Origin of the sequence: Paenibacillus sp. FSL H7-0716 (genome assembly GCF_038002705.1) — a bacterium.
Classification (GTDB): Bacteria; Bacillota; Bacilli; order Paenibacillales; family Paenibacillaceae; genus Paenibacillus_AQ; species Paenibacillus_AQ odorifer.
Genome location: NZ_JBBODA010000012.1, coordinates 57672 through 115342, shown reverse-complemented (window position 1 = coordinate 115342; position 57671 = coordinate 57672). Strand labels below are relative to the sequence as shown.

Annotated in this window: 42 protein-coding genes, 1 pseudogene and 1 riboswitch (2 of these 44 cut by a window edge); of the genes and pseudogenes, 33 read left to right on the top strand and 10 right to left on the bottom strand. The window is 43.4% G+C overall.

Features of this window, described 5'->3' with window-relative positions; all coding sequences use genetic code 11:
- On the bottom strand, positions 1 to 1092 hold the 5' portion of the coding sequence (locus tag MHH60_RS16940) for a flavocytochrome c (RefSeq protein ID WP_036684833.1). Its footprint begins 432 nt before the window's first position; the window shows 1092 of its 1524 coding nt (coding positions 1-1092); its start codon is at positions 1090 to 1092; its stop codon lies beyond the left edge, outside the window.
- A 483-nt stretch (positions 1093 to 1575) separates the two neighbouring features.
- On the opposite strand from MHH60_RS16940, the gene MHH60_RS16935 reads away from it, so the two are divergent.
- The 6 genes from MHH60_RS16935 to MHH60_RS16910 all read left to right on the top strand — a co-directional run bounded on the left by MHH60_RS16935 (position 1576) and on the right by MHH60_RS16910 (position 9855).
- A complete protein-coding gene (locus MHH60_RS16935; protein ID WP_256715177.1) occupies positions 1576 to 2463 on the top strand; it encodes a spermine/spermidine synthase domain-containing protein in 888 nt (295 codons plus the stop codon).
- 52 nt (positions 2464 to 2515) lie between these two features.
- Positions 2516 to 3385, top strand: a complete 870-nt coding sequence (locus tag MHH60_RS16930; protein WP_076136845.1) for an aminoglycoside phosphotransferase family protein — start codon at positions 2516 to 2518, stop codon at positions 3383 to 3385.
- Between the two features lie 236 nt (positions 3386 to 3621).
- Complete coding sequence (locus MHH60_RS16925) at positions 3622 to 5178, top strand: glycosyltransferase family 39 protein (protein WP_076136843.1); 1557 nt, start codon at positions 3622 to 3624, stop codon at positions 5176 to 5178.
- Between the two features lie 31 nt (positions 5179 to 5209).
- A complete protein-coding gene (locus MHH60_RS16920; protein WP_076136841.1) occupies positions 5210 to 5458 on the top strand; it encodes a hypothetical protein in 249 nt (82 codons plus the stop codon).
- Between the two features lie 96 nt (positions 5459 to 5554).
- On the top strand, positions 5555 to 6307 hold the full coding sequence (gene yaaA, locus MHH60_RS16915; RefSeq protein ID WP_076136839.1) for a peroxide stress protein YaaA: 753 nt from the start codon (positions 5555 to 5557) through the stop codon (positions 6305 to 6307).
- Positions 6308 to 6489: 182 nt separating this feature from the next.
- Positions 6490 to 9855, top strand: a complete 3366-nt coding sequence (locus tag MHH60_RS16910) for a hypothetical protein (protein WP_076136837.1) — start codon at positions 6490 to 6492, stop codon at positions 9853 to 9855.
- 81 nt (positions 9856 to 9936) lie between these two features.
- On the opposite strand, the gene MHH60_RS16905 is transcribed toward MHH60_RS16910, so the two are convergent.
- Together MHH60_RS16905 and MHH60_RS16900 are read right to left on the bottom strand one after the other, a co-directional pair.
- Positions 9937 to 11712 (bottom strand): ABC transporter ATP-binding protein, encoded by a 1776-nt coding sequence (locus tag MHH60_RS16905; protein ID WP_076136835.1) that lies wholly within the window; start codon positions 11710 to 11712, stop codon positions 9937 to 9939.
- Positions 11699 to 13474: an ABC transporter ATP-binding protein gene (locus tag MHH60_RS16900; protein WP_076098706.1), complete on the bottom strand. Its 1776-nt coding sequence runs from the start codon at positions 13472 to 13474 to the stop codon at positions 11699 to 11701. The genes MHH60_RS16905 and MHH60_RS16900 overlap by 14 nt, the downstream gene beginning before the upstream one ends.
- 274 nt (positions 13475 to 13748) lie before the next feature.
- On the opposite strand from MHH60_RS16900, the gene MHH60_RS16895 reads away from it, so the two are divergent.
- The 3 genes from MHH60_RS16895 (at position 13749) to MHH60_RS16885 (ending at position 18194) form a co-directional block, all read left to right on the top strand.
- Positions 13749 to 14450 carry an ABC transporter ATP-binding protein gene (locus MHH60_RS16895; protein ID WP_036684849.1) on the top strand — a complete coding sequence of 234 codons (702 nt, stop codon included), beginning with the start codon at positions 13749 to 13751 and terminating at the stop codon, positions 14448 to 14450.
- Between the two features lie 13 nt (positions 14451 to 14463).
- On the top strand, positions 14464 to 17109 hold the full coding sequence (locus MHH60_RS16890) for an FtsX-like permease family protein (RefSeq protein ID WP_076136834.1): 2646 nt from the start codon (positions 14464 to 14466) through the stop codon (positions 17107 to 17109).
- 737 nt (positions 17110 to 17846) lie between these two features.
- Positions 17847 to 18194, top strand: a complete 348-nt coding sequence (locus MHH60_RS16885; protein WP_341161149.1) for a hypothetical protein — start codon at positions 17847 to 17849, stop codon at positions 18192 to 18194.
- A gap of 108 nt (positions 18195 to 18302) precedes the next feature.
- Here the strand turns inward: MHH60_RS16885 and MHH60_RS16880 are convergent, their stop codons facing one another.
- Together MHH60_RS16880 and MHH60_RS16875 are read right to left on the bottom strand one after the other, a co-directional pair.
- Positions 18303 to 18749, bottom strand: coding sequence for a GNAT family N-acetyltransferase (locus MHH60_RS16880; protein ID WP_076136832.1), 447 nt, complete (start codon positions 18747 to 18749; stop codon positions 18303 to 18305).
- A gap of 21 nt (positions 18750 to 18770) precedes the next feature.
- A complete protein-coding gene (locus MHH60_RS16875) occupies positions 18771 to 19760 on the bottom strand; it encodes a DUF4003 family protein (protein WP_076136830.1) in 990 nt (329 codons plus the stop codon).
- Between the two features lie 222 nt (positions 19761 to 19982).
- Between MHH60_RS16875 and MHH60_RS16870 the strand changes: the two are divergent.
- Positions 19983 to 20833, top strand: a pseudogene (locus tag MHH60_RS16870) (aldo/keto reductase).
- A 45-nt stretch (positions 20834 to 20878) separates the two neighbouring features.
- Here MHH60_RS16870 and MHH60_RS16865 read toward each other — a convergent pair.
- Positions 20879 to 21445, bottom strand: coding sequence for a TetR/AcrR family transcriptional regulator (locus MHH60_RS16865; RefSeq protein ID WP_076136828.1), 567 nt, complete (start codon positions 21443 to 21445; stop codon positions 20879 to 20881).
- Positions 21446 to 21638: 193 nt separating this feature from the next.
- Here MHH60_RS16865 and lpdA point away from each other — a divergent pair, with 193 nt between their 5' ends.
- Genes lpdA through MHH60_RS16850 form a run of 3 tightly spaced genes read left to right on the top strand, consistent with a single transcriptional unit; the run spans position 21639 to position 24794 of the window.
- Positions 21639 to 23033, top strand: coding sequence for a dihydrolipoyl dehydrogenase (gene lpdA, locus MHH60_RS16860; RefSeq protein WP_076136827.1), 1395 nt, complete (start codon positions 21639 to 21641; stop codon positions 23031 to 23033).
- Entirely contained in the window at positions 23030 to 23659 is a 630-nt protein-coding gene (locus MHH60_RS16855; RefSeq protein WP_076136825.1) for an HlyD family efflux transporter periplasmic adaptor subunit, read from the top strand. The genes lpdA and MHH60_RS16855 overlap by 4 nt, the downstream gene beginning before the upstream one ends.
- Entirely contained in the window at positions 23643 to 24794 is a 1152-nt protein-coding gene (locus tag MHH60_RS16850; RefSeq protein ID WP_076136823.1) for an ABC transporter permease, read from the top strand. Before MHH60_RS16855 ends, MHH60_RS16850 begins: the two co-directional genes overlap by 17 nt.
- 20 nt (positions 24795 to 24814) lie before the next feature.
- Here the strand turns inward: MHH60_RS16850 and MHH60_RS16845 are convergent, their stop codons facing one another.
- Entirely contained in the window at positions 24815 to 25438 is a 624-nt protein-coding gene (locus MHH60_RS16845; RefSeq protein ID WP_076136821.1) for an NAD(P)H-dependent oxidoreductase, read from the bottom strand.
- Between the two features lie 168 nt (positions 25439 to 25606).
- Between MHH60_RS16845 and MHH60_RS16840 the strand changes: the two genes are divergently transcribed.
- Positions 25607 to 26281 (top strand): winged helix DNA-binding protein, encoded by a 675-nt coding sequence (locus tag MHH60_RS16840; protein WP_256715176.1) that lies wholly within the window; start codon positions 25607 to 25609, stop codon positions 26279 to 26281.
- Positions 26282 to 26283: 2 nt separating this feature from the next.
- Here the strand turns inward: MHH60_RS16840 and MHH60_RS16835 are convergent, their stop codons facing one another.
- Entirely contained in the window at positions 26284 to 27222 is a 939-nt protein-coding gene (locus MHH60_RS16835) for a helix-turn-helix transcriptional regulator (RefSeq protein ID WP_076136818.1), read from the bottom strand.
- A gap of 100 nt (positions 27223 to 27322) precedes the next feature.
- Between MHH60_RS16835 and MHH60_RS16830 the strand changes: the two genes are divergently transcribed.
- The 8 genes from MHH60_RS16830 to MHH60_RS16795 all read left to right on the top strand — a co-directional run bounded on the left by MHH60_RS16830 (position 27323) and on the right by MHH60_RS16795 (position 37347).
- On the top strand, positions 27323 to 27772 hold the full coding sequence (locus MHH60_RS16830) for a VOC family protein (RefSeq protein ID WP_076136816.1): 450 nt from the start codon (positions 27323 to 27325) through the stop codon (positions 27770 to 27772).
- 242 nt (positions 27773 to 28014) lie between these two features.
- Entirely contained in the window at positions 28015 to 29712 is a 1698-nt protein-coding gene (locus MHH60_RS16825) for a hypothetical protein (RefSeq protein WP_076136815.1), read from the top strand.
- 112 nt (positions 29713 to 29824) lie between these two features.
- Positions 29825 to 31705 (top strand): PAS domain S-box protein, encoded by a 1881-nt coding sequence (locus MHH60_RS16820; protein ID WP_076136813.1) that lies wholly within the window; start codon positions 29825 to 29827, stop codon positions 31703 to 31705.
- A gap of 233 nt (positions 31706 to 31938) precedes the next feature.
- Positions 31939 to 32283 carry a YojF family protein gene (locus MHH60_RS16815; protein ID WP_076136812.1) on the top strand — a complete coding sequence of 115 codons (345 nt, stop codon included), beginning with the start codon at positions 31939 to 31941 and terminating at the stop codon, positions 32281 to 32283.
- 23 nt (positions 32284 to 32306) lie between these two features.
- A complete protein-coding gene (bshB2, locus tag MHH60_RS16810; RefSeq protein WP_038574105.1) occupies positions 32307 to 32960 on the top strand; it encodes a bacillithiol biosynthesis deacetylase BshB2 in 654 nt (217 codons plus the stop codon).
- A gap of 239 nt (positions 32961 to 33199) precedes the next feature.
- Positions 33200 to 35071 carry a flagellin N-terminal helical domain-containing protein gene (locus tag MHH60_RS16805; protein WP_179088924.1) on the top strand — a complete coding sequence of 624 codons (1872 nt, stop codon included), beginning with the start codon at positions 33200 to 33202 and terminating at the stop codon, positions 35069 to 35071.
- A 165-nt stretch (positions 35072 to 35236) separates the two neighbouring features.
- The gene (locus MHH60_RS16800; protein ID WP_076136809.1) at positions 35237 to 36610 is read left to right on the top strand and encodes a hypothetical protein; all 1374 of its coding nucleotides are present in this window, start codon (positions 35237 to 35239) and stop codon (positions 36608 to 36610) included.
- An 80-nt stretch (positions 36611 to 36690) separates the two neighbouring features.
- Positions 36691 to 37347: a M48 family metallopeptidase gene (locus MHH60_RS16795; RefSeq protein ID WP_076136931.1), complete on the top strand. Its 657-nt coding sequence runs from the start codon at positions 36691 to 36693 to the stop codon at positions 37345 to 37347.
- A gap of 58 nt (positions 37348 to 37405) precedes the next feature.
- Here MHH60_RS16795 and MHH60_RS16790 read toward each other — a convergent pair whose 3' ends face one another.
- Positions 37406 to 39103 carry a PucR family transcriptional regulator gene (locus tag MHH60_RS16790; protein WP_076136807.1) on the bottom strand — a complete coding sequence of 566 codons (1698 nt, stop codon included), beginning with the start codon at positions 39101 to 39103 and terminating at the stop codon, positions 37406 to 37408.
- A 541-nt stretch (positions 39104 to 39644) separates the two neighbouring features.
- Between MHH60_RS16790 and MHH60_RS16785 the strand changes: the two genes are divergently transcribed.
- The 8 genes from MHH60_RS16785 (at position 39645) to MHH60_RS16750 (ending at position 48342) form a co-directional block, all read left to right on the top strand.
- Positions 39645 to 40355, top strand: a complete 711-nt coding sequence (locus MHH60_RS16785) for a DUF2877 domain-containing protein (RefSeq protein ID WP_143766744.1) — start codon at positions 39645 to 39647, stop codon at positions 40353 to 40355.
- 3 nt (positions 40356 to 40358) lie between these two features.
- Positions 40359 to 41903: an acyl-CoA synthetase FdrA gene (fdrA, locus tag MHH60_RS16780; RefSeq protein WP_076136805.1), complete on the top strand. Its 1545-nt coding sequence runs from the start codon at positions 40359 to 40361 to the stop codon at positions 41901 to 41903.
- A gap of 1 nt (position 41904) precedes the next feature.
- The gene (locus tag MHH60_RS16775; protein WP_076136803.1) at positions 41905 to 43335 is read left to right on the top strand and encodes a YlbE family protein; all 1431 of its coding nucleotides are present in this window, start codon (positions 41905 to 41907) and stop codon (positions 43333 to 43335) included.
- An 89-nt stretch (positions 43336 to 43424) separates the two neighbouring features.
- Complete coding sequence (locus MHH60_RS16770) at positions 43425 to 44966, top strand: xanthine permease (protein WP_076136801.1); 1542 nt, start codon at positions 43425 to 43427, stop codon at positions 44964 to 44966.
- 34 nt (positions 44967 to 45000) lie between these two features.
- A complete protein-coding gene (locus tag MHH60_RS16765; protein ID WP_076136799.1) occupies positions 45001 to 46266 on the top strand; it encodes a tetratricopeptide repeat protein in 1266 nt (421 codons plus the stop codon).
- A 36-nt stretch (positions 46267 to 46302) separates the two neighbouring features.
- Complete coding sequence (locus tag MHH60_RS16760; RefSeq protein ID WP_076136797.1) at positions 46303 to 47253, top strand: carbamate kinase family protein; 951 nt, start codon at positions 46303 to 46305, stop codon at positions 47251 to 47253.
- 192 nt (positions 47254 to 47445) lie between these two features.
- Positions 47446 to 48027, top strand: a complete 582-nt coding sequence (locus MHH60_RS16755; protein WP_076136795.1) for a hypothetical protein — start codon at positions 47446 to 47448, stop codon at positions 48025 to 48027.
- Positions 48028 to 48093: 66 nt separating this feature from the next.
- Complete coding sequence (locus tag MHH60_RS16750) at positions 48094 to 48342, top strand: transposase (RefSeq protein WP_306082217.1); 249 nt, start codon at positions 48094 to 48096, stop codon at positions 48340 to 48342.
- Positions 48343 to 48411: 69 nt separating this feature from the next.
- Here the strand turns inward: MHH60_RS16750 and MHH60_RS16745 are convergent, their stop codons facing one another.
- A complete protein-coding gene (locus tag MHH60_RS16745; RefSeq protein WP_076136791.1) occupies positions 48412 to 50133 on the bottom strand; it encodes a cellulase family glycosylhydrolase in 1722 nt (573 codons plus the stop codon).
- A 341-nt stretch (positions 50134 to 50474) separates the two neighbouring features.
- Positions 50475 to 50675, top strand: a riboswitch (cobalamin riboswitch).
- 164 nt (positions 50676 to 50839) lie between these two features.
- Here MHH60_RS16745 and MHH60_RS16740 point away from each other — a divergent pair.
- From MHH60_RS16740 to MHH60_RS16730, 3 genes are all read left to right on the top strand, one after another.
- On the top strand, positions 50840 to 56431 hold the full coding sequence (locus MHH60_RS16740; RefSeq protein ID WP_341161148.1) for an S-layer homology domain-containing protein: 5592 nt from the start codon (positions 50840 to 50842) through the stop codon (positions 56429 to 56431).
- Between the two features lie 71 nt (positions 56432 to 56502).
- Positions 56503 to 57492 (top strand): DUF4430 domain-containing protein, encoded by a 990-nt coding sequence (locus MHH60_RS16735; RefSeq protein WP_076138475.1) that lies wholly within the window; start codon positions 56503 to 56505, stop codon positions 57490 to 57492.
- A protein-coding gene (locus MHH60_RS16730; protein ID WP_081389176.1) for an energy-coupling factor transporter transmembrane component T crosses the window boundary here: on the top strand, positions 57492 to 57671 show its start. It continues 711 nt past the right edge of the window; only the first 180 of its 891 coding nucleotides appear in the window; it begins with the start codon at positions 57492 to 57494; its stop codon lies off the right edge, out of view. The genes MHH60_RS16735 and MHH60_RS16730 overlap by 1 nt, the downstream gene beginning before the upstream one ends.

The window sequence follows — 57671 nt, the reverse complement described above, 5'->3', positions numbered from 1 at the left end:
CACACGGGATTTAACACCGGAATCAAAGACCAGCGTAGCTGCTTTTTCAGGCAGTGTATTGATGGAAGCCGTTACTTTATCACGGGTATCCAATTCGTTGGTGAAGCGTGTGCCTTCACTGGAAACAAGGATAGCGCCTTCCCCACGAACAGCTTCGCCGATGAGGTAGGATTTTTCTTGCTGCACAGTCGGGTGAACTTGGATTTGATCCATATCGACGGTTGTGCCGCCGAGTTTCTCAATCATCTTGATGCCGTCTCCGGTACTGCCGATTTGGTTAGTAGTAACGTAGCCTTCCAAGTCAGGTCTTACCTCGGAGATCAAATCCATATTGGCACCGAACCCGCCAGTGGTTACAACGACAGCATCTGCCGTAATTGTTTTTTCCTCTGTTTGGTTAAAGAGGACTTTGACGCCATTTACTTTGCCGTCTTTTTCAGTGATTTCTTTGACATCAGCATTCACAAAAAGTGGGATTTCTTTCTCTTGTACGTTTTTCACTAAACCTTTGACAAGGTATTGACCCACAGCAGAGCCATCTTCAGGACGGTGTGTACGTTTTTCGTTCATGCCGCCTGTAATGGTGATATTGTTCAAGCGGATTCCGATGGAATCCAGCCAATCGATCGCACTCGCGGAATTATCAACGAAGAAACGAAGCATTTCTTTGTCGTTAGTGTCATGGCCACCTTTTAATGACTCTTCATAAAATAAATCATTGCTGTCTTCAATGTTTTGTTCTTTTTGGAATTTCGTTTCAGAAGCATTCATTCCCGAAGAGGATTTGGTTGTGTTCCCGCCGGCAACCGGCATTTTTTCCAAAATAACAGGGTTCATGCCTTTCTCTTTGGCCTCAAGCGCTGCGGACATTCCCGCACCACCCGCACCGACAATGATGATATCATATTTATCTTTTAATTGATCGAATGGTGTGTAGCTTGCTTCAGATGCCCCGGAGACGGCTTCAACTTCTTTTTTCTCGTTGTTATTACTCTTGCTCTCGTTCACCTTGTCGTTTCCATTACCGCAACCTGCGGTAACGAGCATGACAGAGAGGACGAGACTCAGAGCACCAGCTGCTTTCTTTTTCATTGTTAACCCTCCACTTTTATATTTCTCTATTAAGATGTACCAAAAGAACCCGACAAAAAAGAAAGGAAGTATCAGAGGGAGTTGGAAGTGGAGAAGCGCGCGCGTCGCTGTTATTCTCCTAACTTCAAATCTTCTACGGTTACGTCCACAGTTTCCATCGTTATTCTCTTTAGTTCATCTTCTTATTAAGTATACCATCAATCATGACTATTAGTGAAAGTTTTCACAAATTATACAAGTCGTCTATTCTAACATAGGGTAACGAAATATTGAGCGGATTAGGCGGAAAATGGACCATAAACCATATAACTAGAAGATTTGGCGTGAGATTTTCTCACTGTAGAAGTGGTAACTGTCACGGATTAGTAAAGCGGTTTTTGTTCTTCTGGATTTTTAAATGGTAAAATGAGAGTATTGCCTACTAGTCAATCTGGAAAGACTAACATGAGACATAGAAACAAATTCTAATTAATAGGTGAGAATATGGAATTTAATAATGTAATAAAAGAAAAAGTAAAAGAGGATAACTATAAAGTGTTTGCTTTACTAAGCCGCTATTTGAATAATACCCCCGACTTTATTAACAAAGAAGAAATTGAAGAAATCGTAAACTGTGGTGTATCTTATGAATACGCTTTTGGTTTAATGCTGGCTGCTGCTTTTGGGATGGATACGGTTGATAATGTTGATGATAAGGAATTGTTCAACCAATATTTTAGCAATATGCTTCATAAGCTTGATGCAAATGAATATTATGACAATCCATATTATAAAAATATCAAGATACCCACTATAAAGATTAATAATAGTGAATTAAAATATGAAAAATATAAACCTTTTGAAGGTTTTGTTTGCAATGATATCATCCGGACAGAAGAGGGAAGACAAATTCCTCAGGTTGGTTTTTTTCAAACTGAATTCATGTTCCCGGCTGTCTTGGAGAATGACAGAATCTGGATGACGATCACGCCAAATGAAATAGAAACAATGAAAGAAGCTGTTGATAAAGCGTGTGGGAATGTTCTTACGTTTGGGCTTGGACTTGGCTATTATGCTTATATGGTTTCTGAAAAAGTTAATGTTGAAAGCATAACGGTTGTTGAAAAAAATCAAGATGTCATTGATCTATTTAATAAATATGTACTGCCACAATTCAGTAATGCTCATAAGATCAGGCTTATCCAAGCAGATGCTTTCGAATATGCAGAACAACATATGTCTAAGGAAAAATATGATTTTGTATTTACGGATTTATGGCATGATGTTTCTGATGGAATGGATATGTATTTAAAAATGAAAAAGTTTGAAAAGGAAAGCCCGGATACTGTATTTATGTACTGGATAGAACAATCTATTTTATGTTATTTGTAATTTTGAGTTGCGTAAATCTGTTGTAGCTGACTCTGAAAGGAAGAACCCATTTTTGAAAACTCCTATATCTATCATAAATTGGCTAGAGCACAACGAAATCATAAACGACTTATTAAATCAGGAAGACAGCTTAATTGCGCATACAATGGATCAAGGATTTGAAGCTGAGGTCATAAGGATTAATTCTGATCAAGAGAGCTATGTACTTAAAACATGGAATAAGGAATCCAGACCGGATGTCCAGTTTCAATATCGTTTATTGGATGTTCTATCCGAACGAGGAGTAGCCGTCTCTAAACCAGTGGGCTGGGGAATCAATCCGGAGGGATATAAGGTGTTGTTAACAGGTTTTGACGGAACCCCTATTCATAAAATGAATACTCGGAAAATGAAGGAACTCGCAAACCTATTAGCAAAAATACATAAAATTCGCGTTGAAGAGATTGGAAATATACAACTGCCAAAATACGATTTCATCGGCTACTTTTTCCCTGAAGCCAAAGAACAATCTGATATTTATAATGTGTTGACTATTCTTGTTGAGCAAACTCCAATGAAGCAAGACTGTATCATTCATGGGGATTTTCATATCGGAAATATAGTGGAGGATAAAGAGCGATATACCATAATTGATTGGACGAACGGCCAGTTGGGAGACTCTAGATATGATTTTGCCTGGTCACTTATTCTGCTGAAAATATATATCTCCGAGCGTTATGCTGATGTGTTCCGATCTGCTTATCTATTGGAAAATGATATAGATCAGGAAGAACTTGAAATCTTTGAAGCCTGGGCATGTCTACGGTGGATTTTGCTGAATAGAAGAGGTAGCACACCGAAAGGGCCTAATACAACGAAGAGAGTGAAAAGTTTAATCGCTGATAATCGGTTTTTAAAAAAGATGGATAGTAAATTCTTCTGATGTACGCAATATCCGCTTTTAAAAGCGGTAGGCTTCAGCAAATAGGACACGACAGATAGACCGCATGCCTTTGTGAGTGGGCGGTCTATTTGCGTACCCCTCTTTCTAAATCTCTTCTTTGCGAATTCCCACATATCCGATTTTCATTGGATTTTCAGTTTGGGTGTTTATAATGCTTTTTATGAATCGGGACAGTGGATTGTAAAGGGCTTTCGATTGCGCAAAGGAGGTTTTCCATGATAAGAGGAATTCAAAAAACATTGTATCTCATACTTGCATTCTTTATCGGTCTTTTTATCGCATCCTCCTTTTTTATTAGGGCGAAATATAATTATTTCGTATATGGGGACACGCCAATTTTGGAGAGACAACAGCTGGGTCTTTTTATTCTAGTGATCGCAGTGGTGCTGGCATTAAGCGTTATTTTGTATAAAATGTGCCTGAAGCTTAATAAGTACAGTTGGAAAATAGTCATTCCAGCCACACTGCTATTTTCTTTTGCAATCCAGATGGTGATTATCTTTCTGTTTCCACGCTTGCCGACGGATGATTCGCAGACAGTGCTTTCATTGGCACTCGACATGCTGTACAGGAATGATTATTCGTCGTTTGACACGAACGGCTATCTGCATATGTTTCCGTTTAATTTTTCGATCGTTTTATATTTAAAGACGTTGTTGTTGATCTTTCCGGATAATTATCTGGTAATCAAAATATTCAATATTCTGTTTTCACTCTTAACCTCATTAATGATTTACATGCTGTATAAAGAGCTCAATTATAAGTCCAAGGATAAGGATTATGGCATCCTCGTGTTTGCCGCAACCTATATCCCTTCATTGTTTATGAGTAATTTTATCTATAACGATGTGACCGCTACCGCTTTCCTGACAAGTGCTTTATATTTTGCCATAAGATTTATCAAAAGAAGGTCCATTAAGGATATTCTCTTCGCAGCTCTCTTACTGGCAATAGGCAACTATTTCCGCAGTATCGGTGTTATTTTTCTGATTACCGTGGTGGCGGGTCTTTTATTTAACATACGTTCTATCGGGGTGAAAAAGGTTTTTAGCGCTTTGTTTATCACGGCCATATTGTTTAATGTTCCCGGCTGGACGCAAAATGCTGTGCTGCAGGCGACGAATGTTGTAGATGAACCGATGAACGAAAATTCTGCACCTGTCTACATGTGGCTGAATATGGGGATCAATCTGGAGACGTTTGGGTTCTGGGACAACCGGGAGAGCTACGCTATCTATCAGCAGGATGCAAATTATAATAAGGCAGAAAGTACGGAGTTATTTAAAGAAGAAATCCGTAATAAACTCTCCGAGGCGGGCCTAAGTGACTTAGTGAAGATGTATTATAAAAAAATCGTTTGGACCTGGACGGAAGGAACCTACCAGATGGAACGATATGGGCTCGGAAACGACGGATCATCCAGTAACGGGGGAAGAATGGGCTTTGTCATGGACCGTTATAGCTACACTAATGCTGCTACGGATTTGTTTAAGGCAGACTCCAATTATAGAAGCGGAATGTTGTGGCTGCTGTATGTCCTGAATTTTCTGATGTATGTATTTATACTCGTTCGCTTAATTGGTGGAATAAGAGCCAAAAGATTTGAAGAGACCTCTTTGATTCTTGTGGTGCTGGGCTTTATCGGATTCTATCTTTTATGGGAGATCAAGTCCCGGTATATTTACCCGGTGTATCCGCTGCTGATCGTATTATCCTACATGGGTTTTAAGGACGTATACGATTATATGTTAAAAAGATATTTTCCACGTTAACTATGTTCGCTCGGAAAGAGGGGATTCAAAGATGCGGATCAAGCGATATTTCGCTTTGCTCATAGCAGTGCTAAGTTGTTCCATGGTGCTCGTCTCCTGCGATGCTATTACCGCACAGAAGATAGCGAGTACTGACTCCGGGTCAAGAGCGAACGGGGGACAGGGCTTCACCGGCGGGCGGGGTAAAGATGGGGGCGGATCTCCCGGCATGAATGGTGGGACAAGGAGAAACGGCAACCCAGGTACAGATGGCGGTGGCGCACAAAGTGGGCGGCAGTGAACAAATTTCATGAACTTGCCCCAAGCCTACGAAGATTAAGTGTGATAGGATAAGGTTACATTTAAATTCCCCGCGGGGGTAAGAAAAGGGAGCACCATGAGAATCATTATATCGCCTGCCAAGAAGATGAAGATGGATACGGATTTCTTGGATTGCCGCCAGATGCCGCAATTCATAAGCGAGTCGCAGACTCTTCTGGCCTTATTACAAAAGTTGAATTATGAAGAAGCCAAATCGTTATGGAAATGCAATGATGCCATCGCCACGCTGAATGTGGAACGGATTCGGGATATGGATGTAACACGGAATCTTACACCGGCTATTTTTTCTTATGAGGGTATCCAGTACCAGTACATGGCACCCGGGGTACTTCAAATGGAGGAGCTGGAATATCTTCAGCAGCATTTACGGATATTGTCCGGATTCTATGGAATCGTCCGGCCATTTGACGGCGTTGTTCCGTACAGGCTGGAGATGCAGGCTAAGCTTAGCGGACCTGGTTTCAAGTCTATCTACGAGTTCTGGAACAGGAAGCTGGCAGATCAGCTATTGTCGGAGACTGATATCATTCTGAATCTGGCCTCTAAGGAATACAGCAAGTGCATCTCCCCTTATATTGGCGGGAACGTTCGAATGGTTAGTTGTATATTCGGGCAGGAGATCGGCGGTAAGGTAGTAGAGAGAGCGACCCTGGTCAAGATGGCCAGAGGTGAAATGGTACGCTACATGGCTGAGCGGCAAATCAGCTGTGTGGAGGATATCAAAGGCTTCGACGGATTTGATTTCAGCTTTGCTGATGAGCTGTCGGATGAGAGTACGTATGTGTTTATTCAGAAAAAGAATGACTAGAGCAAGCAGTACATGAAGGTAATTCTGAAGGAGGTTGAATAACCGGCTTCAGGGTTACCTTTATTTTTTGGTCAACGAAACAACGAAACCAGATGCTGATTTCTAGTTTTTTTAAAGGGGATAGATTAGGGTATAGAGAATAAAGTTCGGGTGGAATAAGAACAGGTTAACGAGGAGGACTTATGATTTTCAAAAGAGATCCATTGGATAAACAGAGCTTACTTAAAGAATTGGATTCGCTAGGCTATTCTGACAGAATCAAAAAAGTAGCAATCTTAGGCCGTGATCATCTCGGATCTGTCCAGTACTCCCAATTACTAGCCTCTTTGCTGGAGGATGGCGTTTATGAAGCACGACTTGCCTTAATCGGCGCCATTGCAACACAAGATGCTGTTATTATTCTATCAGCACTGCGGCATCCCAAGGCAAGTATCAGAAATACGGCTGCGGGTCTTTTGGCAAAGGTGGCTTCGGATGCTGATATTGAACGTGAGCTCCCCCATTTATCCCATGATTGCCGTCGCAAGCTGCTGCACAGTATTTCACAGATTAACCGTCAGGAATTAGCGGAACGCTTATTGCCTATAGTGTATGCCCGGTGGGGAGCGGAGGAAGCCGCAATTATATTGCAGGCCTGTTATTCGGCAACGGTAAGTAAATGGCTTGCTGATATCGGGTATGCCATAAAAGACTGGAAGAAATTATCCAGCCGGCATCTTGACGTAGTAGCGGAATACTTTGCAACAACACTGGAAAGCACACCACTCAGGGAAAAAGGCTATGTCTGGTGGAGATTCTCATCAGCTCTGGAGATCCTATGCAATCTGAAGGCAGATTTGGTGCTGGAGTGTGCGCTGAATCATGGACCCATGGGCATCATACATCCTGCTTTAAAAGAACAGCTTGGCACGCTTGTACGCCAAAATCCTAATAAGGTGTATCAGCTGTTAACACGAACGGAGTCGCGGAGCGATCTGATTTCTTATGGCGTTCCTGAAGCTGTTCTTAAAAGGAAAAAATATTTATCCATTGATCAATGGATTGAGATAGCGAAACTACTCGCAGATCACCCTATGCACATAGCAAAGCTGCTTCATAATATTGCACCTTCTAACCGCAAGGTCATTTTTGATGCTGTGTATGAAGAAGATCAACGCAATGAACGTATTTTTCCGGAAAGATTACTGTATGTATTACCGCATGCCTTGCGTGACAAGGAAGCCACCCGGATGCTTGCCCTTCGTGAAATCAATGATGACCGGGAGAGAACAGTCAGATTTACAGCTTGCCGTTCTATTCTTCATTCAAGAGCGGGACTTGAACAAGCAGCAAAGGTATCCAGTGCAGACGAACGTGCCACGGCGCTTATGCAGCTGATCAGAAGTACCGTTCTGTCGAGACAGGGCATGAATGAAACTTTGGTGTACCTGGGCCGGATTAAAAATGATCAGGATCCTGTCCGGGGCGCTGTGTTTAAAGAGCTATCGGAAAGTCCTGCGTCTGTGTTCACGGATACCCATGTACAAGAGCTTACTTTGCTTGTTGATAGTGTTATAGAGGCCCGAGATACTTCATATGGTACAAAATTTTCCGTTCAACAACTGGCATTTGCTATTCTCCGGCATAACGCATTACTTCCTCAAGGTGAGCTGTTTAAGTTTTCTTTAAAGACGATTCAGAAATTGGCCAAGCAGAATGGGCAGCTTTCCCTTCCATCATTGGAGAAGAATTTACCCCGGGGAGTAGAAGAGATTATCTTCGACGAAATTTATACATTAGCTGTACAGGCCAACAAAAGAGAAGACTACAATCTGGTGTTAAGCCTAGCTAGCTCATTCGGTAAAAGAGGGTACGGCATCATAAAACTTCAGAATCTGTTAAAGGAAGCAACGAGGGCAAAGGCAGATTCTACAGCCATACAAGCGGCCAGATACTGGCTTGCGCCTCGTACAACGAGTGATGCCAGAGTTAAGGAATTATTAGCTTTAGATAAATCGTATATTACGATCCATGAAGTGTTCCAGCATCTGCATCTGAAGCGTCAGGAATGGCTCGATCCTTTTATTTCAGGGGCTGTCATTAAGGGCAAGTTCCTATCAGGCAAAACTATCTATCTTGTGCCGGCCGCGGATGGATTCCACAGATGGCTGCCACGTCAGCAACAAGCTTTAAGTGCCTTATTAGAAAAAATTGCATATGATGCCAAACGTAATCTTTGGGAGCGTGCAAGCGTTATTAAGATCATGGCAAGCATGCCTGATCTCGGTTCGGATAGGTTACTTGGGCTTATGCAGGATAAGGAAGTAACTGTAGTAGAAGCTGCACTTCATGCCTTTTCACTTACGGAAGAACCGGAGAAGGCACTTCCCGTTCTGCTGGAGAATCTGGATGGGGACCGGGCCCGTGTAGCCATGTACTCGATACCCAGATGCATCCGCAGGGTGAATCCGGTGTTACTGGTTACCATGCTGAAAGAGCTGCTGAATCGGGATAAGCTGAAGATCACTGTCAGAAAAGAAGCCATCCGCTTACTGGGCGCTTATAGAAGCGATGACAGTCTTCCGCTATTGATGAACGAGTTCGAGAAACCCAATGCACACAAGGATGTAATCATAGCCATAGGGCATGCTGCGAAACAGCTTTTAGATGATGAACGCGCTTGGGATATGTTAAGTACAATGGCTTCTTCCTCAGAAAGTGACATCGCAGGAAGTTTATTATCTCAACAGCCTAATGCTCTTCCGCTAGACTATAGACCACGTTATCTAGGATTAATCCTTGAAATTGCAAGGCACCAGGATGCGTATATTTGCAGATATGCTTTCATTTCTATGATGCGGTGGACAAATGGAAATGAAGGGATTGTTGCAGCTGCCACCGCTCAGTCTATTACGGATTTGGAAGACAGCACTAGATGGGAAACTGCTATGAACACGCTGGTAGAAACCTGTCGCGATGGTAAGATCAATGAGGTAGTAGTTGGTGTATGTCAGAGACTGGTTAGTGCAGCGATAAGTGATGATTGGAACGCTACTGCCAAAAGAGATTTGCCTCATCGGCAACGTCTACTGAAATTAGTCAACCAGCTGATAGCTTTGCCAAAAATCACCCGGATGCACCTTATCCCTTTGTATACGGATCTGATTGACTGTCTGGCATCTGATGAGACCTTACAGCAAGCTGTGATGAAATTGTATATAGCAGCAATAGACTGGAATAACGTGGAGGAATCCGCCAATTATCTGAATCGGATCGTTGCCACTATTTCAAATCAGCCCCAGCTATTAAGCGATGTTTATAAGCAGGTCGCGTATAATTTAGAAGAGAGCACGGGATACTGGAGTCCGGAAACTTTATTGGAAGTTGTAGATGTTCTAGGGTCTGAGAGCCGTTACGAATCTCAGTATATTGGACTTTCGCTACTTGAAGTTGCCGGAAGTGCTCTATTGTGGAGTCCAGAGCCTGCAGAGCGTCTGCGGTTGTACAGAGATCACACGAACCTTGCGGTTCGCTCACTTGCGCTAAATATTTGGACGGCGATAGATTAGTTTTTGATATTTTTTGAAAATATAAAACACCAAAAGTGCTCAGGCTGCAAATTAGCCTGAGCTCTTTTGGTGTTTCTTCAATTAAGCTTCCATCTTCTGTGCTGTGTAGAGGCGGTAATAAAGGCCCCGCTGTGCGATAAGCTCATCATGTGAGCCGCTTTCTGCGATGCCTTTGTTAGATACGTACATAATACGATCGCAGTTTTTTACGGTGGAGAGGCGATGCGCGATAATGAACGAGGTGCGTCCCTTAAGCAGTTCATTCAGCCCTTTTTGCAATAAGCGCTCAGTCTTCGCATCAATGGAAGAAGTGGCTTCATCCAAGATGAGAATGCGCGGATCTGCCAAAAGTGTTCTTGCGAACGAAATGAGCTGCCGCTGTCCTTGAGACAGCTTGGAGCCACGTTCATTGACCTCTGTCATGTAGCCTTGATCGAATTCACGGATGAATTCGTCGGCGCAAACGGCCTTTGCAGCGGCGATTACTTCTTCTTCGGTCGCATCCAGTCGGCCGTAACGAATATTGTCCAGAATGGTACCGGAGAAGATGAAGCTATCCTGTAACATAATCCCCATCTGGCTGCGAAGAGATTTTAACGTTACCTGCGAGATATCCTGGCCGTCGATCAGAATCTGACCACTGGAAATGTTATAAAAGCGTGAGATCAGATTGACGACGGTTGTTTTGCCCGCACCTGTGGGTCCTACCAGCGCGATGCTTTCTCCCGCTTTGACCTTGAAGGAGATATTCTCCAGAATATTAAGCCCCGGGTCATAGGCGAAAGTTACATCGTCGAAGGTGACATGGCCCTGTACAGATGGCAGTGTTTTTGCATCCGGAATATCACTGACGGTAACCGGTTCATCCAGCGTTTCGAAGATACGCTCAAGATAGGCAACGGCGTTGATGAAGTTATTGTACAGGTTCGAAAGACTCAGAATCGGCTGCCAGAAGCGGGCAGCGTAGCTGCTCATCGCCAGAATGACACCGAGGGTCATGTCTTGAGGACTCAGAGTTAGTAGGCCTACAAGGAAAATCAATGATGTAACAATCGTAGACAAGTTGTCTACAGAGAACGGAATAAGTAAGTTGTAACGTTGAGCCTTCATCCATTCTTTACGGAAATTACCTGCGAGACGTGTGAAGATTCCTTCGTTACGTTGTTCCCGGGAGAACATTTGTGTCACACCAATACCGCTGATGCTCTCTTGCAGATAGGCGTTCAAATTGGAGCTTTTGTTGGACACTGCTTGCCATGCCCGGCGTTGCCGGGTTTTGATCAGCAGCATGATGCCAAGGAAGACTGGCAGTCCGGCAAGGATGACAAATGAGAGTCGTACATCGACTGCGAACATGAAGGCTGCGATAAAGATTAAATTCACGATTTCTAGAATAAAGTTGATAATCCCGTTGGACAGCACATCTGAAACGGCGTTGACGTAGTTTACGACCCGGATAAGGATCTTGCCCTGTGGGCGGTCGTCATAATATTTGAAAGGCAATTCTTGCAGATGCTTAAACAAATCCGTTCGGATGTCAAAAATAATATCCTGCCCAACACTCGTCATGATGCGCGAGCGTATCGTAGCCAGATAAACACTGACCACGATGGTCACAAGCATCAGTGCAGCCCAACCCAGCAGTGCAAGCTTCTCTTTTGCCGGAATGGTCACGTCGATGACATGTTGCATGATCAGCGGAGCCGACAGTGAAATGGCTGCTGAAAGTGCACTGAGCACGAACGCAACAATCATTGGCGTTTTCTTTCGTTTGATATATACCATCGCACGCCGGAAGTGTTTTATATTAAACGGCGATTCAAGATTTTCATCGACGTCAAATTTATTCCTTGCCACTTGCGGTCACCTGCCTTCCAATACCCTCGTTCTGCAGTTTAAACACTTCGTAATAGTAACCACGTTTCGCTAGCAGTTCAGTGTGTGTCCCTTCCTCAACTAGCTTCCCGCCATCCAGAATGAGAATACGGTCGGCTTGCGAGGTAGTAGATACACGCTGCGCAATAATAATTTTCGTACAAGGATAGTCCAGTTCACGCAGACTTTTTTGGATATGCTCCTCCGTCTCAAGGTCGACCGCAGAGGTCGTATCATCGAGAATCAGGATAGGACGGTGTACCGCCAAAGCACGCGCTAAGGCAATACGCTGCTTTTGCCCCCCCGATAGTCCGACTCCGCGTTCCCCGACAACGGTATCATAACCTTCAGGCATTTTGGTAATGAAGTCGTGTGCGGCTGCGAGCTCTGCATAACCCATTGCATCTTCTTCCGGAAGATCAGGATCGCCATAGGCGATGTTTCCATCAATGGTATCAGAGAACAAAAGTACATCTTGGGTCGCCATGCCGATATTTCCACGAAGTTCATCAAGCTCCAGCTGCCGAACATCAACACCGTCTACGAGTACGCGCCCTTCAGCTACATCGTAGAAGCGGGGGATGAGGTTGATGATTGTTGTTTTGCCTGATCCTGTCGCGCCCATGATTGCTACAGTTTCACCGGGTTCAACGGTAAAGCTAATATCGTCCAGTACGATAGCGCTATCATATTTGAAGCGGACATGATCGAATTCAATACGGCCTTCATAACGGCGTTTGTCAGTGACAGTATGCTCGTTAACAATATTTGGCCGGGCATAATAGATATCTACGATTTTGGACAAGCTCGCAAAAAAGCGCTGAATGTCGTTGATAATGATACCAATGTTGCGCATAGGGTTGGATATAGCCCAAATAAGCGAAGAGAAGGCCATAAATTCACCGAAGGTGATCCGGCCGTTCATAAGGAACAAACCACCAACCAACATAAGAATTACGTTGAAGCCCTGAGCGAAGGATTCCAGATAAGGAAAATAATCAAGCCATACAAGGGCGGCCTTTTTGTTCGCCGTAGAATAGTTGACATTCTTCTCTGTGAATTTTTCGACCTCGAATTCCTCGCGGGCAAAAGCCTTGACCACACGGTTGCCTGAGATATTCTCCTGTGTAGTCGTGTTAAGCTGGGACAGCCGTTCACGCAGGTCAATATACATAGGACGGACGCGTTTAGCAAATATGTAAGCCACGATGAAAATGGGCGGTGACAGGATAAGCATCCACAGCGTCAGTTCCGCATCTATGGTGAAAAAATAGATAACGGCGGCAAGGAAGATCGTTAGCGATTCAATGATCGTCTTAAAAATCCAGGCCATAGAGTGACGGACCATGTCCAGATCGCCTGTCATCTTGGTCATGAGATCGCCGGTACGATTATGATCGTAGTATTTTCTGTCCTGTCCCTGAATTTTGTTGTACAAATAAATGCGGACATTGTACATCATATTTTGCGAGGATATCTCGTACTGCATAGTCGTGAAATATGCGAGACCTGTGCGCAGTAGAGAAAATCCAATCATGCCCAGACAGAGCATAATCAATAATTGCCGTTCTTGTGTAAGATTCTGCAGGGCGTTGTCACCGGCTATAAACGTATCGACAATGCGCTGACTGATGTACGGATTCACGATTGTAAGACTTGAGCCCACCACCGAAAGGCAGAGTGCCAGAATGTATCGCGTCCGGTTTCCCTCTAGGTTCTGCCATAGCCATTTCAGTTCGAACATCTGATCACCTGTTTCTGATTGTTCTTGTTCTTTCACTCTTGCCTGAAAAGAGTAAATAAAACAAAGTGATTATAACATTATCAAATGACTAAGTATCGTTTACGGTAAAATTTCCTTGTTACATTATTGTTACAAAAAAATGAACTTATTAATGATGTGAATTTCACCTTGTGTAATGAGGGTTTGCCATTCGGGCTTGGGCGTTCTAATTATGATAAACTGAGACAATGTAGAGTAATTAGACTTAGTTCGGATAGGGACAGGAGGAAGAGAAATGAGTTTTGTTGCTGTAAAAGGGGAGTACAAGCGTTACAAGATGGGCGAGAATGTAATTGTCGCGAATGACGGGATTGATTTTGAGATAAAAAAAGGTGAATTTGCCGTGATCGTCGGCCCAAGCGGTGCGGGTAAATCTACGGTGCTTAATATTCTGGGTGGAATGGATTCCGCCGATGAAGGTCAGGTCATTGTGGATGGCATTGATATCGCCAAGTTTAGTGCCAAGGAGCTGACAGGCTACCGCCGAAATGACGTAGGTTTTGTATTTCAGTTCTATAATCTAGTGCCTAATCTGACCACACTGGAAAATGTTGAGCTTGCTTCGCAGATTTCCCCGCGTGCATTAGATGCACGTAAGGTGCTGGAGGATGTGGGTCTGGGCGCGCGGTTAGATAATTTCCCGGCTCAGCTGTCCGGTGGTGAGCAACAACGTGTCGCTATCGCCAGAGCGTTAGCTAAACAACCGAAGCTGCTGCTCTGCGACGAGCCGACAGGAGCGCTTGATTATAACACCGGCAAGCAGGTGTTGAAGCTGCTGCAGGATACTTGTCGTAACACCGGGACAACGGTCATCGTAATTACACATAATCTGGCGATCGCTCCGATGGCTGACAGGGTTATAGAGATTAACAACGCTAAGGTACGGAAGATGGTGATCAATCCTTCGCCGGTATCCGTTGACGATATTGAATGGTAAGGAGAAGGCATCTATGAAAAAGCGAGCATTGTGGAAAGATATTTTTCGTGAAATTGGGCATACCAAAGCCCGGTTTATTTCGATTTTTGCAATTATTATGTTAGGCGTCAGCTTTTTTGCCGGAATCAAGGCCACTGGGCCAGATATGCTGAATACAGCTGGAACCTTTTACAAAGAGCAGCGTTTGATGGATCTGAAGGTGCAGACTAACTACGGCCTGACCGAAGACAACATCGGGTTACTCAGAAATGTACAGGGGATCGATGAGATTCAGCCGAGCTATAGCACAGATGTATTCATGGGTGATAATGCTTTAATACTTAAAGTCAATTCTTACAACACGGATAAACCACTTAATCAATACCGTATAATTGAAGGCCATCTTCCGGAGCATTCCGGTGAAATCGTGCTGGACGATAAGCTAGCGGAAGAATATGCGTTGGGTGACAAGGTATCTTTCAGTGGAAACGGTACGGATGCGGAGCTGTCGAACAGCTTCGAGACATTGGAGTATATCGTAGTTGGCTTTGTTAGAAGTCCACAGTTTATTGAGCAAAGTACCCGGGGCACCAGTGGGATCGGCAAAGGTACGGCGGATGCGTTCGCCGCGATCCCGGAGTCAGATTTCAAGCTTCCGGTGTATACGGAAGCCTATCTGTCCTTTAAGGATACAGCCGGGGTGAAGGCTTATTCGCCGGAATATGAAGATCTGATCGAACAGCATACCCATGCTGTAGAGCAGGCGATGTCCGGCGTGCCGGAAGCAAGGCTTGCTGAGCTGCGGGCGGAAGGCGAGAAAGAGCTTTCTGGTGGCCGCGCAAAGGTGGCAGCCGCCGAGCAGCAGCTTGCGGATTTGCAGCGCCAGCCGGAGGAAGTGCAGCAGAAACAGGCTGCAAGTATGAAGGCAATTGCTGCCGGACTTGCTTCTGCCAAGGAGGAATTGGCAGCAGGGGAGCAAAAGCTTGCAGAGCTGGAGCAGCTTAAGGTCTACGTTACTGACCGAAGCGCTAATCCGGGATATGCCGAATATAAAGATAACGCTGATCGGTTGTCGGCGATTGCCAGTGCGTTTCCTGTGTTCTTTTTCCTGATTGCTGCGCTGGTCAGCTTGACGACCATGACACGGATGGTTGAGGAGCATCGCCTGCAGATTGGGACACTGAAAGCACTTGGTTATGGCAACCGCGACATTATGGCCAAATTCCTGGTCTATGGTACGCTTGCCAGTCTGGCGGCTTCAATTGCGGGTCTTGCGGTTGGATTTACCCTGTTTCCGGGTATTATCTACGATGCGTATAGTGCAATCTATAACTTGCCGGATATCACGAAGAATTTCTATCTTTCGTATTCGATCATATCCGTTATCGTAGCGTTAATATGTACCACGTTGACGGCGTGGATTGCTTCACGGGTAGAATTACGCAGCAATGCTTCCGTATTGATGCGGCCGAAGGCACCAAAGAGTGGCCAGCGTATTTTACTGGAGCGGGTCACTTTTATATGGAAGCGATTAAGCTTTGTCCAAAAGGTTACCGCACGAAACTTATTCCGCTATAAGCAGCGGATGTTCATGACTGTATTCGGTGTGGCTGGCTGTACAGCGCTGATCCTGACGGGATTTGGTCTCAAGGATTCAATTGGCAGCATCGCCGGGTCGCAGTTCGGCACGATTATGAAATATGATGCACTTGTGGCACTGCATGAAGATGTGTCTGCCGATGTGCTAAAAGCCTACGAAAAACTAATCGATGGTGAAACTGCAGTAACTGGCACGCTGAGTGTGGCGCAAGAACGGATGACCGCACATGCTGGTGGTGTAAATGATCAAGAGGTTCATCTGTTCGTTCCTACTTCCGTTGACTCCCTATCCGATTTCGTGGAGTTGCGTGATCGAAAGAGTGGAGAAGGGCGGATGCTTACGGATGATGGGGCTATTGTCTCAGAAAAACTGGCTAAGCTGTATGGGCTGGAGTCTGGTGATAAATTGACCGTGGTGGACAAAGATAATGAGACGTTCGAGATTGAGGTCGCGGCGATTACAGAGAATTATGTAATGCACTATGTTTATATGACACCGGCGTATTATGCTTCTGTGTTCGGAGAAAAACCAGTATTCAACACAGAACTGCTGAACTACACCGCACATGATAAGACATGGGAAGACAAATTTGGTGAGAAGCTGACGGCTAATGAGGGCGTCGCTGCCATCAGCTTTTCCAGCAGTGTAGGCTCCGCCTTCGATGAGACTATGAAGAGTATGGACGTTGTAACCTTGGTGCTCATTGTTTCAGCGGCGGCGTTGGCTTTTGTCGTCCTCTACAATTTGACCAATATCAATGTGTCCGAGCGGATCCGGGAGCTGTCAACCATTAAGGTACTGGGCTTCTACGACAAGGAAGTAACCATGTATATTTACCGCGAGAATATGCTGCTTAGCCTACTCGGTATTGTGGCTGGATCGGGTCTCGGCATAGTGCTGCATAGCTTCGTCCTGAAGACGGCCGAGCTGGATGCGACGATGTTCGCTCCGATCATCAAGTGGCCAAGTTATATTTATGCGGCGCTCCTAACACTGTTATTCTCCGGTATTGTTATGGCGTTCATGCATATTAAGCTCAAACGAATCCATATGATAGAGGCTTTGAAGTCGGTGGAATAGCATCTAAAAATTCCAGAGCTGCGGCTCTTTCTATGGAATAGCGTCACTGGAGTCCGAAACTATGCTTCAAGGGCGATAAAGAGCAAATAGCGTCCTCTGGGTCCGTAAGGAACAGGGGATGGTTAGGAATCGCCGCTATCGTTCGCTATTGGATGCCATCCGATGATTTCTGACGATATTGTTTGCTATCTGAATTTATGCCCGAAGCTATCGGACCCAGAGGACCCAGAGGACCCAGAGGACCCAGAGGACCTTAAACGCTGGATTATCCGTCATTTGGAATGATATCGGACTCCATAGCAGCTATTGGCATAAAAAACGCTAGATGTGAGGCTCTTTCTATGGAATAGCGACACTGGAGTCCGAAACTATGCTTCAAGGGCGATAAATGAGCAAATAGCGCCCCCTGGGTCCGTAAGTAACTGGAGATGGTTAGGGACTGACGCTATCGGACGCTATTGGATGCCATCCGACGATTTCTGACGATATTGTTTGCTATCTGAATCTGTGCCCGACGCTATCGGACCCTATCGGACCTAGAGGACCTTAAACGCCGGATTATCCGCCATTTGGAATGATATCGGACTCCATAGCAGCTATTGGCATAAAAAACGCCAGAAATGATGCTCTTTCTATAGAATAGCGACACTGGAGTCCGAAACTATGCTTCAAGGGCGATAAATGAGCAAATAGCGTCATCTGAGTCCGCAAGCAACAGAGAGCTTTGATTTGGCGATGTGCGTGAGGGTATATGCGTAGATTTAGAAGTAGAAGCAGAAGTAGAAGTAGAAGCAGAAGTAGAAGCAGAAGTAGAAGTAGAAGTAGAAGTAGAAGTAGAAGTAGAAGTAGAAGTAGAAGTAGAAGTAGAAGTAGAAGTAGAAGTAGAAGTAGAAGTAGAAGTAGAAGTAGAAGTAGAAGTAGAAGCAGAAGTAGAAGTAGAAGTAGAAGTAGAAGTAGAAGTAGAAGTAGAAGTAGAAGTAAGTGTAGATGAAGAAGCAGAATTAGAGGTAGAAGTAGATGTAGATACAGCTGAGCCGAATACTCGGAGCCGCTCCGCCTCTCCGCTCCTAGCTTCGCCAACCTAAACTGCAGACAACTAAACAACAGAGCAGCGTTCTCAAACGAGAGAATCGCTGCTCTGTTGTCTTTTACGATACTAAAATGCATCGAACTGTCTCCTGAATAGGAAAAAGCTACTTAAGCGACATGTGCAGGATAGGAAAAGGATTACCTTGTTCATCAAGTGCTGTCCGCTCAAACACCTGAAATCCCATATGCTCATAGAAACCTAAAGCTTGGGGATTTTGCTCATTCACATCTACGAGGTGTACGTCGAGTTCCTGCATGACATAAGCTACGAGTGCTTTTCCAACGCCTTTTCCCATTGCAGCAGGTTCTACAAACAGCATTTCAATCTTATTATTCTGAACCCCTATGAAGCCAATCACCTGCTCTTGATCATCTGTAAAAGCAAACAAATCGCTTATGCCCTCAAGCGCCTGCGTGACCAGCGGCCGCAAAGCATCAATATCCTGCTCGGATAGAAAAAGATGAGTATGCCGCACGGATGATTCCCAAATGTTCAGTAGACGGTTTAACAATTCTTCATTTCTAGTTGTGAAGATTTTTATTGAGTCCATATCTTTCCCTCACGATGCAATCTAATTCGAAGAAGAAGCTGCAGCCGCAGCTGACGCAGCCGCTGCCCCGGCAAGAGCAGCCTGCTGAGCAATTATAATATTGGTAATGTTGGTGGAAAGCATCGTAGTTAATACGCCGGTTTGCACATCCTCCACAGATCTGAAGGCTACCAGTGCAGAAGACAAGAGCAGTAATTCCTGCTTGCCAATAGACCAGTTCCCGAAGCTCTTTTTTGTACGCAAAAATTCGTAAGTCTCCCAGACATCAGTAACGATGTCCTCCTTGTTGCAAGGGAGCAGGGATAACACGCCCAGTGAGGAGAGGGTATATTCCTTGTCTAGCCGGATACCCTGTGCACGAAATGTATCTCTTAATGCCAATACACGGTCCGCTGCTTGAGGGGCTTCTTCCCCAAGAATCAATACCTGGGTCAGGGCCTGCACACTGTTGCCTGACATAAACTCGGGCTTAAGCGTTACATAGAGCTGCTCCATGCGGTCTACGCCACTCTCAACATCGATATCGGAAAGCCCAAGCATAGCGGAGAAGATATAATCGTCCTGTCCGGTAAGGAAACGATGTTTTGCCTTCATACTATCGTAAAATAGCTTTGCCCGTTCTACCGTACGCTGATATCGATCCGATGTTGCATTAGCAGCGATTTGATAGGCAGCAACGACGAGATAATCAGAGGCTCTGAATTTGGCTTCCTTCATTAAATCATACACGGCAAGTGTGTTTGCAAGCAGAGTTTCCTTCTCGTCAGAAAGAGAGAGCAGGGCGGCAATGCTGATCACCGAAGCTCCTCTAAATTGAGAGAAAATCCCGGTACTCTCCTTAATTAGCTCGTAGCTAGCACGGATAGCTTCGTCATCTGCAACTTTGTCCTCTACAGCATACAATAGTGCCGCTAACCGGTTAACCATTGCATTTTGCCATGGGAAAGCTTTTTTGATCCTCTGAGCGTTGTCTGCGAACAATTCAAGCCTAGCTGGATAATGCTCCTTCATTGGATACACCTCTTATCTCTACTTTTAATTCATAACATTACGAAAATCCCGTGTTGTAGATTCATTTTACTATAAAAAATAAATCGGTTGCCCACGAAAGCGGCCTACCAATAGACTAGAGGTTGTTCAGGTAACCCAATGATTGATTTACTATGAGGATGTTATAATAATTATAAGATGGATCGGCAGGGGCTTAAATGACAACAAAGGAGAAGTGCGACGATGACTGAGAGAATACCTGAAATCGTATTGAACGATGGAGTGAAGGTGCCTGCTATTGGTTTTGGTACCTACGCGTTAAACGGTACTGAGGGAGCACAAAACATCACTAAGGCGATTGATGTTGGCTATCGTCTGATCGACACTGCGTTTAATTATGAGAACGAAGGTGCGGTAGGCCAGGCTGTTCGGCAAAGTTCTGTGCCTAGGGAAGAGCTGCTCATTACTTCCAAGCTGCCAGGACGCCATCACTCTTATAAAGAAGCGTTGGCTACGATACAGGAGTCTTTATTCAGAGCCGGATTGGAATATTATGATTTCTATCTCATCCACTGGCCTAACCCTAGAGTGAATCTATACGTTGAGGCCTGGCAGGCGATGATCGAGGCACGTAAGCAAGGTTTGATCCGCTCCATCGGTGTATGTAACTTTTTGCCGGAGCATATTGAGCGTTTGATAGTTTGATACAAGAAACTGGTGTAGCGCCGAGCATGAATCAGACTGAGCTGCATCCTCATTTTAATCAGGAAGAACAGCGTGCATGGAACAAAGAGCATGGGGTAGTGATTGAATCGTGGAGTCCATTGGGACGGGCTAGCAGTGTACTGGAAAATGAGAAAATAGCGGAAATAGGCAAGGTTCATAATAAATCAATATCGCAAGTTATCTTACGTTGGCATATACAGCTTGGGGCTATTCCCATTCCAAAGGCTTCTTCTCTAGAGCATCAGCGTGATAATCTGAATATTTTTGATTTTGAATTATCGGAAGCGGAGATGACCATTATTTCCGGATTAACCTCGCCAACAGGCCGCATAGCTGATCAAGATCCCGCATCGTATGAAGAATTTTAATAAATTTAACTACAACACGCCATTTATTGGCGTGTTTTTTATATATTAGGCTCTTACGAGCTCTTTGGCATACTGTTTGCCAGACGAGAGCAGGTTGTCGCTCAGTTCAGGATCTTTAACCGTCCGTGCAAGAACAAGGGAGCCAACCATAGTACTGAACAGTGCGCTACCTTTGGACGCGTCAATTCCCGCCAGATCAGAGATAAAAGCAATCATCCGCTCCAGTTCCTGCGTGAATACCTGCCGAACTTCTTCTGAGGAACGGGATATTTCGCTAGAGAGGGCAGGGATAATGCAGCCCATCTCCATTTTGTCGCGGTGATACGGACTTAAATAATAATCAATGACAGCATTGATTTTGGGATTCTGCTCTTCCTGGTCAGCGACCTTCTGCAGAAGTGCGATGGTATCGCTGATGGCATACCGGCAGGCTTCCGCGACAAGCTGTTCTTTGTTGTCAAAATGGGAATAAAACCCCCCATGAGTTAATCCGGCCCCCTTCATAATGAACGGAACGCTTACATCGTGAATACCATTGGTGCGAAAAGCCTGAGCAGCACTTTCAACGATTTTATTTCGCACTTTTATTTTATGGCCTTTGGGATACGGCATTGTAATCACTCCACAGCTTCATAGTTCTACTTTTAAAATATTATAGGCGTCATAATAAAGCCTGTCAATTTAGCGATTCTGAGAAAGTTAGCTTGTGAAAGGCGAGGCAAGGTTATTGACTGTTTTAAAATATGATGGTAATAATATATTACGATCATCATATTTTAAAAAGTTCAACAGGAGGTATTAGGAGATGAGTAAGCTTGAAGCCGTAGAAACATTGATTATTGGATCAGGTCCGGGAGGTTATGTGGCGGCGCTGCGATCTGCACAACTTGGGATGAAGACAGCGATTGTTGAACGCAACCAGCTTGGCGGAGTCTGCACACATGTTGGATGTATCCCATCCAAAGCATTAATTGCTGAATCACATCGCTATGATTTGCTCAGACCATTCAATTTTGCAGATGCGTCAGCATCTTTTAAAAATGCTCAGCATTTTAAACAAGGAGTTGTGAATAAGCAGGCAGGTGGAGTCAGTTATTTATTAAAGACTGCTGGGGTGAGCGTTGTCGAAGGAGAGGCTAGCTTGGTGGATGAACATACAGCTATCATCAGTCAGTCTGGACAGGAGCAAACCTTATCCTTTAAAAACGCTATCCTGGCTACAGGATCTCGTCCGATTGAGCTGCCAGCCTTTCCTGTTGGCGGACGTATTTTGTCTTCCACAGAAGCTCTGTCGCTCCCTGAGATTCCAACTAGCCTAGTAGTTATAGGTGGGGGCTATATTGGTGTCGAGCTGGGGCAGATGTATGCCAAATTCGGAACAAAGGTAACGATTCTGGAAGGAGGAGAACAAGTGCTGCCTGGATTTGAGGCGGAGCTTGTGAGCCCTGTTGGAAAGCAGCTGAAAGCCGATGGCATGAAGATTATTACCGGAGCGACAGCAGTGAACGTAGTGGAGAGTACAGATACCATTACACTGCATTATTTAAAAAATCAGGAACAGCAGCATGTTACAGCGGAATATGTGTTAGTTACTGTGGGCAGAAAACCAAATACAGACGGCAATTTAGGACTAGATCGCATAGGCTTGCCAGTGACGAGTAGGGGATTGATTGCGACGGACGAACAGTGCAGAACAGTTATCCCGCATATTTTTGCAATTGGAGATATTACGGCAGGCCCGACTCTCGCTCATAAGGCATCGTACGAAGCAAAGATTGCGGCAGAGGCCATTGCAGGTCTCTCCTCCGAAGTTGATTATCGAGCCATCCCGCTCGTTGTTTTTTCGCACCCAGAGCTGGCCAGTGTCGGCTTAAGTGAAACAGAAGCAAAGGCAAAAGGTATTTCGCTGGTTATTGGCAAATCCTCCTTTGGGATTAACGGAAGAGCCTTGGCCTTGAGAGAGACAGAAGGTTTCGTCAAGCTTGTAACGGACCTAAATTCAGGAGTCGTAGTGGGTGCACAAATCGTTGGAGTAGAGGCATCCACACTCGTGTCGGAGCTTGCTCTGGCTATTGAGATGGGAGCCACTGTGGAGGACTTGGCAATGACCATTCACCCTCATCCCACATTGGGAGAAGTAATTATGGAGGCTGCTGAAAATGCAGTTAAAAAAATGGGGATGAAAGAGAGTGGAAAATGAAGATAAAAGCAGGGCTATATATAGGAATTGCGATTGTGCTGATTGTTGGTGGGGCGCTTCTTGCTGTAAAAGGAAAGGATGCAGTCAGTCAGGCTGAGAGCAGAAAACAAGGGATTCTGGATGCGGAGCAGAAGACAATATTTTATCAGAATAGTCCAGGGTCAATTGTCGAGGTCAGTGTGGCTGTGGGTGATTCCATAAAGCAGGGAGAGGTGCTGTTTAAGGTTAAATCTGCTGAAGGAGAAACGGATGTAGTTGCACCGGAGGACGGATCAGTCAACAAGATTATTGTAAAGCCGGGAGATCTAGTCCAGCTAGGAATGCCAATGGCGGTTTTGCAAAAAAACAACTTTTATACAGACCTCTACATACAGGAAAGTGAAATCCAAAAGCTAGAGGTGGAGCAAAGCATTGGCGTTTATTTTCCATATTTGGAGCACCCAACGGAGGTGACAGGTGTAATTACATCCATCGCAGCCGCACCTCAATTTGCGAGCTTACGTATGTCACGTGAAAAAGGGCAAGCCGATTTAAGCGTGTTTCTTGTCCGTGTAACTATGGAAGGGAATGCTGATTTGCTTCCGGGGATGACAGCGGAGGTGAAGCTCGATGAAGTCACTGATTGACGAATGGAAGTATGTGGCGGATAGTAAGTATTTACGCCTGATTTTTATAGGTCCGCTTATTGCGGCCCTGTTTTTTGGCTTAATGTTCTCGAAGAACCAAATCAGCGAATCGCATGTTATTGTCATTGATGAGGATCACAGTTCGTATTCACGACAGCTGATCTCAAAGATAAACGCCTCTCCATATATGAACGTAACAAACGTGTACTCCAGCCGCCTGAACCCAGAGACGTTACTAGCAAATGAGCAGGCTGTAGCGGTCATCATGCTTCCCAAAGAGTTGGGGCAACATCAGCAGCAGGGGATATCAACGAATATTGGCATCTTAATGGATAATACAATGCCATCGGGGTTAACCAGTATCCGGACTGCGATTCAGGAAGTCATCCAGACGGAAAATATGACACTTTCTATGACCCGCCTCCTCCAAAAGGGGATGGATGCCGAAACCTCTAAAGGGCTTGCTTCTCCGTTATCTCTTCAGCAGCGGATGTTGTTTAACCCAACCACAAGTTATGTGAGCTTTATGGTCATTGGATTTGTGAATATTGTGGTGCTGATGATTACAACAAGCGCAGCGGGTTCAATTGTCCCTCGGTTGCGGCAGGAGGGGAAACTCTTTGCAAACGGGAAGTCTCTTTGGCAGATTTGGGTTCGCAGTGTACCTTACGCTGTTTTGACCACTATTTCGCTGCTCCTATGTTATGGCTTATTAAAGCAGGTGGGGGGAATGCGCTTTGAAGCAGAGCCTTATCTGTTTATTATTCCGCTGTTTGTATATGCCTTTGCCTTGTCGCTTATGGGACTGTTAATTGGTTATACTGCCAAAGACGTATCCAAAGTTAATTTACGAACCAATTTCGTGTTGTATCCGTCGTTTCTTGCTACTGGAATCCAGCTGAGCCCACTTGCCTTTCCAGAGTTTTTTCAAATTTCCGCATGGGTATTACCTATGAACTGGCTTAATCGCCTCATACGTGGAATGGCTTTTCGGGATGGGGCGCTAACAGCCTACAGTCAGGAGCTGGGGGCGCTGCTGATGATTATCGGCGTTGTATCCTTATTCATTGGATTGCTGGTGCTTAGGGAGATGAAGAAACCAGAGATTCAGTTCTCAGAATCAGTCAGCGCTTGAGTAATTTGATCTAGTCTAGTTTAGTCCAGTCGTGCAAACCGTTGTTCTGTTTTATCAAGATGCTTCACCCGCTCTTCTAAGCTGCGGTCTGACATCCCGGCATAATTATACCAACGCAGGTTCTTTCGTATTCCCATTTTGCGGAAGGTGCCTCTGAACAGAATTTTGGTGATGGGGTTGCCAAAAATCCAGCGATAAAAGAAGTCGGGCGTGTTCATTACGGTCAGGAGGGACACTCCTTTGATATTCGGGAGCAAGCATTTGAAGGGCCGCCCAGGTTTAGTTTCTTCGTAGACAATGCCTTTTGCGAATACCTTATCAAGAAAACCTTTGGTAAGAGCGGGCATAGCTTCCCACCATATAGGGAAAATGAAGACGATATGATCCGCTGCTATAAGACGCTGCTGATAATTGGCGACTAGCGGGTCGGTGGTTCTCATTTGCCGCCAAGCAGTGAGTTCTTCGTGCGACATGACTGGATCAAATCCATCGGCATGCATATCGATAAGATCAATCGTATGGCCTTTGGTGGTGAGACCTCGCTTTACGGAGGCTAATAAGGCTGCGGAATAGCTTCGCTGATGGGGGACATTCTCGGACGCTGTTGCTCCGTAGGGATGATCAAAAATAATTAAGACATTCATATAAATACCTTCTTTTCGTATTATTGTTTCCTTGAAATAAAATATTAACTATGGAAACAATAATACGTTTTAAGTTTCCCTGTTGTCAATATTATTTCTAGGAAACTTTATTTATGATCTGTGTCTTGTTAAAATGAGCATAAGATGAATTTACGAGGAGACTTAACAGTGACGCATTCTTTCGAGAACTTAACTAATAAGGATATTTTGATAAAAAAACTGATAGAGATGATTCCCCAACTACAAAAGCGATTTCAATCGGAGGATGATGAAGAGAAGGAATGGTTGATTCAGAACTGCAGTAATCCCCTTATCATTGATTTCCTCCAAGACTCCACAGTCATGATGCTGCATGTAATAGATGCGATTGGACAGCTTGAGCCGGTGAATGGCACTACCATTTCGAAGCAATTCGGAATTCCAAAAGGCAGCGTGTCCAAAATCACTAGAAAATTAGTGCAACAGGAAATTATTCGCACGGAGTTTCTCCCCGATAATAAAAAAGAAGTGCTTTTTCTTACAACACCTCTAGGGAAAGAAATATTCGATTTGCATTCAGCCCTACATAAGCAGATGAATAAAGGGATAAACCGGTTTCTGCAGAGATATAACACAGATGAATTGTTATTTATAATCCAAGCCTTCGAGGATACTTTGGAAGCGTCATGGGTTCATTCGGAATCGGTTGCTGAAAAAGAATTATTAACTGCTGGAGCACCTCTTGAGCCTGTGGAAGACGATGAAATGAGTCAAATCGTAGACATGCTAAACCAACTGGATACGCGCAACCTCAAGAAGGCTAAGGTAGTTCTCCAAGCTGTGTTTTTTACCCCTTTTGCTTAGTTTTATATTTTTTGATAATGATTTACGAGTTGCTCTAATTTATCTTTGATTATTTGTTTTAAGGCTTCAGGTTTCACGGATGTAACAGCATGACCATATCGCATAAAATAATTAGCCAAGAAATCCTCTTCACCTGGATTATAGAATCCCTTAATGACTGTTTTCGGACCCACCTCTATTTCCATAGAAGGATAATGTTCTTTATAAAAAATATCCTTTGCTTGTTCCGCAATCCCAACTTCAAAGTCAATACTTTTCGCAGACTGATAGATTTCTAATGAACGACTAAGAAGTTCTTCTATAGCATAACGAGCTTTGCTTTCCTCTTCTTCAATGAAGGTTATTCGATCACATCTAAAAACTCTATATGTATTCGTCGTAAGCTCTATTCCAGTAGCATACCATTGACCAAACTTAGCGGAAATCCTAAAGAATTGAACAGAGTAGCGTTTTGTTTGGTTTTCTTTTGTATATTCAATGTTACAGGCACTCTCATTTAGAATACTTGCTAGGATTTTATCTAAAAAACGGCTGACATGCTTATGCTGATACATTTCGAATTGCAGGACCTTTTTCATTTTGTGAATCTGGTTGATTTGTGTACTCGATAGACAGTGCTCGAACTTTTCGTTTAGCTTGTTAACGCTTAGATGAAAGGGTGTAGATTGATAAGATTCTAACGTCAGCATGGCAAAATACAGCGCATAGACTTCATCTATCGTGAAAATAATAGGGGATAACAATCTGTTTTTTAAAAGTCCATAACGTCCGTGTCTTCCGTGTTCCGCGAAAATAGGCATACCTAATTGTTCTAATGAACTAATATCGCGTAGAGCGGTGCTTTTTGAAATAGCGTATTTATCCATGAGATCACTTAAATTAAAGAATTCTCGACTGTTTAAATACCTCATCATGTCATTTAATCGTTCTGATTTCTTCATATAAAAAGCTCCTTATTAAGGTGTCATGTTTTGATACCTTTATATAGGATAATAAGTTTAAGGCCAGATATCAAATATATAAAAAGGAGAGATTTATACTATGAGTACAACCCTAGAAGTAGCTATTTTTTTATCGATGAATGGAAGAGCTAAGGAAGCTATAGAATTTTACAAAAAACATTTTAACGCAGAGGAATTGTTACGTGTCACCTATCAACAACTCGCAGAGCGTGACAGCTCCATACAGCTTACGGATGAAAATAAGGATTATATTACTCACTCTGTCCTGTTAATCGGAAAAACAAAAATAATGATAGCAGAAGATACAATGAATACGAATGAGAAATATACAGTGGGCAATAACACTTCATTATGTATTCAAAGTGCTGACTTAGAGGGGATTGAAGGTTTTTATAAAAGCTTAATCACAGACGAGCGCGTGAAAATTATTGCTCCTTTATCCAGCAATGTGTTTAGCAATGCCTACGGTATCATTGAGGATCCCTTTGGTATTCAAATTCAACTCATGTTCGATGAAAGATTACATTAAAAAAGCTTCATGCTTCTAAAACAAACCAAGTTTAAGATGCAGCCGACTAAATTTCAGGGGTATTGTCCTGAGTTTAGACGGCTTTTTTCTTGAGAGACGGATTACCCGCAACCAAACGATAGAACGAAGATCGCGAGACTATGCAGATTGTGCTTTTTGACGTTCCTTTCTAAATTAAGGCGGCACAGCAAAATACCGATAAATATAATAGCTAATGAATATATCTAATGGAGGAAAGACGGATGAAGAGGATTTTTAGTGTTTTGCTAATTGTATTACTGGTTATACCAGCGCTCGGCACTACAACCTTTGCGAGCAGTACGGTGAAGGCTAAGGTAACCGAGAGCAGTACATATTTTGATGGAGAACAGCGGAACCTGAATGGGTTCAACATATCGAATAACAATTATTTCAGACTACGCGATTTGGCAGAGCATTTCTCGGGAACGAGCAGCCAGTTTGATATCACTTGGAATAAAGCGAACAATGCGATTGAGATCATAACTGGACAAGCTTATACGCCCGAAAAGAAAACAACAAGTAACTATTATAGCCGCAATAGAAATTATGCAGCTACGCTTTCAAATTCTAAGGTGCTGGTCAATGGACAGTTGCAGTCTATTACGGCGTACAATATTGATGATAACAATTATTTTCAGTTGAGAGATTTGGCGGGTAAAATCCCGTTCGATATTGAATTTGACGTTCAGTCTGATCGCATATCGCTATTCTCCACAATCCCAGATCATGCTTATCGGGTAAAGACGGCGGCTGTAGTTGAGAGTAACGGGGAATCTTCTTATTTTCCTAGATGGAAAAGTACGGTCTCTTCTTATCTTGTGAATAATAAGGATGGGACTGTAAGTGTTATTGAGGCGAACAAAGAGTTTACGATTGAAACGTACAATGAGAAGTACGAACTAACAGGCAATAAGAGCATTCCTTTTGAGCTTCCGGTGTTTGGTGGCTTCTTTAGTGGGGAGAAGTATAACTATATTGCTTTTGGCCAAGAGAACCGCGAAGAGAATGATAGCAAAGAAGTCATTCGTATTGTCCGTTATGATAAAAGCTTCAATAGAGTAGACAGTGTCTCCATAAAGGGTGGGGATAGCTATACCGTTAGCCCGTTTGATTCAGGCTCCGGTAGTATGGCTGAGGCTGGAGATACGCTTGTATTTCACACCTCACGTACAAGATACACGACAGAAGATAAATTAAATCATCAATCCCAGCTTACCATTATCGTAAATACTAAATCCATGACCGTGACCAATGATCTGGGAAGATTCCAGAAGAATCATGTCAGTCACTCTTTTGACCAATATGTATTGTTTGATGGTACAACTCATGTTCTAATCGATCATGGCGACGCTTATCCCCGTTCGATTGTTCTGAATAAAGGAGACGGAGCCAGTTATAACGAAGTGGACTTATTTAATATTCCCGGCAAAATCGGAGCGAACGCGACGGGTGTTTCTATAGGCGGATTTGAGATGTCCCCGGCGAACTATATAGTCGCTATGAATTCGGTAGATCATTCCCTAGTCAAAGAGTATACATCTTATGAGATGGTGGGTTTGGAAACAGACCAAAGGGATGTCATGCTTAGTGTGTTGCCCAAGTCCAACCTGAGCAGTACTTCGGTGAATAACATCACCTTAGCTAAATATGTAGGCACGAACCTGATCGCGTCCATCCCTAAACTAGTAAAAATCACAGACGACAAAATGATGGTGCTGTGGCAGGAGTTTGATAAAGAGAATCATCCGGGTGATCTGAAATATGTTCTTATAGATGGAGCGGGGAAAGCTACTAGCGACATCCAAACGATCAAGCATTTTGCCTTATCAGAGTGCAGTCCTATTATTAGTGGTGATAAAATTATTTGGTATACTAACAATAAGGGGTCCCGAGTGTTCTATTCGATCCCGTTAAATTAACGGATTCAATTAATAACAAAGTGGGTAAATTAGACTATAAGCTATAAATAGGACCTTCTAATTAGAAGGTCTATTTTTTCACGCAAAAATCACATCATCCATGGAGGTCGCTATGCATCGCGTAAATCTAAACCAGGAACAGTTCAACCAACAGGTGATTAATCACGCCTCCTTTGGGATCGCCCTTTTATCGCCAAATGGTTTGATTCTGACCGTAAACCCAGCCTTTGAACAGACTTTTGGTTATTCTACTGAAGAGTTTGAGGGTATGCGGTTAGAAGACCTTTCTCACCCCGATGATTTCGGCAACCTTCATGATTTAAAGGCACTCTTGGGTGAGAAGACGAAATTGCAGATGGAAAAGCAGTTTGTCACAAAAAATGGAGATTATATTTGGGGACAGCTTACTCTCCACTTATTCAGCGACGAGTCGAACCAGCCAGCATATTTCATTTGCCAAATCGTTAACATTACAAAGCAAAAGGAATCCGAGCAACGCCTTCAGGAGTCTGTTGAACGGTATACGTCGCTTAAAAAATATAACCATGACGCCGTCATTTCCTTTGACCTTGACGGTCGAATCATTAACACCAATAGTATGGCAGAAAAGATAACGGGCTACGCCATCGAGTCCGAGTTGATCGGGATGAGGCTTGCGAGTCTGATTGGAGAAGAGAATGTCCAGCGCATACTGGAAAGAGCCCTTTACGATAATACGGTTGAGCAGTATATCAATAAGCTTGTCACTAAGGACAGCGAAGTCGTTGAAGTGCTCACCAGTATTGCACCCATTTATGTGAACAATCATAATATCGGATTTTACCTTATATGCAAGGACATTTCCGAGCAAAGGCAATTGTCGCTAGCTAAGGAAGCCGCAGAGTCCACGAATAGAGCTAAAAGTGAGTTTCTGGCTATGATGAGTCATGAAATTCGCACTCCCATGAACGGAGTGATCGGCATGACTGATATTTTGCTTGAAACAGAGCTTAATGAAGAACAACGTGAATATGTAGAAATCATTCGCAAAAGTGGAGGAATCCTGCTCAATATAATTAATGATATCCTTGATCTTTCAAAAATTGAGGCAGGCCGTAGCGAGCTGCAAGAGGATACATTTGATCTGCGAACTTGCCTCAAGGACAGCTTTTCTGTTATTGCAATAAAAGCTGAACAAAAAAATCTGGAGCTCACCAGCATCATAAATCATGACGTTCCGGAATTTATTTACGGTGACGAGGAACGCTTGAAGCAGGTGTTCTTGAACCTGCTAGGCAATGCTGTGAAATTCACACCGGCGGGCAGCATATCGGTAAAAGTGAGGCTTGTAAAGGAAGATCCCTCCCTGCTTGCCTTTACGGTAACCGATACTGGCATTGGAATTGATCCTGATCGACTTACTGATATTTTTGAACCGTTTGAGCAGGTGGATAGCTTTATGATGCGGAGACATGAAGGTACGGGGCTTGGCCTTGCCATCAGCCGCAGAATTGTCGAAATGATGGGTGGTGAGATCTATGCGGAGAGTGACGGCAAGAGCGGTACGTCGGTTACCTTCACAATCAAGCCCAAGAAATCAGTGGTAATCCCTCGCCAAGAGGCTAACATTAACAAGCTTCATACCGCACGTGAGGCAAGAATTTTACTTGCTGAAGACAACACTATCAATGCGCTAGTACTGACCAAAATACTCGAAAAAATGGGTCACAGCGTTATCGCCGTAACAAACGGCATAGATGCGGTTGAAGCAGCACGGAAAGAACCCTTTGATCTTATTTTATTGGATCTTCACATGCCCATTATGAACGGTATAGAGGCTATGAAGATGTTAAGAGATGAGCATCAAGAGAAATGTCCGCCCATCATCGCGGTCACGGCTAATGCTTTGAAGGGTGACCGCGAAAATTGTCTAGCTGCCGGGATGGACGAGTATATCAGCAAGCCAGTAAAGCGTGAAGTCATCGTAAAGATGTTAGATCAGTTCGTGATCTAATATAAACAGCATAACCTCTCAGTGATATTATCCCCTTCAGGTGAACAGTAAAAAGCCAGTCCATTACTGTTACACTTGGAGGGGATCGCTCTATCCATTGAATTACATAGCATTGCACGTTATACTTTGAAAAGAAATACGGACCCGCTTATCATATAACAGATCCGTCCTTCTATAAGGTATGGATCTTATCTTTTGTATGTATATATTCAGTCAGAGATGGAGGCGCAACATTGCAGCTAATCAATCAATCGGAAGTACAAGATAGGATCGACCTGCTTAAAGATCAGGATCTATATATCCATCTTGAGATGACAACGGGAGCCTACGCTGCCCATTTAGATAGTTCGAAGCATCCAGCCGCTACTTTTATTACCAATGCTGTTATTCGATATTCCCATGGTTTGATTTCCGGCAACGGTCCTTATCGGGTCGGCTTAAAAATGTCGCAGGGCTGGGTATACTCAGAAGGGCTAACTCACTATGAAGAGAGTGAGACAGGCAGATTGATTATGGCTGGACATGATGCTCAAGGCAAACTGATCGTATCGTTACAATTAAGCCGAGAGCCGTTCTAATGGAAGAGGAGATGAAGAGTTCTGTGGAAAAACATATTCTTGTTATTTTGCCACATCCGGATGATGAGGCCTTCGGTATATCAGGAACCCTTGCCAAACATATACAAAATGGGACCCAAGTTACCTACGCATGCCTAACGCTTGGAGAAATGGGCCGAAATATGGGCATCCCGCCCTTTGCGAATCGGGTAACCCTCCCAGAAATACGTAAGAAGGAGCTGGAGGAATCCTGCGAGGCTATTGGCATACAGGATTTAAGAATGCTTGGTTTTCACGACAAGACGATAGAATTCGAAGATCAGGTCTTGCTCGATGGGCAGATTGATGCGCTCTTGAAAGAGCTTAAACCTTCGCTGATCATCACGTTCTATCCAGGGTACAGCGTTCATCCTGATCACGATGCTACTGGAGCTGCAGTGATCCGAACCGTTGCAAGATTGCCGAAGGAAGAAAGACCTCCTGTTCACTGTATAGCTTTTGCTAATAATATTGTAGAGATTGGGGAGCCAAAGGTTATCAATGATGTGAGAGATTTCCTCAAGCACAAGATGGCGTCCATTCAGGCGCATCGTTCCCAATTCCAAGCTGCTGAGCTGTTGGGCAGCAAACCTTTAAATGATAAAGAGATCCAAGCTCGTTTTGGAACAGAACATTTCTGGATTTATCCGTTTGAATGATAATGATCTAGTCAGAATTTTAGCGGTGATTTGTTGTCGGTGCTTAACCGGTGATAGGTCGCCGTTTTTGTATGTGAATATTCAACTTTTCAGCGGGGGACGGTGGGAATTTAAGGTGAGGCCTTAAGACACGGGTAATTTGACCTAAAAAATTACTAAGGACTATCCGATATAGAAGATACTAACAATTGAAAGGTGATTAAATGCGAATCGGTCACAACATCACGTCTTTAAATAGTTTGAACAGATTAAATAAAAATAATAAATCTACTACAAGTTCACTGGAGAGGTTATCTTCTGGACTTCGGATAAATATAGCGGCAGATGATGCTGCAGGATTAGCAATTTCTGAGAAAATGAGAGCACAGATTCGTGGATTGTCTCAGGCAGCAAGGAATACACAGGATGGTATTTCACTAATTCAGACTGCTGAGGGTGGACTTGGAACTATACAAGATCCTAATCTGCTAAGACTACGGGAGCTTGCAATACAGGCTTCAAATGATACCTTAACAAATTTTGATCGAACATTGATTCAAAAAGAAGTTGAGCAGATAAAGCTTGGGATAAATGATATTGCTAATAACACTCAATTTAATGGAATTCATTTATTGAATAATGACCTTGAAGTAAACACGAATATTACCCCAGTACAGGGCAATATAAGTACGAACTGGACAGCTAACATACCTGCCAGAGATTTATCTAAGACTTCAGATGGAGGTTACGTCGGAATAAGAATTCCCGGTAATAATCCCTTCAAATTAGATAGTATGGGTAATCTAGTTTGGTCACAAGCAATTCCTAATATGGATGTATATAGTATTAAGGAATCTAGTGATGGTGGTTATATTTTATTAGGAAATGATTTTTCAGCAGGAGCAGTTTCCGATCAAAGGATAAATATAATTAAATGGGATGGGAATTTGAATGAGCAGTGGAGTACAGGGGTATCTGGCGTCTACTCTATTATGGGGAATGAAGTAATTGAGACTAGTGACGGTTCCTTTATTGTGGCAGGGACGGGTTCCGGTATTCAAAATTGGGATGGCCTTATGGCTAAATTTAATAGTAGTGGTGTGCAACAATCCACCTCGATAGTGGGTTCTTCACAATCCAATCCTGTTGGCTATGGAAGCGAAGAATTTAATTCTATTATTGAAACTGCTGACGGCGGTTATTTGGCTATTGGTTCATCAAGTCTCAAACTAAACAGTTCTTATACCGATAAGTCAAGCTGGGTTGTGAAATATGATAGTAACTTAAATCCGTTATGGGACACACGAGTCGGTGCTGCTGGGGATGATGAAGGTTACCGCGCCATCGCAACCAGTGATGGAGGGGCCATAATTGTTGGTTCTTATAACGACTCTACTAAAACTAGTGGATTAATCTATAAACTAGACAGTAGTGGAAACGTATTGTGGGAGAAGAATATATCAAATGAAACTTCCAACTCCAGTCAACTTACTAGCATTACAGAAATGAAAGATGGGAATTACATCGTTGGAGGAATAGTAGATAATAATTATCGTCTTTCCATTTTTGATCCACAGGGAAATGAATTGGCTAATGTTAATCTAAATGGTGGGGGCTCTACGGATAGATTAAATAACATTATTAGTAATGATGACGGAAGTTACACTTTTTCAACTACAACTGGAATAACCAATTTCAATGTATCTTATGGATCAAACCCCGGTACCACATATGATTACAAAACAGTAAACCTTCAGGTCGGAGCAAACTCTGGGGATAACTTCACTGTTAAATTAACAGATGCTAGAACTACTGCTCTGGGAATTGCAGATATAGATCTTTCAACTAGACAAGGTGCCGAATTAGCGATTTCGAAAATAGACAAGGCTATAAATACCGTTTCATCCAAGCGTTCAATGTACGGCGCGTATCAAAATGCATTAGAACATATCCATAATAACCTAACCAATTACGAAGTAAACTTAACAGCAGCTGAATCACGAATAAGAGATGCGGATATGGCAAAGGAAATGATGAAGCTTACCAAATTCAATGTCCTATCTCAAGCATCACAAGCCATGTTGGCTCAAGCTAATCAACAGCCTCAAGGCGTGTTAGAGTTGTTAAAATAGGGCTATACATACAGTCTATGCATTTCAGTGCATAGACTTTTTTTAGAATCTATGAGGATCTAAGAAATGATTTACAAAAAAATTTCCAGAGACTATTATATTTCTATGCGTAATATTTTCCTTTTTTAACTAGATTATTGTAAGAATTTATCTTTGGAGGTTCAAATGAGAAAGCACGACAAAATCATTTCCTTCATCTTCATGTTCATTATGATGGTGACGGCTATTTTCTGGGTAAACTCGACCACTAGTTGGACTATGATGGGTACCTTTGCTTCCGTGGCCTGTTTCGTACTTTTTATATTATTGGGACTCCGCACTATCCCTGTTTTGACAGATTTTGTTCTGACAAATCCAGCACCTGAAGTAACTCTGGAAAATAAAACACGGGACAGAAAGCAGGCTTGGCTATATATTATCGGCTGGATAGTGGCTAGTCGGGTCTTGCTTATGTTTATCGGTTATATATTTTTGATCATACAGAATGGCTATTCCGGTGGTTTGTTTAACAAAATAGCTGAGACCTGGCATATATCGGGGATCGACGCTTCACATTATTTGGGCATCGCGGAGAATTGGTATGTGACGGAGGGAGATCCGAAATACCATATTGTGTTTTTTCCTTTTTTTCCAAATCAAATTAAAGTAGTTCAGGTATTCGTAGGGAATTATCTCGTCGCTGGTTTCATCGTTTCTAATATTTGCTCGCTTGTTGCTGCCTTGGTCGCCTATGAGCTTGCCTCACTAGACATGCATCGAAAGAGTGCTATGCGAATAGTGAAGTATATTTTTATATTTCCGGCTGCGTTCTTTTTCTTCATCCCAATGACCGAATCTCTATTTCTGGCCTTATCGCTGTTGTGTTTATATTTTGTGAGAAAAAAAGAATGGCTCATCGGATGTTTATGCGGTGCACTCGCAGCGTATACGCGTTCTCCAGGGGTGCTGTTGATTGTACCGGTTGCGATTGAATTTGCACGGGAACTTATAGGAATTTATAAATTACTAGATAAAAAAGCGTTTATACATAAACTGACCACCGCCGTTGGCTGTCTTGCTATCATATCGATGGGTTTGCTGGCTTATCTTTATATCAACTACTATGTTACGGGAAATGCTTTTCAGTTCAGTATTTACCAGAGAGAGCATTGGTCACAGAAGTTCTATCTCTTTTTCGATACCGTAAGATATCAAATGGAATATGCGGTGGGCACCTTTAAAAGTGGAGATAGCCGTTCTTTTCTCGGCATGTGGCTGCCTAATTTAATCGCTATATTCTCAGCACTAATTATCATGTTTATGGGAGCAAGAAAACTACGGCCATCCTATACAGCTTATTTTATCGTGTATTTTGCTTTCGTAGTGGGAGCTACCTGGCTGCTGTCAGCCCCGCGTTATTTGCTTGTTGCTTTTCCGCTAGCTTTTGCAGCCGTTGCGCTTACTAATGAAAAGCCGAAGGATGTTGCACTCACTGTTATATCTGTTGTGGGTAGTATATTGTACTTGGCAATGTTTGTAGCGGGATATCCGGTGTATTGAGGAATCATGTTAAAATAGGAGAACGCCTAGGTGCGTTCTTCTTTTTTATTGCGAATAATCTTATAGAAACGATGGTGGGTATGAAGATTGATTACGACAATCAGGTGATCGAGTTTAATGTTCAATATGGAAACGGGAAAAAAATCTCCATTCATATAGATTCGTCAGGGCGCATAACACTCAAGGCACCTAAGAAAACATCTGAAGAGACGATTAAAAGTGTGGTTGAGCGTAATGGCAAAATGATTGTGGAGAAGCTGCAAAGTCTCGAAGCGGCTCGTGAAACGCCAAAGATGATCAGAGCCTACGAAGATGAAGGGAAGTTCCTGTATCTAGGCAAATATTATTCTCTGCATGAGCTTATAGAGACAGCGGAGCTAAGTGAAGAACAACTTCAGTTAAAGCTGAAAAAGTTCTATTTCTCTAGCTGCAAGAAGCTTATAGGAGAGCGGATCACTAGGTACCAGACGCAGCTTAGAGTAAAACCTAAGAGTATCGAGATTGTAGAGTCCAGGACCAAATGGGGAAGCTGCAGCTCCGATAAAAAACTAACCTTTAACTATCGTCTGGCCATGGCTCCCGTGGAGGTTATCGATTATGTGATCATCCATGAGTTATGTCATTTGCTGCATATGAACCATGATCGCTCCTTTTGGCGACGGGTTGGAAGCCTAATGCCGGATTATAAGGAGAAGGAAGAATATTTAGCAAGATATGGAGGTGCTATGACGTTATGAAAAAAAGGGTATTCCAGTGCAACTAGAGTAAGGGTTGCCGGGAATACCCTTCGTTATTTTAACCCCTTTGCAGCAATCGATAGAGGTTAAGTGCCAGTTGAATCTCGAATAACTCATCTGAGTTTTTCAGATCTATATTTAGCAAATCTTTGATTTTATCAATCCGGTAAATAAAGGTATTGCGGTGAATAAACATCGCTTTGGCGGCTTCGGTTACATTCTGATTGTACATAAAATAATACTCCAAGGTAGACATGAATCTCGTGTTCATCGTCTGGTCATGTTCATGGATGCCTCCCAGAACTTTGTTAAAGAATGTCTCCATTTCCGTAGGCTTAATATTGGAATCCAGAAAATGATAGACAGAATAATCCTCGAAGTGAGCAATGCTCCGGCTGTCTTTATTAAACCGCTGCATGAGCCGCATAGCTTCCTGGGCCTCGAAGAAGCTTCGATGGAGCGAAGCAAGTGTCTTATACTGACTGCCAATGCCGATGAGAAAATGGTTTTTAGTCATTTCCTGAGCCAGCAACTGCAGCACCTCTTGAGCAAAGGCTTTCGTATCGCTTACGGAAATTGGCGGTTTATTTTCATTTTTGCCGATCAAGATGATGATTTGCTGATTGCGATAGTAACAGATTAGCTCTCCACCAGCATTACTGGACAAGCCATAGATCAAATTGACACATTTTTTGACCATATGCTCCATTTCGTATTTTCTATAAACCATGTCCGTGTAGTTTTCCAGCTGTGTAGCTTCAATATGGATAACTGTACAGTAATACGCATAGTTAACTTTAAGCCCATGCATAGCAGACAGGGAATGCAGTGTTTCTGTTGAAGTGATATTGCCAGCTAATAAGTCGTCGAAGAAGTCCTGCCTGATTTTATGCTTTACCTCTTCGATTTCCTTGGCTTTGATCCGGTCCAGTGCAAGCATCGTGGATACATGCTCTAACGCGGTGTAGTCAAATTCAACCAGCTTGCGTACCGTTTGCAGAACGACGATATACGCGTAAGCGTTACTGGATACAGAAACCGGCATAATGCAGCACTTGTACGGCTGTCCCTGAGAATAGTAGGTGCGTTTGATGGATTTTTTGATTTCAGTAATATACTTTGGGAAAGCTACCGTGAACTCTGGTGGAAAAACAGGCCTGTTCTTCACCAGTGGCAGGAATTCCTGAAGTGGAGATGGGTTATCCTTATGATCTGTATAGCAGAGTAGGTTCCAGTCTCTATCTAATATAAGAACAGGGTTATGGATGGTGTCGGACAATTCCGCCGATATTTGCTCAATACCGCCTCCTTCGAGTGCGATTTTGAACAGTGCGTTATGAAGGTCGAGCGAACGTCGGTTCACTGCATCGTAATCCGCGTTGGTCTTTTCGTTAATGATCGCAATGACTCTGGACAAGGTGTATTCAAAAGGGAGCTCCAGTAGCGGAAGTCCATGCTTATCAGCAAGCTCGATCATGTTCTGCGGGATAGCCTCGAAATATCGCTTCATTTTGATGCAGAGTCCTGCACAGTTATTCTCCACCAGCTCATGAATGAATTTGTTCTGCAGCTCCGTGCTGTCTTTGAAGATATAGCCGGTGGATAAAAGCAGCTCGTTCGAGGTCAGCCAGTCAAATACGTCCGGATTCTCGATGATATTAACTACGGAGATCTGATTGTTTAGGCCAGAATGCCCCGCAACGATCTTTATGCCTTCGATGGATTTGATTTGTAAGATATCTTTTATCGTTAGCATCAATTCACACCTCTCATCATCACCCATTGTGCAATGTGCATAGTGATTACTTGTTGTTTTTAGTGTTCTTGTATGATGACCCCCAGTGTACGGAGGACTACAATAAGGGTGTCAGGTAACGTTTAACCGTTAAACTGTGATATATTTCACAAAAATATCCTTTTTTACACAGAAAGCAACTCAATCTTCATCATTCTTGGAATTTTATGAACTGAGTGTAACATCTTCTATCATTCATCATCAACCGTTACGGTTTTTTTATGAGAACGCTTTCTATATAGGATAACCTGACAATAAGTGACCAAACCATTATCTACTTCCTTCTCAAGGGGGCGATCAAACGGAGCATTCTCAGAATAAGTGTACCTCTTATTTAAATGCTGGGATATCCAGTGATAGCGAGTTCTTTCATCGGATTCGAGAATCAAGATTTTTCGGAAATGTACACAGCATATTTGAGCGGACAGTAAATGTAAGGTGCAAGGAAACTGATGAATTATATACCATTGCGAGCAGTAGGGTAGATAATGCGCCTAATACTTTGATCACAGAGGTTAGTAGTTTTTCGGTTCTTGGACTGGTTGTGGGAGAAGAAGTTTTTGCGGAGAGTGATCAATTATATATTGGCACTAAGCTTTCAATATCGATGAAGGAACTGACAGTTTGGAAGAGCTCTTTATCTGTTTTTCCAATAGAAGTAAAGACGCTAAGAGATAATTTGGCTGCGGCAAAAGCTTATATCAATAGCTATGGAAAACCAGGCGGTATGAAGCAGTTTGCGGGTTCTAGCAGCTTTGAGAGAGAAACGATGCGGCTGCTGGAAGAGCGATCTTCAGGTCTTCTGAACGCCTTGGCGAATGACAGCATGGAAGATGCTGCTTTTTATGCAATTCGACTAATGGGATTAGGCCCAGGGCTGACTCCGTCGGGAGATGATTTTTTAGTTGGATTGTTTGCTGTGATCCATCTGCCTCAGAGTCCTATTAGTAAATACCAGCTGTGGTGCAGGGAAGTCGTGAACGAAGCAGCTGAATTAACGAATGAAATAAGCTATATGGCTCTGAAAAAAGCGGCTTGGGGTCAGGTGAGAGAGTCAATGGGTCAGATGCTGCATTCGCTCATGTATGAGAGTAAGGAAAATATGCTTCTTGGCTTATCGGCAGTGTTGGATATAGGTTCTTCTTCCGGAACAGATATTGCCTTGGGGATCATTAGCGGTTTGGATCTTAATCTAGAACAACGTTGGAGGTAAGATATGTCGACTAAAATAGTAATTAAAAGAAACACATACTTTGATTCCGTCTCGCTCATGTCGTTGTCGACCAAAGCGAATCAAATAGAGGGTGTCGAACAAGCTTTTATCGCTATGGCTACTCAAATGAATAAAGAGGTATTAGCGAATGTAGGGCTGATAACCCCTGAGCTAGAGGAAGCTAAGAATAGTGACCTGATGATCGTAATCAAAGCAGCATCCCCTGAGCTGGCTGAAGTTGCCTTTGAAGCAATCGAAGAGCTGTTTATTAAAAAAGACAGTGCAGTTGGTGGTACAGAGCTTAAATATCCAACAATTGAGTCGGCAGTGAAGAATATGACAGCAGCTAATCTTGCAGTGATTTCAGTCAACGGAGCGTTTGCAGCCAGAGAAGCAAGAAAAGCGCTGGAGAATAATCTCCATGTCATGATGTTCAGTGACAACGTAAGCGTAGAAGACGAAATTGAATTAAAAAAAATAGCACATGAGCGTGGATTACTGATGATGGGGCCGGATTGCGGAACCGCGATCATTGGAAATATGGCCTTATGTTTTGCCAATAAGGTTCGTAAAGGCAATATCGGCATCGTGGGTGCATCCGGCACAGGAAGTCAGGAAATCAGCGTGCGGATTCACGATTTTGGCGGAGGCATCTCACAGTTGATTGGTACAGGCGGCAGAGACCTAAGTGAACGTGTCGGCGGAGTAATGATGCTTGATGCTATGAAAGCGCTTAACGAAGACGAAGCCACTAAGGTCATTGTGTTGATTTCCAAGCCACCAGCTAAAAGTGTGGAACAAAAAGTGCTGAATGAAATCAAAAATATGCATAAGCCTGTCGTGGTCTGTTTTATCGGAGGAACGGAGGAAGCTGTTCTGGAGGCAGGTGGACATTTTGCCAAAACAACCAAAGAGGCCGCGCTGAAGGCGGTAATTCTATCCGGCATTGATGAGAGTCAAATTGACAAGCATCCGCTAAACCTTCCGCTGATTGAGGAGATTAAGGTCAAGCTGAAACCAGAACAGAAGTATATTCGTGGGTTATTCTGCGGCGGTACTTTATGTGATGAAGCAATGTATCTAGCGATGGAGAAATACGACGATGTCTATAGCAACATTCCAAAAGATCCGGAATATCAGCTGGGTGATATCCATATCAGCCAAGCGCATACGTTTATTGACTTTGGGGATGATGGTTTCACTAACGGCAAACCACATCCGATGATTGATCCTTCTTCACGGATTGCCAGATTCAAGCAGGAAGCGAAGGACCCGGCGGTGGGCGTGATCATTATGGATTTTGTATTAGGCTATGGATCGCATGAGGATCCAGTAGGTGTTATGGTGCCTGCAATTATTGAGGCTAAGCAAGCAGCGGAACAAGAAGGCAGACATTTGGAGATTATCGGCTATGTACTTGGAACCGATCTGGATACACCCTTCGTCCAAGAACAGCTTGATAAGTTGGTATCCGCAGGTGTTACCTATGCAAGCAGTAATACGAATGCAGGACTTCTTGCCAGAGGTTTTGTAGAGAAGGGAGTATAACATGAGCAGAATCAATGAGTTATTTAAGAGTGAACTTCACGTTATCAATGTCGGCCTAGAAATGTTCAAGGATGATATCCTGAAGCAAAAAGGCAACGTAACCCATCTGGAATGGAAGCCACCTGGTGGAGGTAAGCCCGAATTAATTGCTGCACTGGATGCGTTAGAGCAAGAGGGGATTGCTGCAAAAATTGAGGCTGCCAACAAGCTGGCTGTAGAGCGAATCGTGAATTCACAACCGGTATTGATTGGTTTTGATCAAGCGATCAACGTCGTACCCGGGATGACTAAAACTACGATATTGCATGCAGGACCTCCGATTACCTGGGATAAGATGAGTGGTCCCATGAAAGGTGCAGTTACCGGCGCTTTGGTCTTTGAGGGCTTGGCGAAGGATCTCGATGAAGCTGCCGAACTAGCGGCATCAGGTGAGATTACGTTCTCCCCTTGTCACGAGCATAATTGTGTGGGTTCCATGGCAGGGGTAACCTCAGCCTCTATGTTCATGCACATTGTAGAGAATAAAACGTATGGCAACCTCGCTTATACGAACCTTAGTGAGCAACTGTCGAAAATCTTGCGGATGGGTGCAAACGATGAAACGGTCGTTGCCCGTTTGATCTGGATGAGAGATGTGCTTGGACCGATGCTGCGTGAGGCGATGAAGTTCTCTGAGAACGGCATTGATCTGCGGCTCATGTTATCACAGGCGCTCCATATGGGAGATGAATGCCATAACCGCAACAACGCTGGAACGACTCTTTTGATTCAGGCATTAACGCCGCTTATCCTGAGAACAGATTTTACTAATGAGCAGAAAATCGAAGTGTTCGACTTTGTGGCAATGAGTGATTATTTCTCCGGACCAACTTGGATGGCTCTTTGTAAATGTGCACTTGATGCTGCCCATGGCATCGAGCATAGTACCATCGTAACAACGATGGCCCGCAATGGCGTGGAATTCGGTATTCGTGTCAGTGGAATGCCAGGCAATACCTGGTTTACCGGCCCCGCTCAAAAGGTTGTCGGACCGATGTTTGCAGGATATAAGCCGGAAGATTCGGGACTCGATATCGGTGACAGTGCGATTACCGAAACGTATGGTATAGGTGGCTTCGCCATGGCAACCGCACCGGCCATTGTAGCATTAGTTGGGGGAACCGTAGATGATGCCATGAACTATTCTGTGAAAATGAAGGAAATCACTACAACGGAGAATCCAAATGTGACGATTCCTTTGTTGAACTTCCGCGGAATTCCTACTGGAATCGATATTCGTAAAGTGGGTCAAACCAGCATTATGCCAGTGATCAACACGGCTATTGCCCATAAGGATCCAGGCGTCGGAATGATTGGAGCCGGAATCACTCATCCTCCAATCGAGTGTTTCGAGCAAGCCATTCTCGCTTTTAGCCAGAGCATGCATTCATAGAACCATCTGCCCTTCAGGCCTATTCAAGGGCCTGAGGGCTTCATAAGCCATTGGTATGTAAGCGCTAACGATCTAGGGGGAGATTTATTATGGATCAAGTATTTATGAAGATGTTCTGGAAAAAGGGAGATTGGGCCGCGTTTTTCGGGCTGCTTGCTAACAATTTAACCAATCTGCTTACGATGATTTCACTGTTAATTTTTGTAGTAGGATTTCCGGAAGGTATGGTTTACGGCAGAGTCGTTCCTGCGTTTGGACTCGCGATTTTTATCGCAAGTATTGCTTATGGCTGGTTTGGATATCAGCTAGCCAAAAAAACAGGCCGAACGGATATAACCGCATTACCTTCAGGACCTAGTGCTCCATCGATTTTTACGGTAACTTTTCTAGTGTTAATTCCCGTATTTAGAGAAACCAATGATGCATCATTTGCGCTGCAAATTGGTCTCGTATGGTGCCTGTTTGAAGCCTTGATTCTTATTGTCGGCTCATTTCTGGGAGATGTGCTGCGCAAGGTTATTCCAAGAACCGTACTTTTATCTTGTTTATCAGGACTTGGATTGTTATTGCTGGCCATGAACCCGATGCTGCAATCCTTTGAAACACCTGTGGTTGCTTTTGTTGTACTTGTGATCATCTTTATTAACTGGTTTGGCAAATCGCCGATATTCAAAAAAATTCCTACAGGATTTCTGCTGCTGATTGCTGGAACTGCGCTGGCTTGGATATTCGGCTTGCAGAATCCAGAAGCGATCACAACGGCTCTTTCAACACTGGGGTTTAATCCACCTGAGGTGCATATTACCAGCCTAATTCAAGGGATACCGCATGCCTTGCCATACCTGGCTTCTGCAATTCCATTGGGACTGGCGAATTATATTTTTGACCTTGAAAATATTGAGAGCGCACATGCTGCGGGAGACCCTTATAACACTCGTAACGTTATGCTAACGAATGGGGTTGCTTCAAGTATTGGTGCTTTTACAGGTAATCCGTTCCCGGTAACTGTGTATATTGGTCATGCAGGCTGGAAATCTATTGGGGCTGGACTTGGTTATACCATAGCTTCTGGTTTCTCCATGTTAATTATTTGTCTCTTTGGCATAGGGGCACTGCTGTTGTCTATCATACCTGTTGTGGCGATTGTTCCGATTCTGGTCTATGTCGGGGTCGTTACGGCGAATCAGGTGGTTCGAGAGACACCTAAAAATGAAGTGCCCGTTATCTTTATCACCTTGTTCCCATGGATTGCTAACTGGGCTTTAACGCTTGCGAACAACATTTTTACTGCGGCTGAAACTTCGGCTTCTAAGGTGGGGATTGATCTCTTATTAAGTAAAGGGGTTTATTACAACGGCCTGATGCATTTAGGAAATGGTGCACCGCTTAGCAGCTTGATTTGGGGCTCCATCACTATTTTCTCTATCCTGAATAAACCACTGCGGGCTGCTGTCTTTGCTGTAATCGCGTCTGGTCTATCTTTATTTGGGATCATTCACGCGCCGACTGTTGGATTTGCTCAAGCTTCACTTATGCCGTTCGTATACGCCTATTTGATGGTTGCAGGGTTATTTGTTTATAAGCATTTTTCAGACCTTCGTGACCCAGCGAACAAGCTGCAATCCGAATAAATAATTGATAAAAAGAAATAGGAGAGCTAAAGCCATGACTAATCAAACTCTGTCAGAAGATTTAATTCAAGCAGCGGATCGCGGGGATTTAGCTGCCGTAGAGCAGCTTTTAGCTCGTGGTGCCGATGTTCATCATAAGGATGCCAGTGGCCGAACTGCGCTGATGGCGGCAACGCAAAAAAATCATATTTCTCTCGCTCAAAAGCTGATTGATGCAGGCAGTGACGTGAATGCAAGAGATATCACTATGTTATCACCCTACCTGTGTGCCGGTGCCAATGGATTCCATGAGATATTATCTTTAACTCTTGCCGCAGGTGCGGATACAACCAGTGTGAATCGTTTTGGAGGAACTACACTGCTGCCCTCCAGCGAGAAGGGATATCTAAGAACTGTTCAGAAATGCTTGGAAGCAGGTGTTGCAGTTAACCATATGAACAATCTGGGATGGTCTGCCTTGTTGGAGGCAGTAATTCTCGGGAATGGTGGCCGTTTATACTCCGATATTATTCAATTGTTGGTGGATGCTGGAGCGGATGTTCAATTGCCGGATCGTGACGGCAAATCATCGTTGCAGCATGCAGAAGCGATGGGTCAGGAGAAGGTCATCCGTATTCTCAATAAAGAAAAGCTAACGATTCATCCAAGTATTCAAAGCGCTCAAGAGCTAGCTCGGGCAGAGGATTTCCTGAAAGCAAGCTTGGTTATGGAACATGCAATGCAAGAGGACAGTAATAATTTAGACTTCTATTACTATAAAGGATACTTCTTAGGGGAACTCGGGAGATATGAGGAAGCTCTGGCAGCCTATCAACAGGCACTTACTATTGATCCAGATGACCTTGATTTCTACTTCTATACCGCAAATGCCTACCGAATGATGAAGCGATCCGAGCAAGCGTTAGCAGAGTATGACAAAGCGATAGAACGTGATCCTGGCGAAAGCTTCTTCCGCTATCATAAATCCAACTATTTAAGAGAGTTGGGCAGGCATGAGGAAGCGGTCAAAGTTATGGATCAGCTTCTGGAACAGCAGCCTGGACGGTATGATTTCTCGTTCCATAAGGCGAACAGCTTGAGATCACTTGGCCGGCATCAAGAGGCAGTTGAGGCGATTGAGAACGCAATTGCTAACGATCCGAGCAATCCTTTATATCATCATCATAAGGCTCAGTCACTTGGTTTACTTGGTAATCATGAAACGGCCATTCAAGAAATAGATATTGCTATCAGCTATAATCCTGCCAATCCGGATTTTCACTCCGCAAAGGAACAATTTCAGCTGGCCCTTAAACGCTAATAAATGAGGATCAACTGATCCGTCAGGAGGAATGGAATGAGTAAATTTATAGTTGTAGCCATTGGCGGTAATTCATTGGTGAAAGACAATGGCCGCGATTCTATAGAGGATCAATCTGAGGCAGTACGTGAAATTGCTGTCAATATCGCTGATCTGGTGCAAGCAGGAAACGATGTGGTGGTTACTCACGGTAACGGTCCACAGGTTGGATTCGAGCTGAGACGAAGCGAGGTGGCTTCGGAAGTCACTGGAATGGATGTTACTCCGTTGGTCAATTGCGTGGCGGGCACGCAAGGGGGCATAGGCTATTTAATTCAGCAGGCCTTAACAAATGAATTTATTCATCGCAGATTAGACAAGAAGGTTGCCACAGTTATTACTCAGGTCGAGGTTAGCAAAAATGATCCGAATTTTCAGTCTCCCTCGAAACCAGTGGGCTCCTTCTTCACGCTTGAGCAAGCAGAGGAGATGAAGCGTGCCAAGCCAGATTGGGTCATCATTGAGGATTCAGGTCGAGGTTACCGCCGTGTTGTTCCATCACCTAAGCCGATAGATATCGTTGAAAAAGATGTCATTAAATCACTCATTGAGACGGGTTATGTGGTGATTGCTGTTGGCGGAGGCGGGATTCCTGTGATCAAAACCGAAAATAATACCTACGAAGGTATCGATGCGGTCATTGACAAAGACTTTGCTACAAGTCTGCTGGCCGAACAGATCGATGCAGAATCGCTGATCATTACAACAGGAGTTCCTCAGGTATGTGTGAATTTCGGTACGCCTGAGCAGAAGGCTCTTGAAGAAGTTACAGCGGTAGAAATGTTGGTATATGCGGAGCAGGGTCATTTTCCTGCCGGCAGTATGCAGCCTAAAATTGAAGCAAGTCTTAGCTTTTTGAAAAAAGAGGGACGTAGAGTTATCATTACTAATCCGGAAAATATGAAAGCTGCGATGAGCCAACAGGCTGGCACACATATTGTAAATTAATAAGATCTGATTTATCTCATCATTTCATGGAGACCGCCACTGATCTAAATCAGGGCGGTTTTTTGACATATTCATGAATTGTTATCTAACTGTTGCTTTCATATGGCCATATTCTGGTGAATAAAAGGAAGATAAGAGGTAAAACTATGTCCACTATAGAGAAAATAATACATTAAAATGCGGGGGTAAAAGATGATATCGAATAAAGGAACAACACAACGTTTTTCCAGGGCTACAATTCTTTGTTGTATTTGTGCATGTACGGTATTGCTAAGTGGATGCACTAAAGCAGCAGATGAGACTCAAGTGCCTACTCCAACAGCTCAAGTAGAATCCGCAGCACCTTCTGCCGAAGCAACTACACCTGTACCTACGAATAATGCAACAGAACAACCCCTAACATCTACGGCACCCGGCTCAAATACTGGGAAACTTCCAGAGGGGGTTAGCATTCAGAGAGTTATCAAGGTGGTTTCGTTAAAAGATAACTATCATAAAAAGGTTGAGCTGCTAACTGACGGAGGCAAGCGGGTCACCATTACAGATCCGAATCAAAAGATTGTTTTGCAGCAGATTGAATATGACGGAAGGATCACTGCGGTTAAGGGTAAACAGGTTACCGTTCAAGTGGAGGGCGGTAAAGAGCAAACCTTAACGATTCCTGATCATATAGTCATTGAAGATGAAGACAAGCTCGGATTGAATAATGGCGTTGAAATCGAGTGGACGGTAAATGCAGAGGGACAAATCGAAAGTGTGGAGTTGGACGATTAAAAATTTACCGAGGTGAGCTGGATGAAATTTTTAATCGTACTTGGTAGTATTCTTGTTCCCATTGTTATGCTGATGTTACAGGGTAAATCGATAAAGTGGCGTATGGTTTTTAATGTTGTTTCGGTCTTAAGTGCGATTATCTTTGGAAATATTTCCGCCTTGGCAATTTACGAGATATTAAGAGATCATGCTGTGTTTATGACCTCGATCCATGCGATATTTTTGAATCCAATGTTTCTTATTACCGGAGCCTATCTTGGCGTATATTTAATTTATCGGTTGATGATAATTTCGTATGATGAGGTTTATATGTGATGGGTAGAATACAAATAGGGATGTTCCCTGAAGGGACACCCCTATTTGTGTTGTTGACAGGACCGATGCTTAAGAGGACTTTCCTACAACGGTTGTTCCGCTCTTCGTGATCTTGTAGGTGATAATATCCCCATTCCAGAAGTGGAACTTCAGAATAACCTCGCCGTCTTTAACATCTTTAAAGAACGCGGGAAGCAGCTTGATTTCTTTAGTGTTATAAGAAGGTGAGAAGGTATTGCCGAATTCCTTAAATGGAGTCCAGTCCTGCGGACCTGCATTGCCACCAGCGGTATATACAGCTTCCATTGTGGCAAGCTGGTTACCATTAAAGGTGGTCGGAATGGCAAAGGATTCAGTCGTGCCTTTTGCATCGCTTAATTTAGCTGTGTCATACACAATGACCTTAAGTCTCCACGCAACACCCTTGTTGAATTTCAGAGTCAGCACGGCATTTTCACCGTATTTTTGGGAAGCTGTGAGCTTTTTGAGTTGACTGGCTTTGAGGATGAGCTCCTCACCATTTAAGGTGTAATCTTTACCTTTGGTCAGATATTTTCCGTTGGCACTAATGGTGGTTAGCTTATTGCCGTTCAGGTTTAGCTTAACCTTGGTATCTTTGATTTGTGCCCCTTTTTTTAGGTAGACCAAATCGCTTTCGGTGCTGGAGGAACGCTCCTTCAGACCAGACATTAATACATTGTGGAGTTCAGGGTCAGACCACTTATAAGTTTTACGGTTGAAATGCTGCCCGTTATCCCAGAGCATGGAAGTCATTTTCTTTTCTTTCAAATAATAAGTCAGATACTCGAAGAATTTAAGCTTCTCGCCCTGTTCAATCACACCCGTGTCTTTATCGAAACCTAATAAACCAAATTCGCCGACGATGACAGGGATGCCTTTAGCTACAAATGTATTGTAAACGTTATCAAAAGTTTGAGTGATATCGTTTTTTGTATCTTTTTCAAACGTGGTGTAGCCGGCAATGTTCACACTAAAAGGCCAGAAGCCATAGAAGTGAACGGTCGCAATAATATTTGGATCGTTCAGAGCCGTAATCGTCTTATAGAGATGATCCATTCTTGTTTGCGTAGGTGAAGACTCTAATGAAGGTAATACAAGTGGGCGGAGGTCGTTTTTCCCACCGGATTTCCGCACGATTTGATAGAAGGAGTTATTAAGTTCAGTAAGCATTTGCTCCATTTTTGCTTCGTCTGTGCTTCCACCATCGGTGAACCGAGGTTCATTTATGCTCTCGAACATCAGCTTATCGGATTTGTCCTTGAAGCGATCGGCAATTTGAGTCCAAGCTGCATTATAACGTGCCAGCGTTTCATCGTGTTTTTCTTCCATATGGCTTACCCATAGCCAGGAATCGTGATGGACATTAATCATGACATAAAGCTTGGCGTCCAGTGCCCAGCCGACAACTTCTTCCACACGGTCGAGGTAGGCCTTTTCTAGGGTATAGTCTGGTGCCGCACCCATGTGAGTATCCCAGGTCACAGGAATCCGAATGCTTTTATAGCCTTGAGCGGCGATCTTTTTAATAAGATCTTGGGTCACACGTGGATTGCCCCAGGAGGTTTCATCCTCACCTGTAGCATCTAAAGTATTGCCAAGGTTCCATCCGGGCTGCATTTCGTCTACATAGGATTGGATCTTACTCTTTGGCGCTGCCTTAGCTTGTTGCTCGTCCTTAGTTGCAGCTGCGGCCATGGATGAGAACAGAGAGAGCAGAAGAGCGGTGACAAGTGTCAATGATAAGAAGGATTTCTGGATTCGCGTAGTCATTGAATTCTCCTTTGTGAGATAATTTAGGATGCTTGGACCTGGCTTTGACGCTGTACTTGGTGGTTAGATGAACACAAACACCTCCATTTTTATTTTGTAAACGCTTTCTTAATATACCCTAACATAGAATACACTTAGCGAGTACCTTACTAATTTGTGGTAAATTCATATAAGAATTAGTGATTTAAACTGATTTCCCCCACAGTTGGATAAAGAAATTATTTAAATAACCCCTAGTCGTAGAAATTGGTTATTCAATAGGATTATCTCTAGCTGCCCGTTATACAAAAAAGAAATATAACATGACAAAAGCATATATATTAGTTATGATGAAGCATGAAAATTTAAAATTAGAAATAGGTGCCAACTATGATAGTTGCGGAAGTACAATCATAGATTGGTTAAATGGAAAGCGGGTGTGAATCCCGCGCGGTCCCGCCGCTGTGAAAGAGGAGTCCTTGCAAAATGCCACTGGGAAACTGGGAAGGCAGCAAGGGTGATGATACTTGAGCCAGAATATCTGCCTTTTTCTGTTACACCATCAAACTCTACGATCGATAGAGAGGTGCTTGAATAGTGTTGGCCAGCGATTATTGTGGTTCACTATCTTAACCTCTTGACGTTTATGTTGAGTGGTTTTTTTGTGGTTATAAGAAAAGTTTATTCTGTTTTTTATCATAGGTATGAAGGGAAGGGTTATGGAAAAATGAAGAAAAATAAGTTTTTAGCGTGGTTACTAATTGTAGCTGTATTTATTACGACATTCTCTACAAGTGTAATCCCGGCTCAAGCAGATGGAGCAAGCTCTACCCTTAAAGGGTATGTATCTGTATCCGTAGAGAAATTCTCCTTAGGCCAAGGGTATATTAAGGAACCTATTAAAGTTCCGATTTATGAAGGCGATAATGGCGCATCTTTAATAACACGTGCGCTAGGTGATGGGAATTATAGATATTTAGGAAATATAGATAGTGGTTTTTATTTATCAGAAGTTAAAGATAGTGGCAGAAGTGAAGTCAATATTCCACAATATATTTTAGATATGATTTCAGCCGATGGGAAAACAGTCGGCACTAAAGCAGACCCAGAGTGGTTAAGTCAGTTTGACTATACCTCCATGTCGGGTTGGATGTATGCAGTAAATAATGTGTTTCCTCCGTTTGGGATGACCGATTATAAGCCTCAAGACGGTGACATCATTCGAACTCAGTTCACCACTTATGGTTATGGTTCTGATCTTGGCGGCTGGGGGGAAATCCCAGTTCAACTTGCCAATAAGGATGCTTTAACTGCAGAAATCGCCGAGATTAACAGTGCCCCTAATAAAGAAACTATTTTGGACAGACCAGTAGTGCAATCGGCAGTTTATCAAGCCTATTCCGTGCTCGAAAACATGGCAAGCTCTCAAATAAGTGTAGATCATGCGCTTGTCGGTCTTAACAATGCATTAGACATAGAACCCCCTGTTATTACAGTAAGTGGCATACAAGATAAACAGGAAGTATCCAATAAAGAAATAAGCTTCAAAGTAGCTGTCACCGACAATGTATATAGTGACATTACTCCAGAAGTGAAGCTGAATGGAGTTACTTTATCACCTGCAACTGGGGAGTACAAAGCTACTCTGAATTCAGGCAGTAATGCAATTACTGTAACGGCTCTTGACGGAGCTGGAAACAAAACAAATGTAACTTATCAGGTTACTTACAAACTGGAAACTACAGTTGCCGTCAAACAACAGTTAGATAAAAACCTTGCTTATATTTTAAATACTGTAAAGAATCCAACGTTCGGAACAGGTAGCGGAGAATGGTCAATCCTTTCTTTGGCTCGGGCGAACTATACAGTACCTAACGGTTATTACGATCTTTATTACAACAATGTAGCAACGAAAATAGCATCAACCATTAAAACGGATGGAAAACTCGACGCCAATAAAAGCACAGAGAATTCCAGAGCAATATTAGGACTTACCTCTATCGGAAAAGATATCACAAATGTTGCGGGATATGATCTGAGAAAAGCACTGGCTGATTATCAATATATCCAGAAGCAAGGCAATAATGGTCCGATTTTTGCTCTGATCGCGTTAGATAGCCATAACTATGAGATTCCTGTAGTTGATGGAGTTACAGAACAGACCACAAGAGAAAAACTGGTTCAGTACATTTTAGATAAAGAGGTTAAAAAAGGTACAGCAGAGGCCGGTGGCTGGGCATTAGGCGTAACCAAAGCCGATGTCGATATGACTGCGATGGCAATGCAAGCTCTTGCACCTTATTATGCAACCCGTGATGATGTAAAAGCTGCCGTGGATCGGGCCATCCAATGGCTGTCCGATAACCAAAACAATCAAGGCGGATTTACAAGCTGGGGAAGCACTAGCAGCGAGAGTATCTCGCAGGTAATTGTAGCCTTAACTGGTGTAGGCGTAGATCCGCACACGGACGCTAGATTTGTTAAAAGTGGAAATTCGCTTATTGATGCATTACTTAGCTTTGCTGCACCTGAGGGTGGATTTAAACATATCCTCACAGGCAAAGTGGACAATATGGCAACGGACCAAGGTACGTATGCACTTGTGTCTTATGATCGTCTAATCAATCATAGCAGCCGTCTCTTTGATATGAATGATGTGCAATTAGAACAACCTACTACTGTTGTAGCCAAACAACAATTAAATAAAAGCCTTGCCTATATTCTAAACACTGTAAAGAATCCGTCGTTTGGTACAGGTAGTGGAGAATGGTCGATTCTATCTTTAGCACGGGCGAACTATACAGTGCCTAACGGTTATTACGATCTTTATTACAACAATGTAGCAACGAAAATAGCATCGATCATTAAAGAGGATGGAAAACTCGACGCCAATAAAAGCACAGAGAATTCCAGAGCGATTCTAGGGCTTACCTCTATCGGAAAAGATATCACAAATGTTGCGGGATATGATCTGAGAAAAGCACTGGCTGATTATCAATATATCCAAAAGCAAGGCAATAATGGTCCAATTTTTGCTCTAATCGCGCTAGATAGCCACAACTATGAGATCCCTGTAGTTGATGGAGTTACAGAACAGACCACAAGAGAAAAACTGGTTCAGTACATTTTAGATAAAGAGGTTAAAAAAGGTACAGCAGAAGCTGGTGGCTGGGCATTAGGCGTAACCAAAGCCGATGTCGATATGACTGCGATGGCGATGCAAGCTCTTGCACCTTATTATGCAACCCGTGATGATGTAAAAGCTGCCGTGGATCGGGCCATCCAATGGCTGTCCGATAACCAAAACAATCAAGGCGGATTTACAAGCTGGGGAAGCACTAGCAGCGAAAGTATCTCACAGGTAATTGTAGCCTTAACTGGTGTAGGCATAGATGCGCACACGGACACTAGATTTGTTAAAAGTGGAAATTCGCTTATTGATGCACTGCTTAGCTTTGCTGCACCTGAGGGTGGATTTAAGCATATCCTCACAGGCAAAGTAGACAATATGGCAACGGACCAAGGAACGTATGCTCTTGTGTCCTATGATCGTCTGATCAATCATAGCAACCGTCTCTTTGATATGAATGATGTGAAACTGGAACAACCAGAAGAACCGGGGCCTGGGCAACCAGAGGGTCCGAAAGAACTTCCGTTACCTTCTGGGGAGAACCCGAAAGTAGAAATCCCAAATGACGCTAATGATTATATCGTTCCGATCAGCACTGGAGATAGCAACAAAGAAATCACAGTAGCTATTTCGGAAGAAAATCAATCGAAGGTTAGTGTCAATTTACCAAGTAACAGCGACCTTCCTCAGATAGAGGCCATAAAAGGTAACGTATCTGTAGTCATTCCTAAGGGTGCAAAAGTTACAAGTGGGGATGCCTCTGCGATTGAACTGATTTCAGCTTTAACCGGTGCAGAATCTGCACTAAAAGATAGTGTGAATCAGATTATTCCCGGGGACAAGAAGCTTGATAACATTCTTCAAGCATTTTCCATGGGTGGTAGTGCAAGAGTAGAATTCAGTCAATTTATTACGTTAACCTTTAAGGACCTTAAAGGAAAAGAAGCTGCTTATATTCAAAATGGCACCCCTCATGCCATTCAAAAATATGCAAGTGATGACTTAGGTTTTGCAAGCGGTAAGTCTGAGTATGCCTATGATAGTGGAAATGACTTAATTGTAAAAACCAATCACTTCACTGACTACATTGCGTATGCTTCCAGTGCAGTACAAACACCTGGCGGCGACGGTGGTAGCGGAAATGGTGAAGGAAATGGCGGCAACAATGGTGGCGGAACCACTCCATCGAAACCATATGTAACCCTGTCCGTGGATAAGCTTACAATTAATAAGGGATATGTTGTTCCATCTGTACAGGTAGAGCTACAATCTGGTGACACGGTGTGGTCTGTATTAAAAAGAACATTAGATAGCCGCGGTATCGAATATCGAGATTCTTGGAGCGGTAAATATGGAAGTGTGTATGTAGAATCGATCGCAGGCGATGGAGAATTTGACCATGGCAGCGGCAGTGGATGGATGTATAATGTGAATGGAGTCTATCCTGATTATGGTGCATCTTCATATAAACTAAGTGCCGGGGAAAGAATTCAGTGGCGTTATACTACGAATTTGGGTGTAGATCTAAATGCACCGATACCAACTACAAGCCCTACTCCAACCCCAACGCCTAAGCCTGGTGCTACTCCTGCTCCTGGTGGGGGAGCTAATCCGGAAGCCGGCGTTGATCCAAATGTGAGTCCATCTCCAACAGTGACTCCTAAGGATCCTAACCAGAACACGAATGATATTAAACAACTGTATACAGATGCTGATAAGATCTCTTCCTGGGCTTATTCAGCGATTGAAACAGCTACGGTAAAAGGATATATCCAAGGTAACAATGGTCAGGTGAATCCGAAAGCTTATATCACAAGAGCGGAGTTCACTAAGATTCTCGTTTCTGCATTAGAACTTGATATTAAGAGTGATAAAGGCATTACCTATAAGGATGTCGCTCTAGGCGATTGGTTCTATCCATATGTGAATGCTGCGCATAAGGCAGGTCTAATCACAGGCTTTAATAATGAGTTTAAGCCAAATGACAAAATTACTCGGGAGCAAATGGCCGCAATTATCGTCAGAGCATTGGCTATCCCGGCGACGAAGCCAGGAACAGCGATTAAAGATATCAACACAGTATCGGCATGGGCCAAAGCAGATGTAGAGACCGTTGTTGCGACTGGTTTGATGTTAGGCGATGATAATCAATTTAAGCCTAAAGAGCTTGTAACTAGAGAAATGGCGGCTGTTGTAGCTACTAGAACCCATGATTATAAGAGTGGGAACAAAGTGGTTAGTCCAACTATTCAGAATACAGCAGTTAGTTCTTACATTCAGAACACAGCTGCCTTTTTGCAAAAAACAGTAACAAACCCGGTCATCTCCTCGGTTGGCGGGGATTGGACAGTATTTGGGCTGGCACGTTCTGGTGTGAAGGTTCCAGATAGTTATTACGCTAAGTACTATGCGAATGTAGAAGCAACTCTTAAAGAAAAAGCTGGGAAGCTGCATAGCGTAAAATATACGGAATATGATAGAGTTATTTTGGCATTAACTTCAATCAACAAAAATATTGATAAAGTGGCGGGTTATAACCTACTTGTACCTCTCGCGGATTTTGATACTGTAATTAAGCAAGGTATTAATGGTCCTGTGTTTGCTCTCATTGCACTGGACAGTAATCATTACGACATTCCTGTGGTTAAGGATGTAAAGACGCAGACGACTAGAGAGATGCTCATTAATTATATTTTGGGCAGAGAGATCAGCGGCGGTGGATGGGCACTAGGCAGTAATGCTACAGCGGCTGATCCAGATATCACGGGGATGGTCATTCAAGGCTTAACGCCGTATTACAAAACCAACGCCAAAGTAACAGCTGCTGTGGACCGGGGGATTGCTTGGTTATCCAAAACACAGACAGCAGACGGTGGTTTTGCAAGCTGGGAATCTACAAATTCCGAAAGCATCGCTCAGGTGATTGTAGCTTTAACTGGCCTTGGTATTGACCCGCATAAGGATTCCAGATTTATTAAAAATGGACATTCCGCAGTAGACGCATTGCTTAGTTTTGCTGCACCTGAAGGTGGTTTTTATCACGTGAAGCAGGGTGGAGTAGGCAATGGAGGCGCGCAACCAGGAGAAGTAGATCTTATGGCTACGGATCAGGCGATGTATGCACTGGTTTCCTATGATCGGCTCGTTAATGGCCAGACACGTCTTTATGATATGACAGACGTCAAATAGAATTATATTTAGAGAGATAAGCAAGGGTAGCGTGTATACCCTTGCTTATTATTTAAGGTGGGACTAGAGAAATGAACAAGAAGAAATGGTTAACAGCGATACTAATCATAGGTGTATTGGCTATCGCCTTCTTTTGGGGCGGGGATTACCAGAAGAGCCCAAACAAGGTCGCTAATAGTAGCGTTGAGACACAGGTTATAGAGCCAGAAAACACTGCTTCCGCAACAAATGTTGATGTTGAACCCACTGAGGCAATCGCTACCGAGACAACGGAGATAACACCTTCAGCTACGCCAAGTGAAACAGCTAAGCCCATTGAAACCCTAAAACCAAATGAATCGGCAACACCAACGGAAGCTGTAACACCAACAGGAACTGCAGCACCAACAGAAGTTGTAACGCCGGCCGCAACAACAAAACCTGCTGCAACGAAGCAACCGACCGCAACGCCGAAAGCGGCTAAACCGTCCGTGCCGGAAACGAAAGCGACGGCAAAACCCGTAACAAAACCTGATTCAAAAGTAGCGACAACAGAAACCAAGCAGGGACCGAAAAAGGATAAATTTCTTACCGATCCAGTGCCAAGCGGGAAACCTAAACCAGTGGAATGGCAAGATGCAACGGTAGATAAGAAGAAGCAATTAACGGCTACCTTGTCCGTCTCAGCGGCAACAATTTTAGATAACATGGATATTTTTAATAAGGATAAGCTTGAAGTATTGCCGGCAGATGGTATCATTTATAAAGCGCAGAAGGTAACCTTTTATGAAGGTGAGTCTGTGTTTGATGTTTTACTAAGAGAAATGAAAAAGAATAAAATCCATATGGAATTTAGCATGACGCCGATCTATAACAGTAATTATATTGAAGGCATAAATAATCTGTATGAATTCGATGCTGGAGAGCTCAGTGGATGGATGTACAAAGTAAATGGCTGGTTCCCTAACTACGGCAGTAGCCGTTATGTTCTCAAAGATGGCGATGTCATTGATTGGGTATACACTTGTGATCTAGGTCGAGATGTGGGTGGTTATGTTGCCACAGGAGGAGCTCAGAAATAATGAAGGATAGCTTTTCTACCTTTCATCCGTTTGTGAATTTTCTATATTTTGTTGTTGTATTGCTGTTTAGCATGGTGTTCATGCATCCTATATTTCAAGTGATTGCCCTTATTAGTGCTGTAGCCTACTCAATTATGTTAAAAGGAAAAAAGGGCATCCGATTTAATCTGCTTTACATG

Coding starts and splice junctions, on each gene's coding strand:
- MHH60_RS16755 (WP_076136795.1), top strand. CDS start 47,446: ATGATATCGAATAAAGGAACAACACAACGTTTTTCCAGGGCTACAATT.
- MHH60_RS16830 (WP_076136816.1), top strand. CDS start 27,323: ATGAGTACAACCCTAGAAGTAGCTATTTTTTTATCGATGAATGGAAGA.
- fdrA (WP_076136805.1), top strand. CDS start 40,359: ATGTCGACTAAAATAGTAATTAAAAGAAACACATACTTTGATTCCGTC.
- MHH60_RS16825 (WP_076136815.1), top strand. CDS start 28,015: ATGAAGAGGATTTTTAGTGTTTTGCTAATTGTATTACTGGTTATACCA.
- MHH60_RS16765 (WP_076136799.1), top strand. CDS start 45,001: ATGACTAATCAAACTCTGTCAGAAGATTTAATTCAAGCAGCGGATCGC.
- MHH60_RS16790 (WP_076136807.1), bottom strand. CDS start 39,103: ATGCTAACGATAAAAGATATCTTACAAATCAAATCCATCGAAGGCATA.
- MHH60_RS16925 (WP_076136843.1), top strand. CDS start 3,622: ATGATAAGAGGAATTCAAAAAACATTGTATCTCATACTTGCATTCTTT.
- MHH60_RS16820 (WP_076136813.1), top strand. CDS start 29,825: ATGCATCGCGTAAATCTAAACCAGGAACAGTTCAACCAACAGGTGATT.
- MHH60_RS16835 (WP_076136818.1), bottom strand. CDS start 27,222: ATGAAGAAATCAGAACGATTAAATGACATGATGAGGTATTTAAACAGT.
- MHH60_RS16850 (WP_076136823.1), top strand. CDS start 23,643: ATGAAGTCACTGATTGACGAATGGAAGTATGTGGCGGATAGTAAGTAT.
- MHH60_RS16800 (WP_076136809.1), top strand. CDS start 35,237: ATGAGAAAGCACGACAAAATCATTTCCTTCATCTTCATGTTCATTATG.
- MHH60_RS16760 (WP_076136797.1), top strand. CDS start 46,303: ATGAGTAAATTTATAGTTGTAGCCATTGGCGGTAATTCATTGGTGAAA.
- MHH60_RS16750 (WP_306082217.1), top strand. CDS start 48,094: ATGCTGATGTTACAGGGTAAATCGATAAAGTGGCGTATGGTTTTTAAT.
- MHH60_RS16855 (WP_076136825.1), top strand. CDS start 23,030: ATGAAGATAAAAGCAGGGCTATATATAGGAATTGCGATTGTGCTGATT.
- MHH60_RS16770 (WP_076136801.1), top strand. CDS start 43,425: ATGGATCAAGTATTTATGAAGATGTTCTGGAAAAAGGGAGATTGGGCC.
- yaaA (WP_076136839.1), top strand. CDS start 5,555: ATGAGAATCATTATATCGCCTGCCAAGAAGATGAAGATGGATACGGAT.
- MHH60_RS16910 (WP_076136837.1), top strand. CDS start 6,490: ATGATTTTCAAAAGAGATCCATTGGATAAACAGAGCTTACTTAAAGAA.
- MHH60_RS16745 (WP_076136791.1), bottom strand. CDS start 50,133: ATGACTACGCGAATCCAGAAATCCTTCTTATCATTGACACTTGTCACC.
- MHH60_RS16845 (WP_076136821.1), bottom strand. CDS start 25,438: ATGAATGTCTTAATTATTTTTGATCATCCCTACGGAGCAACAGCGTCC.
- MHH60_RS16920 (WP_076136841.1), top strand. CDS start 5,210: ATGCGGATCAAGCGATATTTCGCTTTGCTCATAGCAGTGCTAAGTTGT.
- MHH60_RS16900 (WP_076098706.1), bottom strand. CDS start 13,474: ATGTTCGAACTGAAATGGCTATGGCAGAACCTAGAGGGAAACCGGACG.
- MHH60_RS16935 (WP_256715177.1), top strand. CDS start 1,576: ATGGAATTTAATAATGTAATAAAAGAAAAAGTAAAAGAGGATAACTAT.
- MHH60_RS16890 (WP_076136834.1), top strand. CDS start 14,464: ATGAAAAAGCGAGCATTGTGGAAAGATATTTTTCGTGAAATTGGGCAT.
- lpdA (WP_076136827.1), top strand. CDS start 21,639: ATGAGTAAGCTTGAAGCCGTAGAAACATTGATTATTGGATCAGGTCCG.
- MHH60_RS16775 (WP_076136803.1), top strand. CDS start 41,905: ATGAGCAGAATCAATGAGTTATTTAAGAGTGAACTTCACGTTATCAAT.
- MHH60_RS16865 (WP_076136828.1), bottom strand. CDS start 21,445: ATGCCGTATCCCAAAGGCCATAAAATAAAAGTGCGAAATAAAATCGTT.
- MHH60_RS16735 (WP_076138475.1), top strand. CDS start 56,503: ATGAACAAGAAGAAATGGTTAACAGCGATACTAATCATAGGTGTATTG.
- MHH60_RS16795 (WP_076136931.1), top strand. CDS start 36,691: ATGAAGATTGATTACGACAATCAGGTGATCGAGTTTAATGTTCAATAT.
- MHH60_RS16895 (WP_036684849.1), top strand. CDS start 13,749: ATGAGTTTTGTTGCTGTAAAAGGGGAGTACAAGCGTTACAAGATGGGC.
- MHH60_RS16740 (WP_341161148.1), top strand. CDS start 50,840: ATGAAGAAAAATAAGTTTTTAGCGTGGTTACTAATTGTAGCTGTATTT.
- MHH60_RS16880 (WP_076136832.1), bottom strand. CDS start 18,749: ATGGACTCAATAAAAATCTTCACAACTAGAAATGAAGAATTGTTAAAC.
- MHH60_RS16875 (WP_076136830.1), bottom strand. CDS start 19,760: ATGAAGGAGCATTATCCAGCTAGGCTTGAATTGTTCGCAGACAACGCT.